Genomic DNA, 57,671 nt, shown 5'->3' with positions numbered 1-57,671 from the left:
GCGCCCATTCACCCTGAGCTTGTCCATATGTGTGCGGCGTCGACCACCAGGAACCATTGATCGTGCGTGACGCGCGATCTCTCGGCCTCTTCAGGTCGACGTTCTCCCTGTCGTGATTCACGGACCATTCATCAAGGACCCGGGTCATCGGGCCCGGGCTGCTGTTCGGGACGACCCGACCCTCTCTGAGAGGAGTCGTGACCCACTGATTGGTCATATCGACATCACTGGCCCACCACGCCGTGCCCGGTGCGGCCGAGATCGCCGCCGCCACAGGCACCAAGGCCTCGCGGACCGAGGCATCCGCGGTCAGGGCATCGCTGACGTAGGGCGCCTGCCATGGCATAGCCGCGTCGACTGTGGCCGTCAGCGCACGGAAGAACAGGAGCGGGTCGCTCCACGACCGGACATCGTCGAGACGAAGCGTCTCGAGAGCTCGGACCAATCGCTTGAGATCCCGAGGAGGGATCGAGAACGTGCCGGGCAAGGCGAATGCGTCAGCAACCTCGAGTGCAATCTCCCCGACGGCCCCCGACACCTCGTCGCTAATGCCCCCCGCGACCGCCATGCACACGCCGCGAAAACGCGCTCCATCGAGGAGAACCGGGAGCGACAAACGAGGCATAGCAGAAGTGTCCCACTGCCCTACACAGTGACCGCCCCATGACCGATCGACTATCAGGCACGATGTCTTGCCTGACGCCCATGTGCGATCCTGCTGCTATGAACACGAAGGAGGCGATCGCGTCCACTCGCCGCGACCGAGTTCTGCAGTTTGTTGGCTGGCTCGCTGTTCTGTGCTCATGTCTGAGCTTGGCTGCCGGCATCTTCCTTGGATGGTGGGTAAAAGGGATCGCCGCCATCCCCGTGTCCGCAGTCCAGGAAGCTGGCGGCTACGTCCTCTTCTTCGGGGTGCCGCTGAGCATTGTCGCTGCGCTCCTTCTGGCTACGATCGCCGGGATCCGCGGCGGAACGGGGCGCCGACTCGGCCTCATTGCAGGAGTACTCGTAGTACTGAGTGCCCCGGCATTTGCCCTGGTCGCCAACATCGTGCCCCTGCGGAACTAGGTACTGGGAACTAATCACAGATGCCTCAGCCGGGACTCGATCACGTTTCGGCCGCGCGCTGGATCGCTCTGTAAACCGTCGAGCGGGCGACGCCGAAAAGTTCGGCGATCTCGCTGGTGGTGTGGGCGCCCGTGCGGTGCAGCTGCACGAGGTGCTTCTCCTGCGAGGGGGTGAGCTTGGGCTTGCGGCCGCGGAGCTTGCCGGCGGCCTTGGCGATCGCCATGCCCTCCCGGGTCCGGGCACGGATGAGGTCGGCCTCGAACTCGGCCACCATGCCGAGCACGTTGAACAGGAGCCGGCCCACTGGATCGGTGGGGTCATAGACCGCTCCCCCGAGGTTCAGCGCGACCCCCCTCTTCGTCAGCTCGTCCGCTATGTCCGTCGCGTCCCGCAGTGAGCGGGCGAGACGGTCGAGCTTGGTGACGACGAGGACGTCTCCGGCACGGCATGCCGCCAGCGCCTCTCGCAGGCCCGGCCGGGCTCGAGTTGTGCCCGACAAACCATGGTCAACGTGCACGTGTGGATCGTCGACACCGAGTGCTGCAAGACCATCCCGCTGTGCTGCGAGATCTTGTCCAGACGTCGAGACGCGGGCGTATCCGATGAGCATCCGACGACTGTAGCGTTTAGACCCCCTTCACCGGGCATTTTTGCGGGACAGGCATACGCGAATTCGCAGGCCAAGCCCCACTTGACTTCAGCCGGTCGCGATAGGCCCGCAAAGGTGTCCCGATGAACGACCGTCTATCGGACACTCTTAGTGGGTCGCCAACTTCGCTGGACCCAGAGAGGTCGCACGCGCTGTGCTGAGGAAAGCTTGGATTTAGGTGATAGTGCATGTCCTTGATCGCACGCAGGTAAAGCTTCCCGGTGTCGGTGCGGTGCTCCGTAATATCCGTAAGCCACAGCTGGTTGACGCGGTCCGCTGTGAACTGCCGCAGCACGAGATCGTCGTGAACAGGTGGCCCCGCCTTCCTGGTGAGGCCCCACTTCTTGGCATACAACGACCAGAGCTTCTGCTCGGAGCACAACCGCCAGACTCGCCGCTCGGACGCGGTCGCGCCGTGGTCGGCAAGCTCGTCAGACACGAACCGATACCCGAACTCCAGATCATCCCGGTGGATGTCGAGAGCGAGGTTCGTCAGATGAGCGTCATCCCAGTCTCTTTGAGAGATCGGGTTGCGTCGCCATTTGTTGAAACCCTGGGTCGAGAAGCCCAACACCCGGCAGGCCACCGTGACGGGCATCCCGTCCACGGCAAGGACACGGACCAGCGGGTAGGTCATTTTGGGGGCAACTTCTGGGCAAAAAAACGCTGCCGCCCGACGGAGGATCTCGTTCTCCTGCTCGAGGAGCCGGTTGCGTTTCTTCAGCCCCCGCAGCTCGGCGGCGTCGGCATGCTTCAGTCCCGGCCGGATCCCGTCCTCGACCTCAGCCCGTTTCAACCAGTTCGACAACGTCGCTCCGCTGATCCCGAAATCCTTGACGATCTGACTCAAGGGCGCTTCATGTTCCCGCGCGACCGAGACGACGTCGCGACGGAACTCTTCGGGGTAATGCTTGGCCAAGATGACCATCCTTCCAGGAGGACAAAATCCTCACAGATCAGATGGAAACCAAACCCTCAGCAGCCCCGAAAAGCACAGCGGTACCGCTCGCGAGCAGAGCTGCAGACGCCGTCGTCGTCGTCGTCACTTCACTCTTCATTCTTTGGGGGCAAAAAACGTGCGGGCACCTTGGTTCCGCCCTACAGCGACCCGAGTTGTTGACTCAGATAGAAGAGCGCCACGATGCCAATGATCAGCAGGTTGATTGTGATCAGAAAAGCTGCGACGACGGTGTTCGTCCTCGAACTGCCCAACGCCCGCACGAGTCGGACCACGTTCACCATGGCGAAAAGGACGACGATGATCAACCACAGCGGCGACACGACGATTGCGAGGACGAGAGCCATCGCCGCGACAAGGCCAGCAACGAGGCTTGGAGTTCGAGAGGGAGCACGCACGGGTGTTTGTGGCTGAGTCATGACGGACCTTTCGTGGGGGCTGCCTCCCAAGAGTAGGCAGCCCCCAGGGTTCTTTTGTTAGCCGAGGCCGCAGGCCAGGTCGCCGCGCGAGACCGCAGTGGTGAAAATGGCCCGCGCACAGTAGGACGGCTTCTGCACGTCGACGCCCGCGATGTTCAGCTTGAAGTTGTACTGCCCGTAGACATATCCGACGTTCCGGACGACGCCTTTGGCGGTTGTCTTTCCGGTGTATCCCCAGCCGATGCCGGAGGTGCGTCCGCCGCCGTCAAGGTAGGAGACGCTTGTGACGCTGCTGCCGGAACGGCAGCCCTGCCCCGTGGTCCAGAAGTCGCCGAGTTTTGCACCCACCTGGTTGGAGAAGGAGCCGTTCTGACGCCACGAACCGCATGCGGCGGCGGCGGCAGCGATAGAAGACTTGCCAGTCGCCTTGTCGGGCGTGAACGTCGTCGTGATCTCGCTGACGACGGGGGTAGTCCACAGATCGAAGAGCTCACGCTCCTGCGGTGACAGCGACTGCAGCTCGGCAGCCTGGTCGGGCGCTTCGAGCACTTCAACAAACACCGCCTCGGCAGCGGCAGCAGTATTGGGCTCGGACGCCTGGGCAGAAACTGCTCCTGCCCCGACCAACAAACACGTCACGGAGACGGTGGCGGCCACTCGAGCAATACGCGATGACTTCATTGATGCTTCCTTTGAAACGAGGCAGCGCACGAGTCTGGCCATGCAGCCACCCCCTCTGCACCCCAGTCCCCCAGTGGGACGCCTCGCAAACGACGATAGTGAACTCGATGCCTGTGACGATTCCGCCGCCGGGAGGATTCACGGACTGCAAACTCAGCCCCCAGCGGGATTGCATCCGTCCGCACCAATGTGTATGTCTAGTTGTCGATCGACGCAGTCACGAGACAGTCGCTGCCTGCCGACTGCCCCTCAGAGCAGCTGGCGCGCGACCATCGTCTCACGAGCACCATGGACTATCTCACATCCCTACGGATGCGGGACGTCTCGCCGGCCGGTCGGGCATGGCGGGTTGCATCCGGCAGTTTGGCGGGACCGAGGGTCTCATAGCCATTTATCGCAAGTCCGATCCAGATTTGAAGTTCTGAACGTCGGTAACGAGACGCAAACGGTGGGCCGACGAGAGTGATTGGCTACGCCCGAGGGTCGACTCGTCAGCAAGACACCGGCCGGCATGAGGTTGACCTGCTTTCTTTTGGCGTGTGCCGAGACCACCTATATGTTGAATACTGAGTCTCTGGGGCTCGCGCATCAGAGCCCGCCCTTAATCGCGCTTTAACTGCACGCCATGCCGGCGACACCTTCGTCGCGATGACCCTGGACCGACTCAAGCGAGCGATCGTCGACATGCTTCGCTTCATCGTGCATCTTCGTGGCCTGGGCGCTGACATTTGGGGCCTGAGCATCGGCGGCAGGGACGTTGATACATCGACCCCGAGGGGTCGATGGTGTTCTCGGTCATGGCTGCTCTGGCGCGAGCGGAGCCAGGGATCAAGCGGGAGCGGGTGCGCGACTGCGTCTATAAACGCCGTACAGCGGGTAAGAATCTCGGTGGGCGCCGAGCCGTGTTCACGGACACTTAGATCCGCTCCGCATTGCAGCTGCTGGATGGCGGGGCACCCTTATGGCAAGTGGGTCGCGACTTCGGGATGTCCCGGGCAACTCTCTACCGCCGGATCGGCGCCCTGAGCCTCAACGAACATGTCCCAAGAGACACCACGAACCACAGAGCTAGTCACTGAGCGCCCTCCCCCGCGACCACCCTGTCACCACCAGCTGCGGCCACACAGTGTCGCCAAAAGTGATCTGTCACCGGAAAACGACTAGAGACCGTCAGGCGTTGACTCCGGTGCGCCACAGGAACGGATCTGGGCGGGGCCAGCATCACGTACCCCTACGTGGCAGCCTCACCCAGAACACAGGGACCAGAACCCTTGTACCCAAATCACGAAATGCGATTCGCCTCCCGATCTGCCGCGTAGGTACCCGCCAAATGCGTGTCGCGTACTGGTTCGGTTCGAGGTCGAACGAAGTATGTGGGTGCCCTTCGGTTTCGGGCCGGAAGGGCACCATGCCCCAACATGTGACAGGATTTCGCCGAATCGTGTCATTGGGTAGATCAGATCGAACAGGACAAGGGAAGCAGCACCACACGCTACCCGCCTGAGGGCCCCCCGGTTAAGTTCGTTCACTGACCCACGGAAGCCAAACATGCGCTTCCGCCCACGACGACCTTCCCTAACTCGCCATGACGTGTCGAGCAGGCGGCCCAGGACTCGTCATCGGGGTTTGCGGGGCGGCTGACCTGAATCAGCACACCCCAAGACGTGATTCGAAACACGCACACTTGAAGTCGATACAAAGCCATAGGCCACCAAAAGGCAAAACCCGATTACCACGGGTCTCGCATTCGGTACAGCGCCAATCGCGCGGCTCAAGACACCCCACTCGTGATGCGGGTCCAGGACCATGGCGCCGTCACGCGATCGAATGTGTGAGTAAAGCCCTAGATGCGAGCTAGTCGGAAATAAGCCATAGTGAGAAGGCAAAACAAGAAGCATACAACCGCGAACGAAGGCAATTTATGGCTCAGAAGACCCTTATTCAACTCGTCGACGACATTGACGGCACACCCATCGAAGACGGTGGGGGGCGCACCGTGACCTTTACCCTGAAGGGGGTTACCTACGAGATCGACCTCTGTGACGCGCACATCGAGGAACTGACCAAGAGCTTCTCCCCCTACGTCTCCGCCGGCCGTAGAGCTGGACGGAAGTCCACCACGTCCACCTCGAGCGCGAAGTCAGACCCCGCCGAGCTGAAGAAGATCCGTGAGTGGGCCCGTGCCAACGGCCACGACGTATCCGACCGAGGGCGCGTATCCGCAACCGTTCGAGACGCCTACAACGCCGCCCACTAGCCCACTAGCCCGCGAGTCGCATGGAGCAGCGACCGAGAATGGAGTCGGGCGTAGCGCAGCAAGTCCCTACGATAAGCCGCCCCCGGGGTCCGGGCTGAATTGGCGACTCGCGGGCATCGACTGGACATGCATGACGTCTACAAACTGACAGGATTCTCTGCCTCGTGCTGTGCCGAGGAACGAGGCTGATCGCTTGCAGGTGATGTGGGCCACGACTAAGGGCCCTGCGTCGGTGAAACGCAGGACCCTTCTCCAGTAGATGACTGGCCCCTAACGCCCGTCAGCTCGTCGCGTCTGCGTTGCACACGCGATGCAGACGCGGATAGAGCAGGGCTGACGTAGCGCCGCTGATAACGAACGAGGCCAGCGTCAAAAAGCCAACATCGTAGGAGTTCGTCGCAACAAGGAAGACCGAAGGCACGGAGGTCGCCCCGAGTGCGGCTGCCCCGGCGACGATGGCCTGACGCGCACGACCTTGGATGCGGCCTCGCGTGAGACGGTACGCGATAGCGCCGGTGGTGAGGCAGACCAGCCCGCCGAGTGCGCCTACGACGGCGGCAACGGATGCGATCCACACCGCGAACCCGCTTGGTGCTGCGACGACGAACCCGATGGTGGCGCCGACAATAGCCCCAACCGCCAGTGCGAGAACGCCTAGGCGGAAGGAACCGGCCTGTGTGCTTTCAGGTCTTGCCATGCGACTGCCCTACCTCTGTTGTGATGTTGGCTTGATAGTCAGCCTAGGGGGCTAAGCGGCGTTCAAGCGGTTGGCGAACGTCTGCCAGTTGTTCAGCGCCCCAACCTTGTAGGCGTTGTTCTTGACCCACCAGGCGTCGTTGACGATGTATCCCGACACGACGAGCTTCTTGACCCCTCCGACGGTTCTGAACTCGAAGACAATGTTCGAGCCAGCTCCGTCGACATGGTTCTTGGTGGCGTCGAACTGGAACCCGAAGTAGTTCGTACCGGAGAACTCGCTCTTAAACCTGCATTCGAAGTTTCCGGGGCCGACTCGAAGCGGCAGCAACTGACCCGCTTTCGGGAAGGCCTTGGGTGCGCCGGACACCGGGAAGTAGCAACTGAAGCAGCCCTTCAGCAGGTTTTTGTTCGCGGCTGCCGTCTTCTTGGTCGCGTAGGAGTACGTGTAGCTCCAGGCAGGGTCTGCCAAGACCGGGAAAGCGATCGCGGGCGAGGACAGATCGACGTGCTGCGTGAGCTTGCCCGATTCCCAGGTGAACGACGTGGGCAGCTGCTGTCCGTCCGCATCAACGGCCCAGGGATGCGCCAGAACTCCGAGAACATCTTCACCACTCTCGAGGTAGTACCCGTTCGCGCCTTCGTTCAGAACAGTTTCGGCGGGGACGTCGAAGGAGTACGAGTACTCGCTCGGCGCCTCTGCGCTCTCGATGGCGGTGAGCACGCGAACACCCGAGGCCAGAGGTTGGACGTACGCCGAAGCGTTCTCGCTTGTGGTCTCAAGAATCTGGAGACCTGAGTCCGTCCCGACTTGCTTCGTCGCATAGTCGACCGAGAACGTGATGCCGGGAGACGATGCGTCGTCCAGCTCACTAATCGCCTCGTCGCTGCCAACAGCGACCGAGATACCTTCCGTTGCAGGGGTCTCGGCGACGCTGACGCCCGCGTCGTGCGAAGTCTCGCCCAGGATGCCTGGCGCGAGTTGCTCCACGACGCCGCTGGCGTCGGCGGTTCCCAACGGAGTCTCGGCTGCGAACGCCGGCTGCAAAGCTCCGCCAACTAGTGCTGTGGCAACGACCCCCACTGCTGCCAGTCGTCCTGCGAACTTCATACCTTTTTTGTCGTTCATGACACCCCCCGGTTAATCGAGGCATCAGTGCCTCGTTCGCTCACTCTGGCAGGAGTCAGCCTCCGAATATCAGCCCCCCGAGTAGGGGCCCTGATTTCGGTAGATAAAAAGCGACCGTGCCCAGCTTGCAGCTGGCCACGGTCGCGTTGCCTCACAGAGTCATCTGCGAGAAGGAGGCGCATCTTTACGCGGTGGTCTGCTTCCATGCGCCCCAGCTCGCGGCGCCGCTTGCGCTCTGGTCCTTGACGCCCGCGCGGATGTAGATCGTCTGCCCCTTGGAGACGTTAGCAACGGTCGCGTAGCGGACCTGGCCCTTGCCGGCACCGTTGGTGACGCTGCCGAGGATGGTGCCTGCGGAGTTCTTCACCTGCGCCAGGGCGGACTTGCTGTCAGCCTGGGTGTCCTCGGCCGAGAGCTGGAAACCGGACGACTTGTAGTAAGCCTGCGATCCGACAACCGACGCCCCCTGGTCAGCGAACGCCGGTGCGGCTCCGGCGCCGAAGAGGCCGGTGACGATGGCGACTGTTGCGATGGCCTTGAACTTCATCTTCATAGTTATCCCCTAATACTGCTAGCGGCACGCCTCAGGCGAGGCATGCTCAGACATCAGGATGCTAGCGAGATACAGACCACTACGTCTAGCTGAAAGAGGTCCCATCGCCCAAATTGCGCGTGGGGTCTACTGCCCGGGAAGTCCTGAGTATGAGTGCAAGCCGTTGAAGAATACGTTCACGACGCCGAAGTTGAACATCACGGCCGCTAGGCCGACAAGAGAGAGGTAGGCGGAGCGGGTTCCGCGCCAGCCTCGGGTAGCACGTGCATGGATGTAGCCGGCGTAGACAACCCAGATGATAAATGTCCACGTCTCCTTCGTGTCCCATCCCCAGTACCGGCCCCAGGCGCGTTCCGCCCAGATAGCGCCTGCGATGAGGGTGAAGGTCCACATGACAAAGCCGAACAGGGCCAGTCGGTAGGCAAGGTCCTCGAGACGTGTCGAGTTGGGGAGGGTATCGAGGAGCCTGAGCCGCGTGCTCTGTGTTGCTTCGCGTCGAGTCTGGATGAGCTGCACGATGGACAGGCCGCCCGCAAGCGCGAAGAACGCTGTTCCGAGGCACGCGACGAAGACATGGATGACGAGCCAGTACGACTGCAGGGCGGGGATCAACGGGCTGACGGGTACGTAGTAGTTCACAACAGCGACACCCAGGAGCAGCACCGTCAGGCCCATGATGTAGGCGCCGAGGTATCGGACGTTTACGAAGATGTTGATGAGCAGGAAGACGCCGACGATGAGGGCGGTTCCGGTCAAGCTGAACTCGAACATGTTTGCCCACGGCACGCGGTCCGCGGCAATACCTCGGAGCACGGTCGCAAAGGTGTGGACGATCAAGCCGAGGACAGTCATGGACATGCCCACACGCTCGAAGGCCGATCCCTTGCGTCGACGCTGCTTGGGGACGTCGTCATCCGTACGCTGCAAAACGGTGACGGAACCACTCGCACCAGCTCCGATTGAGACAGTGTGTGCCCGCTGGGGCCCGGCGTCCGCAGGCTCCGCCTGGGGAGCGGCCGACTCGGCGAGACGAGCCTCGCCGGATCTCTTTGCCAGATCCAGGGCAAACGATATGAATGCAATTACATATATCACCATCGCGGAGTATGCCGCGTAGAGGCAGTAGGTAGACATCTCGACAGTGGTCACGAGCCAACTGTAAGTCAATCAACCTTCGAACCCCGGCTCGTGAGGCCAGGACACCAGTGCTGTTGACCTGTTAAGGCGAAGTCACTTCCACTCACCATCGATCACCGAACGACGGCGCGCGTAAACCTGTCCCCCCGCGGCCACTCGGCTCGAGACGTCTCGATAGACCAGTCCGGGACCGATCTCGATGAAGGATCGGCCAGTGAGACGGATCTCCCCATCCCCGTTGTCGGTGCTGCATAAAAAGAGGCGGCATGCATCCAGGTCGCTGTGATGTGTTCGGTGAGCATCACCTGCTGACTTCTCTTTGAACGATGAGCGTGCACTGCGACTCGTCCGGGAAGCGCTTCCCTGGGCCCATGGGACTGCCTAATGGAACAGCCGCGGCGAACAGGGCTGGGGGGCGAAAGCAGACTCTCTGCACGGTGGGCGATCGACCGGATGAACTCGTCAGGGGTCTGTCGCTCCAGCTCAGCAGTTATCACCGCCACTGACGGACAGGAGATCGCGCTGGGTCGTGTGCCGGTTCATGGTGCCAGTGACGACGAACGAGCGGCTAGCACCTCACCGCGTCGTAGCAAGAAGTGGCGGACCGTCTACAGGGCAACGCGCCTGTCGCGGGTCTGAGCATTTGGCGGTCTCTGCCCGCCCCCATCCGTCAGGTGCGTGCGCCGGATGCCCGTCGTCAGCGCTTGCTCGCGAGAGAAGAAGTGGTGCCGGAATCGAATTGCGATGCGCGCAGGCGGGCCTTTAAAGGGGCGGGAGACTTGGGTGTCCCAGCAGTGGAGACTATGCGGGTTATGAAGCTGCTCGGCGAGTTTGTGAGAGGACACCACAGCTTCTTACCGGCCGGGGTCGAACACCGCTTTGCCGCGGCGCTCGAGCGCGCGGCCACGTCAACTCATCTCGACAGATGTTGGGGCTACCGGGAACTCTCGCAGGGAGCGCAGGCGACCTCGTGCAACAACTACCGTGATCGATGCCAGCCTTTGTTGACTCCCTCGCCGCGGGTACGGACCCCGTGGTGAGCAAGGCGGAGGAGCTGCTGGGAGACTCAGTTGCGAGGTGCTTCTCCTGCAAGGCCAACGCATCCGAGCGAAACGCGAGAGTGGTTATCATCCCAGGCTGTTGGGCCGCCTAGCGGTAAGCGGGTTACCTCACCCGGCCAGACACGGTCGCGAAGAGTGTCCCGATGAACGACCGTCTATCGGACGCTCTAATTGCTAGCCAGAATTGCGCCGCTGCTTCCTGACGAGCTAGACCGCCCGACCGCCCCAGATCAAGAAGAAGTCGCCGCCGCTGAGCCAAGCAAAGTCAGTAAAGCTCGCGACAGGAGCGAACGCGACGATCATTATCGCGCCGAAAATGGTTCTGCCGATCGCCGCATGAATGTGCCCCTTTATGGGGTCCGTACCGAGGTCCTTGTCCATGACGAGGGCCTGCCACGCGCAGAGGTAGCCGGGCACCGCTGTCAGTTCTAAAACCGACCCGATTGAAAATCTAGTTTCGGACCGGCCGACGTTAACGACACGCCGATCGAATCCCTCGGCCTCTTTCCCCGCAACCGATCGTGTCCATACAGGTGCCCACGAAGCCGCGACTCACCACTAGTCGGTAGGAGTCAGTTGCCCGTCTCTCTGGCCTATGTTTGCACCATCAGCGACCAACACGACGTCGCCCACCGAGGGGTCACATAATGGACGAGATCTGGACATAAAACTGTTGATCGATTTGGGGGTGAGGATCTCTTCTACTCTCGGCGCAATCCTCCTTGTCTATGCGGTTGCCCGGCCACGGTTCGCGTTTGATCCAAACATCCAAGTCACACGCCGAGTGAAAGATACCCGTTATGGCGTGCGAATACGTAACTCTGGAATAATCCCGATCCTAAGTCTCCGAACCGAAGCCTTACTCATCGTCAGTGGGAGCCGTGGAACGTCCGTTCCGATCCCCCTCTCCCGAGACACCTGGACCAATGCGCGTCGTTCTAAATCATGGCGCCCTGCTCCACGCCTGCTGATGAATGAGGTCAATTGGAAGCGACACCTTTCCCACCGGTCGGCTCCGAGAAGTAAGCATCTCGAAGATGTGCTGATTGAACTCGACGCCAAGCTATACATCCGCGTGACGGCGGTCTCTTCAATCTTTTCGGTCACAGTTGTGAAGCATCACGCATACGACCCAAAGGATCGGGTGCTGACCGCAGACTCCAACCCCGACTCCGCCAAGCGCCTCAATCCTCATTGCATGCGCACAAAGTCGATTGCGGCCCAAGTGACCTACCGGTTTCGCCGCGAGATTTGATGGTCACGATTTTTGGACTTGCCGATCTGCTTGACTGTCATCGCCACGATGGTTGTGGCATCCGGGGCGGGGGACGTCTCTCCCGGCGATGACGAGGGGGAATGACAATGAGCATTGTGTACACGACCGAGACCATGGCGAATCGGGCGCTTGCAGCAGAGATCAGGCACGATCCCGTGGCGTTCACCACGCTCTTGGAGCAGACACTCGACCTGGGCGATGGAGGTCTCGGCAAGTTCGTGTCGGTGCGGTGCGAAGGCCTCGGGGACATCGACCTCCTCCTGACCTTCGCCGTCGGAGACCGTTCGACGATCGTGGGGATCGAGTCCAAGTTCGACCACGAACTGACCGCAGCGCAGGTCAGAAAAGAGCTGCGGGCGCTCGATGAACACGGCGGCGGCCATCTGGTCGTGATTCTCCCGGAGGTTACTGACGCCCCGCAGTTCCCCGACCTGCGCGTCCTAGCTTGGGCGAAGGTCCTCGGCTCGTTCCGGGCCTCGCGGATCACGCAGGCCGACATCGACGCCATGCCGCTGACAAAACGACGAGTCGAACGGCTATTCACGGACGTAGACCTCGGGCGCCACCTCGACAATCCCGAATGGCGGGTACACGTGGAACGGAACGGGAACGGAAATCCGTCGATCGAGTTCCGCTCGCCGAAGCTTCCGTCCGAGCGGGAGATCCGCGGTCAGATCCAGGTCGCGGGACGGGGTATGCCTGCCGATGCCGACGATCTACGTCTCGAATACAGCATCGGCATCGAGATTCGGACCGACTCAGAGCACAAGGACTTCCCCGACGATGGTGGAAGCACGGCACCTGTCTGGGCGAGGCATCTCGCAACCCTCCGGGGGACGGTACTTACAGACGACCGCCTCGCGGCGCTTACAGTCAGCCGCCGCGCCGCGCCACGCCGCTCAGTGGACGCACGTAGGACGTCGCCGAACGCGCCTCTCGACAACAAAATCATGGTCGCGGACGAACATCTCGACGCCGAACGCTGGCTCGTTAAGGGCTATACCGACGGGGACGGCTGGGCTCTCGGTGTGAAATCGACGCCGCACCGTCTCGACGAACTCGAGGACCTCTGCGCGACGACGGCGCTCATATTGAACGAGTGGCTGACGGCCGAGGCGCCAACGTCGATGAACACGCGCCCCCGCTAGAGGGTCTCGAGGCGGCGTAACGACCTCGACCATGCCTGGTGCGAGGCTGCGTGACCTCCTGGAATGAGGGGTATCCGTGATGGACCGCACTCCTGCTGATACGGAGTTGCCAAGCCGACTTTTCAGGACACGCAGGTACCCCAGCGCACCCGAAGGCTGCGATGCGACCTGACCCTTCGACCCTGGCGAGATCGACGACGACATCGGCGATAATTTATGCTCTTGAGCCCTAGGGCCGCTGTCCTAGCACTTTGCCCGTCGAGCAAAGGTGTACTGGTATATACTGGGTAACATGCCGATTCCGACTTCTGACTCTGTTGAGACACCACGGCGCCTGCTTCGAGACGTGGTGTTCGAAAAGCTGCTCGCCTCAATCGTCGACGGCACCCTCGAGCCCGGTGAACGCTTGAATGACGACGAGTTGACCAAATGGCTCGGTGTTTCTCGCACACCCGTACGTGAGGCAATCGCTCAACTTCAGACGTATGGACTGGTGGAGATCGAAGCCAACCGATTCACCCGCGTCGCGCGACGCGACGATGCTCTCTACATCGAGGCCGCAGAGTTCCTTGCCGGCCTTCACTCGCTCGCACGTGAGCGGGGAGCCATGAACATGGACGCAAGCACCCGCAAGGCCGTCGCGAAGACGGTCGCGGCGTCGATTCGACAGCTCGAAGCGCGCGACATGTCCGGAGCCGCGACACTGCTCGATGCGCAAGGTGCACTTGCGGTCGCTTCCGGCAACACCTTGCTCACTGAGACGGAAGAGCCGCTTCGAATCAGAGTCAAGTTCCTTAGCCCCGGCGAACCTGCCGGGTACGACTGGGACGCGCTTCTGACCGTCGCGCGCGAGGTAGAAGCTCTCCTGTCCACCAAGTGAGCTACGGGACCGCTTGCGCGCTGCCACTAGGAGGTGCTTGACATGGAGCCCAGCAGCGCAGCCGATTGGTTTAGCGCCATAGGAACCGTCGGCGCATTCGCCGCAGCTCTAGTAGTCCTCGTGACCGACAGGAAACGGGCAGCGGAAGCTGACGCCAGGGCGGTGAGCGCCTGGACTACAGGCCGGACGACGTTGGAGACCGACAGGAGTCGCAGGTTCATCTCAGTGAGCGTCTTCAACGGATCTTCCACGCCGCTTCACGCTGTAAGCCTGTTTTCGAAGATCGATGAGGGCACCTACATCGACGAAGTACTGACGGTCGATGCCAGCGGACCGACGACGATCAATCCCGGAGCGACGTACACGAAGGAGGTGGCGCTCCAAAAACATATAGGCCGAGAACGCCTCTTTATCTTCTTCATCAGCAAGGACGGCGCACGATGGGCCCGGAGATTGTCGGATGGACGCCTCATGAGACAAGGCCGGGCCTGGCGACTCGCAAACGACATCTCAGCCTGGCACGCGCTGATCGCACGCTTCATATCTTGACTACGCGAAGTACATCGCCCCACGAAAGGCCTGCGTATCGCTCGACCGACCAGAGTCACATCCCCAGACTTACCGGCGTGAGCGTCCGCCGCTTGATGGTCAAGTACTGCTTGATACAGACTTCGTGCTGCCGGCGCGATCGTCGAAGGCACGCCCCATGGCTTACGAGCGTGCGCGCCCAGGGTTCCTCTTTTGCTTATGCGGTCGAGTGGCCGAGAAGGGAGAAGGTCGCTCCTTAGGCCCGGCGTACGGCAATTCGTACGAGCTGCCTACAGGCCTCTCTGGCCCTTGCCTCGTCCGTGGCTGCCCTGCTAAGCCGATCATGTCTCGTGATGATCTGTTCATCGGTTTGTGAGTCCACCCACGATCGGACCGCAGCGCGCTCCTTTCGGCTCCTACATACTGGAAGCAGGAGGTCAAGCATTCCCGGACGCATGACCCCCTCCGCCACCAGGATGCGGGTGTTGCGGGTCAGCGCTGGATCGTCGGTTGCGACAGCAGCGGCTTCGCGGAGGTTGTCGACTTCCGCGCGGACGTCCGTTGTTGCACGGAGGACCTCGTTCGGCTTGAGCCCCAAGAGCGCCGGTAGCGCGATGAGGCGTACCCATTCTTCGATGTAGGAGAGTTCAAGCTGAAGGACTTTCCACTGCCCGGAAGCTGGACGGCGAATCGTGACTGTGGGCCAGACGTCGAGACCAACGTGAGTGCCTTGCGGCCCGGAGGCGACCAGGTCACCAACGGCTGCGGGCTGACCCGTGGGGGGCGGAATAACAAGTCCGGGAACCCGAAGGTCCGGTGTCACCTCTCCAAGTTGGGTCTGCGCCACGGCGGGAGCCCGGTGCTTCGACGCATTCGTGTGCTCCACGATCAACTGCAGCGGGGAGGTATCTTCACCCTGCCATGTAAACGGTTGAAGCTGACGCAGAGCCTCGGCCAATGGGCTGCCATTGCACAAGGGAGGTAGCGATAAGCGACGCTTGTCATTCAGCCAAGCATTGAAGGCTGCTTCGGTCCCTGCGGCAGGCACCTCGATCGATCGAGCTTCCTGTGTAGTCATAGTTCGGCCGAGATCATGCTCGACGGCCGCGAACAGGGTGTGCTCAAGGACGTTGCGAAGATTGTTCAAAGTATCGGCCGTCAATCGACTGACGGCAGGTGGGATAGGGCGCAAACCCGCGATTCGCACTTCGCTAGCCGAACCGTCCATGACGGATTCGAGGACGAATGCTCCGGCCCGTGAGTGATCGCGAAGCAGCCTGGCGGCATCGTCGAGGAGGTCGTCGACGTAGCCCAGTGACGCCAGAACATGGAGCTGGTGATTGGGGAGCCAACTGAAGGGGCTCTCCTTAATAGTCGGCACAGCATGAGGCTAGGCGGAAACTGTGAGGAGTGCAGCCAGCGTCGTGGATGACATATTTCGGAACCTGGGGGCCATCGAGCCAATGTTTCCGCGTCACCTCCGCAAAAGGGCGACCCGTGGCATCGGTCTCGACGCCACCGCCCAGCCCATGGGTGGGCCACTCTCCACCGTTGCTGAACCGTGTGACGTAGGCCGCATGCCATTGCGCTGAGCACGCCACCGCAGTGGCGGCCGTATCCTCGACCCGGTTCCAGTCGGATTCATCGTCCACGCAGAAGGCCCCGCGGGGAACAGGTGCGGCGACGGGATGACGCGCGTCCTTGCGTCATTGCACGCCGGCGCGGACTCAAAGGATGATGCGGGGCGGACTGCAAGCTACGTGGTACGTCAGCGCCGCGCCGTAGGCACCTAGACCACAAGCGATATATTAGATTGGTTGGGGCTGCGCGGGAATTTGGCCGTAGCCAAACCCATATGAGGCACAGGATGTTACCAGAGGGACGTTCAACTTTGCGTAATTACAAGTCGCTGATGATCTGTGTCACTTCTCTTGCAACATATGTACGGGCATAGCCACCACCCGTCACCTCCCTCAACACTCCTAAAGTTTCAAGCTTGGAGATAAGAGCGCGAGCGGTGTTGTAAACCACACCCCTCGAGTTGGCGAATTCTGATACTGAAATAAATGGGCTACCAAGAATCACATCTACAACATCGCTAGTGATACCGCGAATGCCCACTCTTTCAGCTTTGGCAACAACGGAATCTCGATAAGAGAGCAGGGTGTCGATCACCTGCATTGAAGCGAGTGACCGGTCACGGACAGCCCTGCAGAACATGGCTACCCAAGGATCAAAATCACCCGTAATTGACACCTGCCGAAGCGCGTTAATATATTCCTCACGACGCGGCTCCAAGTAGGCAGAAATATTTAGAATTGGATATTCGATCTCCTTATTCACCAGCAGTTGCAAGGTTACGATGAGCCTGCCAAGGCGGCCGTTTCCGTCACTGAACGGGTGCAGCGTTTCAAACTGGTAGTGAGCCATGGCCAGCTTGGCCATCAGCGGGAGGTCATCCTCAGCGTTGATCCACTTCTCCCAATCGGCGAATCCGTCCGCCACGAACTCAGCCGGCGGCGGGACGAATCGCGCCTCTTCAACCGGTTTGCCCTTTTCACCGATGAACACCTGGCGGTCCCTTAGAGAACCAGCATCATAACCGTCGCCTCGAGTGCCCCGAACCAATGTCGCTTGAGTCTCCTCGAGAAGTCTCTTGCATATGGGCAACGTCTTAATTAGTTCGATTGCCTGCAAGGCGGCAGTTACGTAGTTCATCACTTCGCGTAACTCGCCAGAACGCTTGGGCTCATCGGAGAGTTCCGCGGCAAGAATCTCGTCGAGATGCGCGTAAGTACCCTCGAGCTTCGACGTCTCCTGCGCTTCGCGCTTCAACGCTGGCTGCACAAGAAGGGCAGGGTTCGGCAGGAATCGAATGCGTGCATTCAGGTTGCCCAGGGCTCGATCCGCCTCGCCCATGACCTTGATGGTGGCTTGGCTCAGGTCAACCGTTGTCGCCAGCGCGTGAGGTACATATGCGAAATGTTCATATCCCTGGTGCAGCTCATTGTCCCACCCTCGGATCGGAACGAGGGTGCCAGCGGGAGAGTCCTTGAAGATCGCAATGTCCATGTTTCAAACTTACCGGTTTTTTGAAAAAGTCGAACCCTCAGTTTTCAACTTTTACGCGCGTTATTCGCAACTACGCCTCCATCATGAACATCTGTGGATAACTTTTTCATGCCCTCAGTGGCATGGAGGCGCCCGCGTGCGCTCCACGAACCATCCAGGTAAGGGCGAGTCTGCGCGACGGAACTCGTTGATGCGCGAAAATCTTGTGAGATCAGATCAACTATAGGAGTCATTATGGAAATTAGCGACGCACTTGCAGCGCTGAGCAACACTCTCGAAGCCTCTAGCCAGCGGTGGTCTGATTTTGCCGGAACACGGGCGAATCGGGCGGAAGCTGACAAGCTCTTAGCACATCTATCGCACCTGCTGATGGCCTCCGACGTACGCCATGTGGACGCACAGATCGCCATTCAAGCCGACGTCAGATATGTTCAGGTCGTAGTTTTCAGCGACGAACTTCTGGCCGTCGCGACTCTCGGGAACAACGAGGAATCGCAAGCCACAGCCACGGCCACGGCCAGGACGAACCTTTCCGAAGTTGCCGTCCACGACGGACCGTCCGTTGGGGGCAATGTGGGCAGTACGCCGTTCCGGATCCGGCTCGAGTACGGAGGAACGATCGGAACTGTGTATTTGGGTCACGAAGGTCAGACGCTGCGGAACCGATCGGAACTGAGCGCGTTCCTCCCTCGGCTTGTTGCAGACCTCGCATAGGCCCCGGCGGCCCAACATCATGAAAATCGAGCCTGTGCACAACCCTTAGCCCTCCGCTCAACCCAGAGGGCTCCATCAAATGTCCGCCTCTCGGAATGCCGCCCATCGCCCACGGCATAACCGCTGTCCCAGTTCGCGAGGCGGGCCGGATCACTTGCATGCCTCGAGCGGTTCGCCGCCTGCCACCCCTGAAACGACGAAAACGCCCCTCACTACTCCGCCAAGGCGGGTGCGGGGGTCTTGCAGATCGCGCGTGAGGCGAGATTCATCGGCGCTAGCCGCGGCAGGCGCCCACACGATGCAACCGTCGACAAGCGGCGTCTCCCTGGCAGCCCGACCCACGGTCATCCATATTTCCAGCAACGCGGGGCATCAGAAGGCCTGCGCGTGCCTGTAGAGCCAGACCGCGGTGGCCTTGAGTTCATGTTCACCCTTAGCGATCGCCTCCACGTAGTCGGCCATCGGCCGCTGCTTCAGGTTGACCACCTCGAAACCGTTCAAGTTCAGGAAGGCCACAGTACTGATCCAGGCCGCACGCTTGTTCCCGTCGAGAAACGCGTGTGCCTGAATCAGACCGTGCAGAAGAGCTGCTGCCTGCTCCCACAAAGACGGGAACGTGAGATAGTCACCGAACCCAGACTGAGGCCGCATAACGGCAGCCTGCAGCTTGCCTTGATCAATGACCGGGGCGCTCACCTCCGCATCGTGGAACCAAACGACCTGTTCGACGGAGAGAAAAACCGTCACCGGTCAGCCAGGATGGACAAGCCCTTCTGCCAGTCCCTCCTGACCTGGTCCCCCACGAGCTGAACACGACGGTCTGCTGCAATTCGAGGGCGCAAGCGTCGTCGAGGCTGGTCAGACTCCACCAGGCCGCACATCGTGTAGAAGTCACGAATCGCGTCCTGAGATACGACTCGTCGGCTAGGGGCCGCCGGCTCGAGGCCCGCCCGAGCGTCCTTCCAGGGAGTGTGCTCGTGCGTCACATCGACAAGCTCCGACCACGTCTTCGTGCCATAGTGCTCGATCACAGAGTCAATGATGGCCAGCTGCTCATCGTCAAGACCGGCGTCATACAGGGGAACGTCGCGGTACTTCTGCTCGGCGAAGACCGACCGGACCACGGGACCGTCGGGCCAGGCCTCAAAGTCCTCGGAGATGAGCGGCTTCCCCGTCCAAGCGAGAGACCAAGCCTGCGAGAAGTAGATCAACTTCTGCAGTTTCTTGGTGTTGTAGCCAGGGAGCCCGAGCGCACTCTTGATGTAGCTCGCAACCGTCAGCGCCGTCGTCATGTTCAGCCCCTCTCCCAGGTTGTCGTACGTGTCGATGTCGTCACAGTTAATCAACTTTTGGTTGAGTGTAGGCATTCCACGCATGAAAAGTTGCCCCCATACTCAGGGTGGCCCATGTTGGCCCAAGACTCGTCCGACCGCATCGGGCCGTTGGGTTGCGCCTACCCCCGCCGGTCAGGCACTCCTCGAGACGAGGATATGGGCCCCGCACCGCTCCAGGAAGAAGGGCGCGAGGGCCGTCCTGTGCCAGCGGTCAGGCCATGGCAAGCTCTGCGCGAGGGACGGAGCCAAGCCCGATGCGGACGAGCCACCGGTTGAGCGTGGATCGCGATGACGCGGCTGAGCGCGGCATTGACGGCCGCCAGCGACGCGATCGCGCCGGTGAGCCAGACGACGACGGAACTGGGGAGGACGCTCTGCACGGCCTCGAGGATCTCCGGCGCTAGAGCGCGCGAGTTCTTCCCCGATCGTGGTGACGCGCGGCGAGGGGCTGACGCGATTCAGGCAAAATCGGCGTTTGCAACCAGCTATAGCGACAGTGCTTGATTGCTGCTTCGCCCAACCGCGGCGTCAGATGAGGGAGCGCCATACGAGCAACGGATGACAGAGTCACGTATGCCCAGTCGGTAGATTGGAGTAGCTCCTCGCGCGGGTGCGAAGTCATGGGTGGGCAAACATGGCACCGGACCGCCACGCAATAAAAGGATCAGTCACCCCTCGTTACACGCCTCCTTGAGGGCTACGTTCGCCCACCCCGGACCAGTTCTGGAGCCGTCGAGCTGGAATAGTTAGGTGGCGAGGGCCAGTTCGTGCAGCTGCCTTTAGGCCCCATCCCGTGTGACCGTCTCGGCAAGCCATCCTCGAAGTGCGAGACACGGCGCGGGCTGGTAATACCACTTTTACCTTGAAGCTGGTAACGACTGAGCCCGTCCTGCCGAGAAAGGCATATGTGAATAATGATCGCGCTATTGAAATCGAAGTCTTAACTGATCCGGGCGCCCTGCCCAAAGACGCGTCCCCCGCGGTCTCCGGTACCGACCCGGAAGCAGGTGGCGGTTCTGCTGCAACGGGAATGCGGACACGGTCCTGGAGGCCATCTTCGCTCAGCCGGACGGTGGCGTCTGCGCCCAGGGTTGTGAGGCGCCAACGCTCCTCGCATGGTACGCAGGACCAAGAAGAAACCAAGCGGGATTTTTGGGACCGCATTGGCATGCCGCGCAACAAGCTCGCTCGCGCCGAGTCCGTAGCCCTCGTCATCGCAGCCAGCGTTTCGGGGGCACTTCTTGCGCTGTTCATGCTGGGGGTGATCCCGCCGGGGATCTATCGCGGGATCAATCTCGTCGCTCTGTGCGTAGGCGGAGGCTTACGCCTTCTCGCCCACAGTCAGTCCAGTCCGAGGTGGAAGGGCGTCGACGCAGCTGGCAAGCTTATTGCCTACTACGGTGCATTTGGCGTGCTGTTTCTACCGGCGGCAATCTAGAGATCCGTAGCGTGAAGTACGCGAAAAATAAGTTGGCTGCCCAGGCCCTTGAGGTGGCTCGATCGCCGTCGTAAAGGAAGGATGGCGGAGGCAATGGAACGTCCAACAAGACTCCTGGGCCCAGTCAGACCCTGCGGAGCTGCAGAAAATCCGCGAGTGGGTCAGCAGCCACAGACACAAGATCTCGGACCGTGGCCGAGTCTCTGTCACGGTCCGTGACGCCTGCAACGAAGCCCCCGAGGAATGCTCCTGCATCTACCCTCGCGCTAGGAGTGACTTCTCGCTGATCAACTCCTCTTCCACCGAGACCGCGTGACCAAGATGGTCACGCCCGGTACGCCGGGGCCGCTCAGCATCCTGGGCGTACCTCGCGAGGCCTATAAGTCCGCTCATCGAAGAAGAAGCCCTCGCCATGCTGGCTGAAATAGGGATCGACGTGCCGACGCGCCCCCTACGGCAAGTTGTTATCCCACCGCCGTTTCTGCGGGGGGGGGGGCGACAGCTGACCTGAAGCCCGGCCGGGCCCGACGAGTCTCACCCGATAAAGGCGACGGGCAAAACTGGCAGCCACCCTAGGGCGTCAGGCCGGACCAGACGGAAATGACAAGCCCTTCAGCTCTACTACAAAATCATCGACGTAGGTAATGTCGGATCTGAGGCTATGTGAATAGGCCGAAATTGACGGGGTTCGCGTCACTATGCGCTCGACGATGGTGATCTCGGACCTCAACGGTAGCCCGAGCCTACGAGCGATGGCGAGCTTGGCTTCAGGAGTCGACAAAGCTGAGACGCGGCGACGGTGCTTGCTAAGCCATTCTGCGGCATTGCGAATTTGGCTTCCAATTTGACCTGGCGAGGTGGTCTCAATGGGATCTTTGGCCTCAATGACCGCAAGAATTAAACGGTCGCCTAGATCCAGTCCCGCAAGCACGTCCACGTCGCCATGTATTACCACTCCCTTGAGCCCCTTGACCCCTTGCTCGGCGGAGAAACCTATCATCTCCAGACGGCGCGCTACATCCTTCTCAAAATCAAGATTACGCGCAGCCTCGGCGCCCTTGATCAAGTCATCGAAACGGGTCCGTGCGGCCGGTAGCGGTTCTGGCCACGGGGTCATGAGGTCGTCGAACGCTTTGATGTACGCCGTCAAAGACGAGGCCTGGAGGCCCTCCGGTACCCAAAGTTCTGAGGAACCCCGCGGAATCAACGGACGCAACAATAACCTACCCGGCCGTTCTCTCTGCTTAAAGGGTTCAATCATGTTCCGGTCGGGCGAGAAGGTCAGGTAGCGGATAGCGTGGCGCGCGTTCTCCTCGGTCAGGTGTCCTTGCGTTGCCAGCACCTTGATCAAGTCATCTATCTTAATGGGCTTTAGCCCATCTCGTACTTGTCCAAGAGTCGCTAGCGCGTCTATAAGATCGCGGAGACTGAAACCGTGGTCGGCTCGAAATGCTGAATCGAGGGCCTGCCAGGGTCCAGGCGCTGTTTGTGCCTGCCCTGTCAGCCACAGGAGGTGCTGTGACGCCTTGGTGACATCGCCGTACCGGTCCAAATGCGCGGCCCGGTCACGAACCCACCTGTCTGTGTCGATGCTGAGATCGTGCATGCGAAGAATGACACCACCCCCATAGGTAGTCGGCTCAAGACTGAGCCGCCCCACACCTACCCGGGTGTATGCAAGGAGGTTCGAGGCGATATATTGCAATCGTGCAACCGTTAGAAGTTGCCATCGAGTACTTTCGTCCGCAACAGGACGAGGGATGATGTTTGGGGCTCCGTAGGCGGCAACAACTTCCAGCGAGAGCAACGCCGTCTGGCGAATCTCCGCAAGCGGTGCCTGTAGCTTCGTCCACTCGCGTGCCGTCACAACGCCTTCAGGGCGGTTGTGCGCAAACGCCTCTTTGACCGTCGTCATAGCCCAAATCATTAGGGCGTCTGATTCATGAGCCTGGACCAGCTCGGACATCCAAGACGTGACCTCATCTAGAAACGGCACAACAGACGATATGCCACCCGCTCCCTCGTCAAGGGGAATGGCTTGAACAATCCTTTCGGGCAAATTTTGAAACACGAAATCCTGTGAATTGCCCTCTAGCACCAGTTCATCACTCATAGTTTCGCCATATTACAATCCTTATATAGTCCCAAAACAACAGGGCTGCACACTGACCTTGCTCACATAATTAAGCCGGTCTTATGCCAGTAACCGTCTGACGGGTAATTGTCGCCAACTGCAACGCGCCTTGTCCAATACTGAATTGACGGCTAGCTCACTGACTACCCTCCATGTAAGGCGACGACTCCAGCCATGCGCTTGACGACAAATCAAGCCAAAGACGAGCACCGAAGCGTGGCCCGCGAACCATGCATCCGTGACGGCTGCCTTCCTCAATGGCAGAACCCAACCTAGGCGGCGGCCCGCGCCTGAAGCGCTGAGCCGACGTGGACGCCTGGGCTCGACACCATCAACTCCTGACCAACCCGCTTTTGCATGACGCTGTAGTTGATGCCGAACTGGTGCTGGCTGAAGCCTGGGTAGAGGGAACGGATTTCCGGAGTCCAGTCGTAAGTCAACACCCAGGGTGACTGCAAACCCGTGATCGTCTCAGCTAGTTTGGCGTGATCGTGTCTTTCATAGAAGTTCGTGTACAAGCCGGCGCCTTTGTGGAAATACGGCGGGTCGATGAAAAAGAACAGTTTCTCGTGGCGACCATCCTGCTCCTGAAGAAAAACCTGCCCGTCAAGGCGGTGCAGTTCAATGCTGCTGCGGTACTTGCCGATTCGCCGAATTTTGTTGGCGAGATCAGATCGGTTAAACCTGCACGCCATCTTGTCAGGACCGTTCTGGTCTTTACCGCCGATGACCCCGCCCTTGAGTACGCCCGAGCGGTTGGTTCGGTTGAGAAAGAACGTGGAGAATCCGAGGTCGAACGTCGTCGCCGCTGCGGGGTCGTTCTGTGTCTCTCGATGCCGGTGCCATTCCGGCATCGAAATGACGGCGTTCTCAACGACGTCGGCGAAACGATCAGTGTCATTGAGCACGGACGACCACATGGACCAGATGGAGAGATCGAGGTCATTGAGGACGATGCGACGTACGTCTCCTCGGAAGAGAAGCGAAAGCGCCAGCCCGCCGCCGCCCGCGAAGGGCTCCGCATAGGTGCCGCGCTGGAGGTTATTGTTCCGGAGGATCTCGGCCGTGAGCGCGGTCAGAGCTGTCTTGCCGCCTGGATAGCGAAGGGGCGAAGGCGTTGTGGGCATGGAGGCTCTCGGTCGAGGGTGTTTTCGTCGAGATTAACGCGGTTAGCTCTTTTTGGCCAGCCCAAGATCGGCAGCCGACCCTTCGCAGTTTCGGGCAATGAGCAGCAGGATGGGTTCGATCTCGTCCCACCGTGACGCAAGCTCGTCCCAGACGGGGAAACCGTAACCGTGTGCCACGAAACCGAGATACGCGGCCCCGTACACGTAGCTGGTGCTCGTCGCGCCGGTCCGCAAGCGCTCCAGCGCAGCGCGCTCCGTTTTGGATAGCTTCAGCGGGCCAGTTTTCCCCGCCCTGCCCTTGACGTCGTCGAGAACCTGCGTCATGAGAGTGTGCAGCTTCTCCCCGTGCCGGACCGGCTCACCGATCACGTTTTCGGCCCATCGCGTCATGATCCCCTCGATCAGCACGCGGCTCAGCATTGCCGTAGAAAGGGGACGCGCCTTTCCGGTTTTGGTCAGCTCGTTAATGACCCTGAGGAGTTGCTTGTCATGCACTCCGAAAATGTCCGGATCTCGATAGAGCTGGTGTCGGAGTGAAGGATTAGACGGGGAATTTTTCGCCGGCTCACCCTCGTCCTCGCCGGCGACTCCGTCGTTAGCGTCATCGTCTCCACCGTCATCCTCGTCCTCCCCTCCGCTCGCGTCGTCGCTGTCGCTGTCGCTGTCGCTGCCAGTGAGGCGCTCCTCTGAGTCGACTGCGTCATCCGCTGGGCTGCCTCCGCCCGCTGAGGTGTCAGGCTCGGTCGGGGCGTCCCCCTCCGCATCGGCCGGGGTCGATGTGGGCGCATCGTTTTCTGGGTTTGGCTCTACTTCCCCGAGCGGGACGAGGACCGTTTTTGCGTAGGTCTTTCGTTCCTTCGCGCTCGTTCTGCTGGTGACGACTTCGGCGTAGAGATCGTCGAGGAAGCGCTGCAAGCGGCGCTTGAACACCCTCTTTGGCCCGTCGAAGGCAAAGTCCGCGGCGCTTCGCCCAGTCGTGATCTGGAGTCCGTCTTCACGCACTGTGGGGTTCGACAGATAGCGAGTGACTGTCGTCAGTACTTTCTTCTCTCGCTGCTCGGCGGAGATCATGTCCTCGGCAAGGGCCCAATCGAGGATGCTTAAGGCAAGAGCGTTCTGCGATTTTTCCCCGAAGTGTCGTGCCTTCTCCAGCGACCCCCACTCTCGAATGCCGACACCATTCAGCGCCCCTTGATGCTTGCGCTCGATCCACTTTGTGGCCTCGTTCCGGGTGGGGAACAAGGTCACCTCGATCTCTGTGCTGCCAGGGTCAAACGTGCCGGCGAGCTTCTGGAACGCTGGTCGCACCCGTGCAGGCGCCAGATCGGGGTCGTGCAGCAGGAGAAGCGCGCAGAGTCGACGGTTGCCTTCGAGGATGACGATGTCGCCTCGTTCTCGGATGCCTCCGAAGGTCTCAAGCGGACTGAGGCCGTTGTCGACGATGTCTCGCGCTAGGGGAACGACAGCGTGGTCACTGACAAGCGATTCGATGATGCGCGAACGACCAACGGACGGTTCGTGCCGGGGGTTGTGCGGATCGAGAACAAGATCCAGCAAATTGTCCCAGTCAACGATGACGCGGTTCGGCAATTTTTTCCCCCAATAACGCAAAGTTTGCTCAAATCCTATCTCGACCTCGTTAGGTGCCTGACGAGTCACCCGCGGCGCCCGTGTGGGCGGGGCCGAGAGGACGCCCCAAACCGGCGAGACCGGCACTGTGTGAGCGGTCGTGTGCGTCAGCAGCATGTTGGCGGCCTGGTGCTAGAAGCAGCCACGGTCGCCGCAAATATAGATTTATAGACCCGGCCGTCTGTGGGTCAGATCGTCCGGAGTGGTGTTGGGGGTGGTGTCATGACAGTCAGTTCCGCGCTGCGTGACTCGTCGCTGTCAGACGACCTGCATCGACGCAGCCGTCCTTAGTCCATGGTTCCCAGTCCCCATCTTGTCTCGGCAGGGGGTGCTCAGTGCCCTGACCTTGACCATGCTTGCGCACTTAGTCGTCATGGTTGCTCTCGTCCATTGGTTCGCCAACACCAGCGTCACCGTCCAGGCAGTGGGCGATCTCGGGTTGGGGGTCTTGGAAAATACCTCGTGGATTCTTCCCTCCCTCATCGCTACGTTGCTCGTGCTGCTAGTTATCCCGCGTGGCTAGCCAGCTGAGGCGGACCGTGCGGATGAACCCGCCCCGACGGCAACTTCGGTCGTCCTGGTTACGGCTCCCGCAGCTGTCAAAGTCCTTGCCACACGCAGCGGTTGTCGGAGTCGTTACCAATCCGGACAGGTGGTCCACTTGGCGCCCGTAGGTTTGTTCGTCGTTATCGTTGCTTGGTCTCATGCGATCACCTACGACTCGGCAGCTCGCCCCACTTCACGGATTCACCTGCTTCGACGTTCTGTTCGGCAGGCGTCGTCTGCGGCAGCGAGAACTCACGAGGTGCTTTCTCGTGACGCGGCCACGCCCGCATTTCCTCGGGGCTACGACTGCAACCGCCGCATTTGCGTCGGTCATGGCGGCGGTGGCCCTATGGTGCGAGCTAGAGAACGAGTCGACGTTGAGGGGCCAGGCTAGACCTGGGTCTCTCCCTGGCACCGGCTCGAACGCTTGTTCCGGGTAGGTCAGGCCATACACATGCAGGCGCTAGTCGAGCCACTTCCACGCCATGGCAGGCAGGTCCAGGACCCCTATGTTCCCCGCTGCATTGTTAGCCGCGAGTGAGTAGACGGTTCGTCCGTCTTGGCGGTGCCCTTCTGCCCGGACATGCATGTGTCCATGGAAAAGCAGAGGGGGCGACAGCTCATCCCACACGCTCGTGACGAGCGCGCGCGAGCGGCTGGAGGCCATGAGTCCCCCCGCACTGAAGAGGCGGTGGTCGGGCAACGCGATGATCTCATCCACAGCATGTGTTCCGTTGTCGACGGCCTCGTGGGTAAGCATGACGTCGACCTCGCCGCCGCCAAGGGCCCGAACAGCATCGTCCTGAGTGGGCTCTTCCGCGGGCCACCAATTCGTGCCTTCGATCCGATTCTCCTGGTCCGGGGAAGCGGCACCTCCGAACGAGAGGAAGGTACGACGGCCGATAGTGAACCTGTAACCACGAGGCAGAAACGAAACGCCCTCCGCTTTGGGCAGAACGTAGGGCACGTCCGGGTAGAGGGTGAAACGTTTTTTCAGTTGACCCCAGTGGTCGTGGTTCCCGGGTGTCACCAGGATTCTCTCGATCCCGTTCTGAGCCATGGCTTTGACGAGGGTTTCGCGGTAGGCACCCCAGGGCCGGTTGGCCGTGAGATTGAAGTCGCCCAGGTGGAGAATCGTCCGGACGTCCGGGGCATGGCGGCGGAGTCGGGTGAGAGCTGTCTTGGCCCAGACGCCACTGCTGTGCCAGTCGCCGGCTATCGCGACTCTGGTCTCGCCGGGGAGAGTTATGTCGTTCACGATGCTGCGGCTCCTTTCCGTTCCACCGGAGGCGGCGGGGTGGGGGCAGGGCGACGTCGCCCCTGAGTAACAGGTTGAGGCCCAGTGAGGCGCTTCCTGCTGCGCGCACGTCGCTGATGGAGAGCCCTGGGCGCCCCACGCCGACGCCGCTTCGGGGGCACATGCTCGGACTTGGCGGTCTTGATCGTCACCTTGTTGTCGTAGGCGTCGTGGAGGAGGCTGACGTTGATCGCTGCGCACTGAAGCGCAAGCAGAATCGCGTTCGGCGTAGTTCCGAAGACTGAGCTGCCGTGACGATTGAGGACACCCCGCCACATCTTCAGGTTGGAGTTCGCGCTTTCCACAGCCGTCCTCATCCCATAGATCTCGGCCCATCGTGTGGTTCCGAAGGGCAACGGCTGACGCTCCCGGGAACTTTCCTGCGGGTAGACCATGGTCGTTCCGCCGCAGTCGCAGTCATGCGGCTTGCACTTGGTCTCGGGTTTCGTCCGCGCATAGCGTCCGGAGGCAGGGTTGTTTGGGCATCTGAGTCGTCCCGAGATGGCTGGCCCTTTCTGCTGCACGCTGCCGTCAGGTTTCACAGCCCCGTTGTTCATGAATGCGTACGACAGGCGTCTCTCGTACTTCTCGCGGAGTTCGCGTTTTTCGTCGTCTGTCATGCCGATGGTGAAGTTCTTCAGTTGTCGCATCTCTCGGGGCAGCGCGGTGCTGAACAGGGTGCCATCGATCCAGATCGCCCTCTTGTCTCTGATGGGGTTCCGCTGACGTCGCTGGTTCGTGTGAAGGTCGTGGACGTACTTGATCCCCCGCTGGTCGAGTTGGAACGTCCAATTGTCGGCTTTGCAGTAGCTGTAGCCGCGGTCAGAGGCTAGCCACTCGGCCTCGAATCCGTGGTGAAGCGAATCGATGAGTGCGAGGCCAGCGGCTGCCTTGTAGCTGCCGGCTGGTCGGAGGAGCATCCCACGGATGAAGTAGACGATCGTTTCGTAGCCCACGAATCCTGCGTCGACGAGCAGGTGGAGGTCGTAGCCGTTAAAGGCGTTCGTGTCGTGGTCTTCGGTCTGTGTTCGCCATCCGACTCGTGCGTCGGGGTCGACAGAGCACTGCAGCCGGCCGTCGTGGCCCTTCCGGGGCCACCCTGCCTTGGCTCTCACCTCGACGTCCTCTTTCTCGGGTTGTGGTGGTGAGTACTGATCATCGACCACCGGGTCCGGCTTTCTCGGTGCGTACATCCGTCTGGCGGATGTGGGGACGTCGGTGGAGTCGAGGGCTTGGACTTGGGCGGGCTGGAAGACGGGTGGGATGCTCGCCTCGACGATGCGGTTGCAGAACTGGTCGAGTGTCAGCAGACCTATCGGTCGTGGGCGGATCTCGCCCGTCTGTGTGTCGACTCGGCGGTGACTGTCCTCGGGTTCGAGGAGTCGCGCGAGGGCAGCGAGGTTGGCTTCGAAGTGGTCGTTTGTTCCAGCAAAATCGGCGAGGCCCACCAACTGTCGCTCGGTGTGGGTGAGTTCGAACGCGAACCGGGCGATGTTAGAGAGGCTCGACGATTGTTTCGGCTTCTGGATTTTGAACGCAAGAGCGATGATCAGGAACGTGCGCAGAGACACGAGCCGCTTCTGACCTCGTCTGCATTCATCGAAAGCGAGAGCACCATCACTGATGTCTGCTCGGTCAACGATGATCTTCGCCATGCTGAGTGCTTTTCGGTTCGTGTGCCTGGTCATGAGCGGCTGGTCTTTCTTGACCGGCCTGGCGGGACGGAAATCGGCCCCGGTCACAGTGCACCTCCGGCGAGGCGCGGATACTGCTGCTCCGGCGCCTCGCGGGCAGTGAGGTACGGAGCAAGATCACGAAGCGATTGCACGTTGATGCCTGCGGCTTCGAGGAAGACGCCGAGGCGCACGTCCTCGTTCAGCACGGTGGCCATCCAGGTCGTTCGGAGTCGTGAGGGGTGGAGCCGTGGCAAATGGACCGGAACGTCGAGGATCTTCTTCAGCTTGGAAGTGACGTCTTTCTCGTTTTCGCGCACCTTGCCCACCAGGGGACCCTCGGGGTTATCGCGGGCGATCTGCATGAGCGGTCTTGCGAACTCGCGACGTACGGCCACCACCCTGGGGCTCGTGCCCTCGACCTTGACTGTCACGTAGTCGCGATGGGCAGTGAGGTGGTGCGCGTGCACTCGGGCAGCTTCTGGACCGCGAAGGCCGGCACCGAGAGAGAGGTACAGGATCACGGCCAAGACGCGTTTGGCTCGCTCGGTCGGCTGCTCCTCCATGATGCGGAGGTAGCCCGCCACTTCGGTCGCCCGGTAGGGCGCTTTGATAGCACGACGAGCGAAGGCTTCGGGTCGAGGTGTCCAGAGTGCGTGCCGCGTCACCTGCGGCCCGATTCGACGCAGCATGGAGCGGTGCTGGGCAGCTCGCATGTCACTGAGGCGCGCCAGATGATCTGAGACGTACCACTCGACAACGTCAGGGGTGAAGAGGTCTTCCAGCTCGAGGGACAACTTGTTGTCCACGGCCCACCGGAAGAAGTAGGAGACGGCGAGCATGGCGTTCATGGCCGCATGAGGCGTCTGAGGGTTGACGGCGCGGGCGCATCTCTCGATCTGCGGGCGGTGGAGGTGGTACCAGCCCGCTTCGTGAAAAACGGGCCGGTACAGCTCGATGACCTGCTCCGACTCGTAGATCCACGTTCCGCGGAGGATTAGGCGGTTGTGGCTCATGCCGGCACCCCCGCGGAACCATCGGACGGAGGGAAACTCAGGCGCGTCGTTGATGGCGGTGAAACGGAAGCGCGGCTCTTGGGCGGTGCGCTTCGGACCTGTCGTCGACGTGCGACTGGCTGCACGAGGTGAACCGATGAGATGGGCTTGTGGGTTCGGCGAAGAGAGGCTTGTCTACCGGCAGCAGCTGGGTTATCCTTGACACATCCGGGGCACTTGGATGCATTTTGGCTTCTGCTAGACGTGTTGGCGCACGTATCGGTAGGGGCCTTTTTTGCGCCGCCGTGTAGGCGACTTGACATGGGGCAGTTGGGTCCTTCTGGTTAGGTGTTCGAGGGCTTTCGGTAGGTGGCGTAGGCGACTCGTTCGAGTTCTCCCTTGCGGGTCAACTGACTCAGAGTCGAGGCGACCTTCCCGCGATCGGCGCCGGGACGGATCGAGGCGAGCTGGAAGTAGACCTCCGCGATCGTCGTGGGCTGAGTTCCGATGAGGGACCGAATGTGGTCCGAGAGGCTCAAGTGCGTGAGACTCACGGTGGGCGTTGCGGCAGAGTCGCCGAACGCTTTTGCGAAGTGTTGCTGGAACTGAATCCACTTCACGTCAGCGGTCGATGGTGCATGCATGTCGGCAAGTGACATCTCCAGTTCGGCCCCCACGTTGAGCAATTCGCCCACCGCGATTTCCAAACCGGCGAGCACGCTCTTTCGCTCAGCGAGCGTCATATTTTGCTTCCACGAATCAAGCATCGCTAAACGAATGGCCGCGACACAAGTACTCATTTCCGCAACCGGCTGAGTCTGAGATTTGTGTAGCACCCGGTAGCCATCGATGACATCGCGCATTCCGGACGACGTGTCTGGATGCCTTAAGAACCGACCCACATCAGCACTTTTCATCCAGCGAGTTCCATCGATGGTGCGCTCCACTGATGGACGGCTCATGCCGAACTGATCGCGCATGCGCTCGTAAAATGGGGCATGAGATTGTGTTTTTCGCCGTTTTATTTGGAGAAAGATGTCTTCGTTTCTTCGCTCGACGAAGTAGCACGCGGCAAAATTGGTCACGGCCCACTCGTACGGGACACGTGCGTGGTCCACCGGTTCGCCGAAAAATGGCCAATCAGAGCGGATTTGCCCCTTGGGCAAGTCACGTGGAGCGACCCTGGGCACGCTCTTGTTAGTCACCACGCAACCAGCCTATTTCATCTCAAAACTGAGCTTCGACGTCGGTGTGGACAGCTGCGGTGACTCGTCGCTCCGACATCAGGGTGCCTGTCGGCAAGGCGTGACCGGTCGCGTTCCCGAGGATGACGTGCGATGAGTCAAAACGGGCGTGTTGGAGAAGACACGTCCAACCGAATACCTGGCCTCAGGCCTTACTTCGAACCATCCCGATGGCGCGGCAGGGCACGGACGTGGACGGTCGGGCTGAAGGCGGCAGCTCGCGGCTTTGGCACAGCCACGTAAGGCCGTGCGTCACTGCCTAGTCGGCGTCCGTACGTCATGACGTAGCGTCCGATGAACTCAGCGTCGTCCGCAAGCGGGTAATAGCCCCTCAGGTCGCCCTTGATCAAGACTCCAAGCCCGTCCGCTGCGCCATCCAGGACGAGCATGGTTCCGCCGTAGGGCGTCTCCCGAAACGCGACAACTCGACCCCAGACGATGAGTTCACCATCATCAAACCGCGCTGCCGACGCGTCAGCTGCCGCAACGATGAGATCGACCCCTTTTCGCAAGGGGCCTGCCGGCAAGGCCGCACGCTCTGGCGTGTGCCCATGGAGGGCGGCGTCGAGGAAAGCCGACAGTGCATGCGGTTCCTCGACCTCGCTGGGTGGCGCCGCACGATCGAATGATGACCGCTGTGTCCTACTGCCGGGTACGGCATCGTCTGGCCGGCGCCGCCCCGAGAGGCCAATGCTCGGTGAGTCGTCGACACTCACTCGCCACTGCGAGACTCGAGGCCCAGCCGTCGTGACGTATCCACGGTCACCTGGCTTGTCGTCAGATCTCTTCGATCGACGGCTGCAGCCGTCGATGTGAGACCCGGCGAAGTACGGGGCCTTGAACTTGCTGTCGACGGCACAAGCCGTAACCGGTCGCAGACATTGGTCCCCATGTGGTGATTCCCCGGCGCATCTCCACCCCTTCGTCGGCAGTCCCCCTCGCCGTACTTGAGTGATGTTGATCACTTCGCCAGCCGCGTTCAATGCCTCGTCATGCACCAGCACCCTCCCCTGCATAGTCACGCAAGCATGGCGCACGAGAACACACCGAGATAGCCCTTCGCAGAGGGACTGGAACGGCAAGAGCCCTCATCAGCAGCGCTCGCGCTGAGCGAATAGGCCGAACAGCTCCGTCGAATCCGAACCGTCGAGCATAGGGTCGCGGCCCTCGTGCCATTGCGACTTTGTCGCGTAGAACTCAGTTGCGTTCGAACCAAAATCGACGACAGGGGCGAACGAAAAGTGAGCGCAAAACCGCATAAGTAAAGGCGGCTCGCTTCCAAAAGACTGGAAGCGAACCGCCTAAAAGGCTGGATCAGCCTGTGGCGGTACCGGTGGGATTTGAACCCACGGTGGAGTCAACCCCCACACATGTTTTCGAGACATGATCCTTCGGCCGCTCGGACACGGTACCGAGAGCGAGTGTAATACACGACGGGGGCTGTGTCGAAACGGTGACCCGCGCCTCCTCGGCTCCCGCGTGGCTCCACAGGCATCGCAGCCGTGATGTCAGTGGTCGGGCGTAGGTTTCGAGCATGACGCAGCGCACCTCCCTCGCCTTCCTGTCGGGCGTCGGCACCACCCTCGCCGCCGCCGGCGGGGCCTTCGCCCTGTACCGCCACTTCGCCGGTCAGCAGCGCGCCGCCGCCCACGACCTGAACGAGAAACTGCCGGTCCACTCTGCCTGGTGGCGCTCGCGCTACGACAAGAAGGGCGCCCTGCTCTACGTCGCCCTCGGCGACTCGGCCGCCCAGGGTATCGGCGCCTCGAGCCCCGCCCGCAGCTACGTCGGCCGCCTGTCGGCAGGCATTCGCCGGGCCACCCACTCCTCCCTGCGCATGGTCAACCTCAGCGTCAGCGGCTCGACCACCTGGCTCTGCCGAAAAGACCAGCTGCCGAAGCTCGCCGAATACGACCCCGACATCGTCACCGTCGCCATCGGCGCCAACGACATCATCGACTTCAAGGCCGAGTCGTTCGAGAAGAACATCCGCGCCATCTACAGCGCCCTGCCGAGCCACGCCATCGTCGCCGACCTGCCGACCATGTGGCTGCCCGACCGCGAGAAGAAGGTCGCCGAAGCCAACGCGATCGTCCACCGGGTCGCCGGCGAACTCGGCCTCACCGTCGCACCCCTCTACGAGACCACGCGCCGACAAGGGCTCCTCCGCACCTTCCGCAACTCGGCCGGCGACCTCTTCCACCCCAACGACCTCGGCTACCGCGTCTGGGCCTCCGCCTTCGAACCCGCCATCGCCGACCGCCTCGCGCAGATCGCCGCCGACCGCTCCTGAGCGGGCCTGCGCTAACCGGCCCGGCCTGACCCAGCGCGGCCCGGCACGACGCAGCCCGGCGCGGCCCGGCCCGCCGCGGCCCCGCGCAGCTCGGCCCGGCCCGGTCTGGGGACTCACCCGGCCTGGAACCCCCGCGTGAGCAAGACACCCCCGCACGACGGGGTTCGATGCTCACGCGGGGGTTCGTGGTCGGCTCTCCACAGCCCCACCGAGGAGGCGCCGCGAGTGTCGGTGGCCACACCTAGGCTGTCCGCATGGCACGCCCCGCATCCCCACCCTTCCGCTGCACCGAATGCGGGTGGACATCGCTCAAGTGGGTCGGCCGCTGCGGCGAATGCCAGCGCTGGGGCACCGTCGTCGACGTCACCACCACCCTCGCCAGCGCCCGCGGCACCGCCGCCATCAAGATCGGCGCCGACCGTGCCGCCCGCCCCATCACCGAGATCGAGGCCACCAGCGTCGCCTCCTGGCCCAGCGGCATCGACGAGTTCGACCGCGTGCTCGGCGGCGGCATCGTCCCCGGCGCCGCCATCCTCCTCAGCGGCGAACCCGGCGTCGGCAAGTCGACGCTCCTGCTCGAGGTCGCCTCCCGCGCCGCCGCCACCGGCGCCCGCGTGCTCTACGTCACCGCCGAAGAGAGCGCCTCGCAGGTCCGCCTCCGCGCCGAACGCACCAACGCCCTCCACCCCAACCTCTACCTCGCCGCCGAAGTCGACCTCGCCGTCATCCTCGGCCAGATCGAGCAGGTCGACCCGCAGCTCGTCATCGTCGACTCCGTGCAGACCGTCTCGTCGTCCACCCTCGACGGCATCGCCGGCGGCACCTCGCAGGTGCGCGAAGTCGCCTCGACCCTCATCCGCGTCAGCAAAGACCGCAACCTGCCCGTGCTGCTGGTGGGGCACGTGACGAAAGACGGCACGATCGCCGGCCCGCGCCTCCTCGAGCACCTCGTCGACGTCGTCTGCCAGTTCGAAGGCGACCGCCAGACATCACTCCGGTTCATCCGCGCCCACAAGAACCGGTTCGGCCCCACCGACGAGGTCGGGTGCTTCGAGATGACCGGCGACGGCATCGCCGAGGTCGCCGACCCCAGCGGGCTCTTCATGTCGCGCACCGGCGCCCCCGTCAGCGGCACCTGCATCACCGTCGCCATGGAGGGCCGCCGCGCCCTGCCCGTCGAGGTCCAGGCGCTCATCGTCGCCAGCTCGGCACCGCAACCCCGCCGCGTCGTCAACGGCGTCGACTCGTCACGCGTCGCCATGCTGCTCGCCGTTCTCGAACGCCGCGCCGGCATCCGCCTCGGCGACGCCGACGTCTACGTCTCCACCGTCGGCGGCATCAAGCTCACCGAACCCGGCGCCGACCTCGCCATCGCCCTGGCCCTCGCCAGCGCCAGCCGCGACGTGTCGTTCCCGCACACCATGGCCGCCATCGGCGAGATCAGCCTCGCCGGCGAGATCCGACCCGCGTCATCCGCCACCCAACGCAGCTCCGAAGCCCGCCGCCTCGGGTTCACGCACCTCGTCGACTCCGACGCCACCCACCTCCGCGAGGCCCTCCGCCGCGCCTTCAGCATCGGCAGCAGCCCGCGCGAACGCGAGCTCGACGCCGCATTCTGACGGCATGACCCCGCCTGGCCGCTCGCCGCCTCGGGCGACGACCCGCGCCTCCTGCGCTCCGCCCGGTGTGCAGCGGCGCCGACCGGGGACGTCGGGCAGCGACGTCGGGCAGCGGCATCGACCAGCGACGTCGGCCAGCGGCATCGACCAGGTATGTCGGACAGCGACGTCGGCCAGCGGCATCGAGGCACCGAGGCACCGAGGCATCGGGTCGATTAGTGCAGAGCCTTGAGCAGGTCCTCCGGCGTGGCCGCCATCGTGTGCGGCCCGGCGATGTCGAAGAACACCTGCTCTAGGACATCGAGGTGAACCTCGAGGAAGGCCCGCAGAGCGGACGCGTCGTACAGCATCACCTGACGGTTCGTGTCGTTCGGCACCATCGCCGCGTACGCGTCGGCCGACGAGAACAGCAGCAGGATCCGCTTGTCGGTGTTCTCACGCCCGAAGACGCGCACCTGCTCGGCCGCACCGAACGCCACACCATCGGCGTCAGCACCGTCAGCACCGTCGGCACCGTCGGCGCCCTCAGCACCGTCGGCGCCGTCACCACCGGCACCCCCGGCAGCACCCGCCGACGCATCGGCCACGAGCTTCGGCACCACGACCACGTCATGGCGCAGGGCGAAGGCGACGGCGGCGACGTCCTGGCTGGCCAGGGCCAGCTCGAGCGCCTCGGAACGGGGGTCAGCAGCTTCGGTCATCGCTCAGTTCAAGATCATCGGGGCGGGGTCGGCCGACGTGATGTCGCCGACGAAGACGGAGAGTCGATAGGTCGCGCCATCGGCCGGAACGGCGCTGCGCGACTCGCTGTCGCAGGTGTCGGGCGACGACCGCGTGCGGTCCCACGCGATCGCCGGGGTCTCGAGCGTCTGCCCGGCCGTCAGCGTCACATCCTGATCGGTGCCGTTCACCTGGCAGTCCTTCGACGACCAGTACTGCTCCTCACCACTCGAGACGACCAGACGCTGCTGATTCGACCCGAGGTTGATGACGCAGTCGGCATCGCCCGTGTTCGTGATCGACATCGCCATCTGCGGCAGCTCGGTGGCCGCATACGACTCCTTGTCGAGGATCGCCGCCAGAGCGATGTCCGTGGGCTCGCACGCCGTGCCGTCGGTCGCAGCCGAAGCGTCGGCACTGGGCTCCGGCGTCGCGTCGGCGGCCGGAGCCGTCTCGGCAGGTGCCGTAGCGGCGTCGTCTGCCGAGCCGTCGGCGGCAGGGGCGCTCGACGTCGCCGCCGCACCCGGCTCGCTCGCACCCGACCCGGGTCGCACGACGATCAGCACGATGATGACGATCACCGCGATCAGCCCGAGGGCCACCACGGCACGTCGACGCCAGTACACCGAGGGCGGCTGCGGCCCGGTCGGATTCTTGAACGTCGACATGCGCACAAGCTAACCGCAGGTCAGCCCGCGAACCCGGCACCCCGGCGGCGTGTGGGCTGAGAATCGCCCCAGCAGCAGCCGAGGAGGCGCGGTGCCGGCCCCGAGGCAGCCGGCCCGCGCGGTCGGCCCGCGCGGTCGGCCTGTGCAGCGGGCCCGTGCAGCGGCCCCGACCGCCGAGTCACCGAGTCAGTCGAGCGCGGGCAGCGCCTTCAGCATGCGCGAGTTGCCGAGCGTGTTCGGCTTGACCCGCGCCAGGTCGAGGAACTCCGCCACGCCCTCGTCGGTCGACCGCACGAGCTCGCCGTACACGTCGGGCGGCACGAGCCCCTCGTCGCCCACGTTGAGGTACCCGTGCTTCTCGAAGAAGTCGACCTCGAACGTCAGGCAGAACAGGCGCCCGATCTCGAGTCGGCGCGCGGCGCCTTCGAGGGCCTCGAGGAGGCGGTGGCCGACTCCCCGACGGATCCATGCCGCATCGAGAGCGAGCGTCCGCACCTCGGCCAGATCGTCCCACATGACGTGCAGCGCTCCGCAGCCGATGGGGGTGCCGTCGGGGCCGACGGCGATCTGGAACTCCTGCACGTCGCCGTAGAGCGTCACGAGATCCTTGCCGAGCAGGATGCGCTTCTGCACGAAGGGCTCGCAGAGTCGCTGGATGTGCGGCACGTCGCTGACGACGGCGTCGCGGACGGTGATGCCGAACTGGTCCGCTGTGGTCATCGGGCCAGCCTACTCAGGCCGACCCGCGCCTCCTCGGCTCCGGGTACGCCGAAGGGCGGCCCGGCCGGAGCCGGACCGCCCTCGCGGTGAATCGGATGGACCCTCGATCAGCTCTCGATCTCGGGGGCGTCGCCCACCAGGACCTCGTCGCGACCGGGCTGGCGCGACGTCTCGAAGGTGAACTCGCCGTCGACGAAGTCGATCGCGACGTGGTCGCCCGCGGTCAGGTCGCCCGTGAGGATGCGCTCGGAGAGACGGTCCTCCACCTCGTGCTGGATCGCACGACGCAGCGGACGAGCACCCAGGGACGGGTCGAAGCCGATCTTGATGAGCTGCTCCTTCGCGGGCAGCGTCAGGACGGTCGTCATGTCGCGGTCGAGCAGTCGCTCGGACAGGCGCTTCACGAACAGGTCGACGATCTGCAGCAGCTCGGGCTTGCTCAGCTGCGGGAACACGATGGTGTCGTCCACGCGGTTGAGGAACTCGGGCTTGAAGTGCTTCTTGAGCTCTTCGTTGACCTTGGCGCGCATCCGGTCGTAACCGGTCGCCGTGTCGCTGTCGCTCTGGAAGCCGACGGGGCCACCCGCGATTCCCTTCGACCCGAGGTTGGTCGTCATGATGATGACCGTGTTCTTGAAGTCGACGACGCGACCCTGACCGTCGGTCAGACGACCTTCTTCGAGCACCTGCAGCAGCGAGTTGAAGATGTCGGGGTGGGCCTTCTCGATCTCGTCGAACAGCACCACGGAGAACGGCTTGCGGCGGACCTTCTCGGTCAGCTGCCCGCCCTCTTCGAACCCGACGAACCCGGGAGGGGCGCCGAACAGACGCGAGACGGTGTGCTTCTCGCCGTACTCGGACATGTCGAGCGAGATGAGCGCGCCCTCGTCGTCGAACAGGAACTCGGCGAGCGCCTTGGCCAGCTCGGTCTTACCGACACCGGTCGGACCGGCGAAGATGAACGAGCCGGAGGGGCGGTTCGGGTCTTTCAGACCGGCCCGCGTGCGGCGGATGGTCTTCGAGAGCGCCGCGATGGCCTCTTCTTGCCCGATGACGCGCTGGTGCAGCGCCTTCTCCATGAAGACGAGACGCGACGTCTCTTCTTCGGTGAGCTTGAAGACGGGGATGCCGGTCGCCTGGGCCAGCACCTCGGCGATGATGCCCTCATCGACGGTTCCGCCGGCTCCGGCTTCGCCCGAACGCCACTGCTTCTCGAGTCGGAGACGCTCGCCGAGCAGCTTCTTCTCCTCATCGCGCAGCGAGGCGGCCTTCTCGAAGTCCTGGTCTTCGATCGCGCCCTCCTTCTGACCGCGGACGCCGGCGATGCGCTCGTCGAACTCGCGCAGCTCGGGCGGCGCCGACAGGATCGACAGACGCAGACGCGCGCCGGCCTCGTCGATCAGGTCGATGGCCTTGTCGGGCAGGAACCGGTCGCTGACGTAGCGGTCGGCGAGGTTCGCCGCCGACACGATGGCGCCGTCGGTGATCGAGACCTTGTGGAACGCCTCGTACTTGTCGCGGAGGCCCTTGAGGATGTTGATCGTGTGGGGCAGCGAGGGCTCGTGCACCTGGACCGACTGGAAGCGGCGCTCGAGAGCGGCGTCCTTCTCGAAGTGCTTGCGGTACTCGTCGAGCGTGGTCGCACCGATCGTCTGCAGCTCGCCGCGGGCGAGCAGCGGCTTGAGGATCGACGCGGCGTCGATGGCGCCCTCGGCGGCACCCGCACCCACCAGGGTGTGGATCTCGTCGATGAAGACGATGATGTCGCCGCGGGTGCGGATCTCCTTGGTGACCTTCTTCAGGCGCTCCTCGAAGTCACCGCGGTAGCGGCTGCCGGCGATGAGCGAGCCGAGGTCGAGCGAGTAGAGCTGCTTGTCTTTCAGCGTTTCGGGGACCTCGCCCTTGACGATCGCCTGGGCCAGGCCCTCGACGACGGCCGTCTTGCCGACACCGGGCTCGCCGATCAGCACGGGGTTGTTCTTCGAGCGGCGGGAGAGGATCTGCATGACCCGCTCCATCTCCTTCTCGCGACCGATGACCGGGTCGAGCTTGTTGTCGCGCGCCGCCTGCGTCAGGTTGCGACCGAACTGGTCGAGCACCTGACTGCCGCCCTGCGCGCCCTGGGTCGCTTCGCCGCCCACGGCCACCGCCTCCTTGCCCTGGTAGCCGGAGAGGAGCTGGATGACCTGCTGGCGGACCCGGTTGAGGTCGGCGCCGAGCTTGACGAGCACCTGGGCGGCGACGCCCTCACCCTCGCGGATGAGGCCGAGCAGGATGTGCTCGGTGCCGATGTAGTTGTGGCCGAGCTGCAGTGCTTCGCGCAGGCTCAGCTCGAGGACCTTCTTCGCCCGGGGCGTGAAGGGGATGTGACCGGTCGGCTGCTGCTGGCCCTGACCGATGATGTCCTGGACCTGCTCGCGCACGGCGTCGAGCGAGATGCCCAGAGACTCGAGGGCCTTGGCGGCGACGCCTTCGCCCTCGTGGATGAGACCGAGCAGGATGTGCTCGGTACCGATGTAGTTGTGGTTGAGCATCTTCGCCTCTTCTTGGGCGAGGACGACGACGCGACGGGCACGGTCGGTGAATCTCTCGAACATCTTCTTTGCTCCCTAGGTGACGGGGTGGAGTTGTCGCCACCGATACGCAGTCGGTGCCCGCAGGGGGTGGCACCGGTTTACACAGAGAGTAACCACGGGACACCGCTTAATCAGCCCCTGTTCGCTGGGGGCATAGAGCGGCCTCGCGACGGGCCGCGGGAGGGCCGCGACGGGCCCGCGGCAGGCCCGCGACGGGCCGCGGCAGGGCCGCGGCAGGCCTCCGGGGTCGGGCTGACAGGGCCGACAGGGCAGACGACTAGCCTCGGCCCCATGGGCACCTTCACCGTCGGGCTCGTCCCGCACCCCACCAAGTCGGTCGTCGACAGCGTCGCGATCCTCCGCGACTGGACGACGCGTTCCGACGCGCACCTGCTCGCGATGACCGCCGACGCGGCCCGGGTCGGCGACGGCGTCGAGCTCGTCGACGAGGACGTCTTCCGCGAGCGCGTGTCGGTCGTGGTGGCGCTCGGCGGCGACGGGACGATGCTCGGCGCGATGCGTCTCGTGGCCGAACGGCCGGTGCCCGTGCTGGGCGTGAACTACGGCAACGTGGGGTTCCTGGTCGAGGTCGAGCCGCGCGACCTGCCCGAGGCCCTCGACCGGATCGGCGAGAAGCAGTTCTCGCTGGAGGCGCACCACGCCCTCGAGGTGACCCACACCTCGTCCGGCTTCGAGAACACGTACCTGGCCTTCAACGACGTCTCGGTGGCTCGGCGCCCCGGCGAGGGCGTGGTCAGCGCCGACCTCGTGCTCGACGACACCCCCTACGGCTTCTACAAGGCCGACGCGATCGTCGCCTCGACGCCGGCCGGCTCGACCGCCTACAACTACGCCGCCGGAGGGCCGATCCTGTCGCCGGCCGTGGCGGCTGTCGTGGTCACCCCGGTCGCCCCCATGTCGGGCATCGACCGCTCGGTGGTGCTGGGCCCCCGCGAGCTGCTGCGGTTCGAGATCGGCGACGGCACGCATTCGGCCGCGCTCGAGATCGACGGACGCGTCATGGCCGACGTGAGCGCCGGGTGCGTGGTCGCGCTCCGGCTGCGACGCGACGCGGGCCAGGTCATCCGACTCGACGCCGACCGGCACGGACGCAAGGGGCGCCTGAAGCTGAGCCTGCTCGACCTGCCGCTGCGCGAGGACCAGCTGCTCGAGCTCGTGCCGAGCGACGTGCGGGCGCGGTTCCGCGAGCGCGTCGAGCGCGGCGAGCGCGCGTAGCCCGGCAAGGGCGCGGAGCACGGCGAGCGCGCGGAGCACGGCGAGCGGCCGTAGCCGCCCGCCCACAGCCGGCCACCCGCCCGCCCGGCCGTAGCTCGAACGACAGCCCGCGCCGCTCGGCCCCACTCGGTACCGCTCGACCCCAGACGGTGGGCAGAAGACGCCTCTCTCGCGGCGCTGAAGGGCACCTGCTGACCACCCTCACGAGCCCCACCACCACGGTGGTCAGAAGACGCCCCTCTCGCGGCGCTGGCGGGCGACTTCTGACCAACCTCGCAGGCCCTCACTACGGTGGTCAGAAGACGCCTCTCGCGCGCGACTGGCGGGCGACTTCTGACCAGCCTGGCCCGAAGCGGACCGCCCTAGGCCGGAGCAGACCCCGCGCGGGTCGCTGTGAAGTCTTCGCCGGGCACGCAGCGACATCATCCGACCACCCCGCTCGGTATCGCTCGCGGCCGCCGCCTGTCTAGGCGAGAAGACGCTCGACGCGGGCCACGAGTTCTGCGGCCCGCCGCCCGTCGAGGTCGTCGCCCGTGCAACGGACCGTCCGCCAGCCCGCGTCGGCGAAACGCTCGCGCCTCAGGATGTCGTGCCGGAACCGACGACGATCGAGCCGGTGCTCGTCACCCTCGTACTCGATCGCGACCTTGCACCACTGGTACCGCAGATCCGGCTTGCCAAGATAGCGACCGCTGGCGTCATAGGTCGGCTGGTTGATCTCGGGCTCGGGCAACCCCGCACGGACGAGAAGGAGGCGCAGGTCGGTCTCCCTCGGCGACTCGACGCCCGGGCGGATGAGCTCGAGGGCCGCTCGAACCCGCCCGGCCCCGGGGACCCGGCCCACAGCGGCGATCGCGGCGATGAGCTCGTCGATCGACCGTTCGCGCGCCTCCGCGTGAGGCGACCACGAGCCGGCCAGAGCGTCGCCCGCTCGGACGAGCTCGTCGAGGCTCAGGAGGGTGCCGGAGCGCACCCAGGCCGAGAGGGGATCATCGACGGGCATTTGTCTCCGAGCAGAACTCGCGCTGCGCCACGATGCTGATGACGAGACGTCGAGCCGAGTCGGATCGGGCAGACGCATCGCCGCCGACCGGTGCCCGACGACGCCCGGCCGACGTGGGCCGCGCCCGACGCTCGTGCTGACGTGCAACGGCTCGACCCCGGTGGTCACCCGGAGAGGGACGGGCAGGTTCCAGATCGCGAGCGCCGTGGCGTGTGAGAAGAACCAGCTCTCGAGCATGACGGGCTGCAACGCCAGCGCCCGATCGATGACCACGGCCGACGGCCCCGGGAGGGCGGCGGACTCGAACCCCGTACGGGCCGGTATGAGCTCCGTCGCAAGGCCGGGCGGCCGGGCGGCGGGTATGGCACGGTCGTGCCTCGCGATGCGCTCGGACGCGAGACGGACTCCGCGATGTGGAGCCACGAGATCGGGGCCGCGGAGACGCTTCGCCCCCAGACCGGCCTCTCTCGCTTCGGCGACGGAGAACGGACGGTCGACGAGGTCAGGGGGCAGAGGGATGCGGGGCATGAGGCGAGACTGGCCCGGCTGAGTCGACCCGCGCCTCCTCGGCTACGCCCCCTGTGGACGATTCGGCCCCGCCTGCGACTGGGGAGGGCCCGCCTCACGGCACAAGCCCGCAGAGCACCGCGGGCCGACGGTCCCACGGTGGGCAGAAAACGCCCTCCAGCACCCCGTGAAAGGCGACTTCGGACCAACGTCAGTCGCAGCGCGCACCGCAGGCGCCACGGTGGGCAGAAAGCGCCCCTCCAGCACCGCGCGAAGGGCGACTTCCGACCAACGTCAGTCACAGCGCGCACCGCAGGCGCCACGGTGGGCAGAAAGCGCCCCTCCAGCACCGCGCGAAGGGCGACTTCGGACCAACGTCAGCCGGGCATGAGCGCGAGCGACGGGCGACGAGCGACGGGCGACGGGCCACCAGCGACGAGCGCGCACGGCGGAGGGCCGCCGCCCGAGCGGACTCGGGGCGGCGGCCCTCCGGTGAAGCAGACGCGCGAGCGCCCGACAGGCCTACTGCAGGTACAGCTGGAGGTCCTGGCTGACGGCCTTCGCGAACATGCGCAGGCGGGCGCGGCTCTCGACGCGCGAGACGGCCTGACGCGACGAGTGGACGCGCTTCGAGATCTCGTCGAGGGTCATCGGCTGGTCGTCGTCGAGGCCGAAGCGCATGCGGATCACGCGCGCCTCGTCGTCGGGCAGCGTCGCCACGAGGGCGTGCATGTCGCGGTTGAGCAGCGAGTTCTCGGTCGCGGCGGTCGGCGACGGGGTCTCCTCGTCTTCGATGAAGTCGCCCAGCTCGCTGTCCTCCGCGTCGCCGACGACGGTGTGGATCGACACCGGCTCGTGCGAACGCGACTTCAGCTCGACCAGGTCGGCGACCTCCATCGCGACCTCGGCGGCGACCTCGTCGACGGTGGGCGCACGGCCCAGGTCGACGGTCAGGTCTCGCTCGGCCCGCGAGATGCGGTTGATGCGCTCGACCGTGTGCACCGGGATGCGGATGGCGCGGGCCTTGTCGGCGAGCCCGCGGGCGATGGCCTGGCGGATCCACCACGTGGCGTAGGTCGAGAACTTGTAGCCCTGCGTGTAGTCGAACTTCTCGACGGCGCGCACCAGGCCGAGGTTGCCCTCCTGGATGACGTCCATGAAGGGCAGCCCGCGCTGCGTGTAGCGCTTCGCGATGCTGACGACGAGGCGCAGGTTGGCGGTGATCATGCGGTCCTTCGCACGCTCGCCGTCGTGCTGCAGCCACTTGAGGTCGCGCATCATCTGCGCGTGGGCCTTGGTGCGGTCCTTCTTGACCGCGTCGGCGGCCTGAAGGTCCTTGATCTTCTCGGCGGCGAACAGGCCGACCTCGATGCGGCGGGCGATCTCGGTCTCCTCGGCCGCGTCGAGGAGGGGCATGCGGCCGATGTGGCGGAGGTAGTCGCCGACCTGGTCGGTGGAGGCCCCACGGACCTGCGAGAGGACCTCGACTTCGGTGTCGTCGGTCGTCTCGGTGCTGCTGCTGCGCGTGGTGACGGTGGTGGTCGTCATCGTTCTCTCCCTGCTTCGAGTGCTGACTGCGTTGCTGTCGAATAAGTTCGTGAAGCTCTTCGGCGTAGTAAAAGTCTCTCGCTCGACCGAATCCCGGCAAAAGCCGGAGGGGACCTTCACAAGCTTTCTCGGAGGGCGCACACAGGGTTTCGAGTCATTCGGGGTACGAGAACACGTCGTCTTTGACGGCGCACCCTCCGCGGGTGTAGACGCCTCGACTCCCCGCGACGGGGTACAGCCCCAGGGGTCGGGGCACAGCGATGCCCGTGATCATGGGCATCTCGCGGTGCGAGCGGCACGTCGAGGGGGACGCCGTCCACCGATGCACACATCAAGCACGGCTGCTCTATCTTTTTCAGCCCACCGGGCACCCTCCGTTCGGTTCACGGCTAGGGGGACAACTCCGCTCGTGTCCGCGCGGCGCCCGAGACAGCACGAACGCCCGCCGACGTGGTCGGACGGGCGTTCGGGGAGAAGCCGGGGAGAGGAGCCGAGGAGGCGCTACGACGTGGCCGCGCGGCGATCGCCATCGAGGCGGTCGCCCCCACGGCGGTCGGCGGCGATGCGCTCGGCCTCGAAGTCGGCTGCAGCGACCTTGGCGCGCTCTTCGGCCTCGATCTTGGAGTACGCGGAGCGTTCCGTCCGGTCGGCGCGGATCAGCGAGCGCACGACGAACCAGAAGATGAGGCCGACGACGATGGTCGGCGTCAACGAGAAGACGAACGCTCCGAGATAGGTTTCAGGCACTCGTCAAGGGTACGTCTCGGGATGTCACTTCACCAGCGGGAACAGGATCGTCTCGCGGATCCCCAGGCCCGTGATCGCCATCAGCAGGCGGTCGATGCCCATGCCCATCCCGCCGCTCGGCGGCATGCCGTGCTCGAGGGCCGTCAGGAAGTCCTCGTCGAGGCGCATGGCCTCGACGTCGCCGCGGGCGCCCAGGGCCGCCTGCTCGACGAAGCGCTCGCGCTGCACGACCGGGTCGACGAGCTCGGAGTACGCCGTGGCGAGCTCGAACCCGCGGACGTAGAGATCCCACTTCTCGACCACGCCCGGCTTCGAGCGGTGGCTGCGCACGAGGGGGCTCGTGTCGACCGGGAAGTCCATGACGAAGGTCGGGCGGTCGAGCGACGGCTTGACGAAGTGCTCCCAGAGCTCTTCGACGAGCTTGCCGTGCGTCTCGTGCGGCACGACGAGGTCGACGGTGGCGGCGAGCGCCTGCAGGTCGGCGACCGAGGTGGCGGGGGTGACCTCGACGCCGGCGGCCTCGCTGAGCGACTCGTACATGGGCACGCGGGCCCACTCGCCGCCGAGGTCGTACTCGGTGCCGTCGGCGAGGGTGACGAGGTGCGTGCCGGCGACGGCGAAGGCGGCGTTCTGCACCATCTCCTGCGTCAGACGCGCCATCTGCTCGTAGTCGCCGTAGGCCTGGTACGCCTCGACCATGGCGAACTCGGGCGAGTGCGTCGAGTCGGCACCCTCGTTGCGGAAGTTGCGGTTGATCTCGAAGACGCGGTCGATGCCGCCGACCACCGCCCGCTTGAGGAACAGCTCGGGCGCGATGCGGAGGAACAGCTCGGTGTCGAACGCGTTGCTGTGGGTCTGGAAGGGTCGGGCCGCGGCGCCGCCGTGCATGGTCTGCAGCATGGGCGTCTCGACCTCGAGGTACTCGTGCGAGTCGAACGTGCGACGGAGCGACGCGACGGCGGCGGCGCGGGCCCGCACGGTGGCGCGGGCCTGGTCGCGCACGATCAGGTCGAGGTAGCGCTGACGCACGCGGGTCTCTTCGCTGAGCTCGCCGTGCAGGTTGGGCAGCGGCAGGATCGCCTTCGACGCGATGGTCCAGTCGGTGACCATGATCGACAGCTCGCCCCGGCGCGACGAGATGACCTCGCCGGTGACGAAGACGTGGTCGCCCAGGTCGACGAGCTCCTTCCAGTCGGCGAGCGACTGCTCGCCCACCTCGGCGAGCGACACCATCGCCTGGATGCGTGACCCGTCGCCCGCTTGCAGTGCGGCGAAGCAGAGCTTGCCCGTGTTGCGGGCGTGCACGATGCGACCGGCGAGCCCCACGACGTCGCCCGACCGGCTGTCGGTCTCGAGCTCGGAGTGACGGGCGCGGACGGCGGCGATCGTGTCGGAGACGGGCACCCCGACCGGGTAGGCCTCACGACCCGAGTCGAGCAGACGCTGCCGCTTGGCGAGGCGCACGTGCTTCTGCTCGGACGCCTCGCGCGCCTCCTCGCTGACCGCCTGGCCGTCGGCGGCTGCGCCTGCCGCGCCGTCGAGCGCGGGGGTGGAGGTGGGGTCGGGCGAGACGGTCATGTGTCAGCTGCTCCAGCGAAGGGGGAAGAGGATGTGGGAGGCGCGGTGCCGTCAGGCGCGCGGGTCGCCGAACGCGGACGGCCCGTCGTCGAACGAGGCCACGTCGATGGTACCGGGGCCGACCGACCCCTCGGCGATGCCGAGAGCGCGGTCCATCGCCGACCGGACCAGCGGGGCGATGACGCGCCCCGGCTCGGGCATGCCCAGCTCGGCCAGCAGACCGACCGACTGGGTGACGATCGCGGCCGAGAACTCGGTCGCCGTCGCGACGGCCTCGGCGTACCGCGGGCGGTCGGCGTCGGCCACGAGCACGGGCTCGGCGCCCATCTCGACGACGAGCGCCTGCCCGATCGGCTGCACCGGCACGGGCGCCGTGACCGCGCAGTACGCGCCGCGGAGACGCACGAGGTCGATGGTGGTACCGGTGAACGTGAGCGCGGGGTGGATCGCGAGCGGGATGACACCGGCGGCGAGCGCGGGTCGCAGCACCTCGAGTCCGTGCACGGCCGAGGTGTGCACGACGAGCTGCCCCGGCTGCCAGCCGCCCGTCTCGGCGAGCCCCGCGACGAGGTCGGGGAGCTGGTCGTCGGGCACGGCGAGCAGCACGAGCTCGCTGCGTTCGACGACCTCCTGCACGGTCAGCACGGGCACGCCCGGCAGGATCGCCTCGGCGCGGTCGCGGGCCCGCTCGGAGACGGCCGAGATGCCGACCACCGCGTGTCCGGCGGCGGCGAGGGCGGCCCCGAGGATGGGGCCGACGTGCCCCGCTCCGATCACGCCGACGCCGAGCCGGCCGCTGCGCTGGGCGCTCATGCACCGCTCCCGTCGACGGGAGCGGAAGGCCCGGCAGGAGGCGCGGTGCCGGCACCCGCATCGCTCACGACGCTCGACAGCCACCGGTGCGTCCGGTCGGCGCGGGCCGCGCCCACGGCGTCGCGCCCGGCGGCGTGGAAGAACTCGAGCGCGTCGTTCTCGTCGAGCGCCCCGATCTGGGCGGTGATCGGCCCCTGGACGGTGTGCACGCTCACCTCGGCGAGTCGCAGCCGGCGCAGCAGCGGCCCCTGCCGGAGGGCGACGCTCTGGATGCGCGGCAGCGGCACGACGACGAGTCTGCGCCAGACGGCCCCGGTGCGCAGCAGCACCGCGCCGGGCGCCGAGCGGAACCCGTTGCGTCGCCACGAGAACCAGCGCAGCACGGCCGCACGACGCGGCGAGACGGTGAAGCCGCCGTCGTCGCCCTTCGCGGTCAGACCCTGCTCGATGATCGACACGGTGCGGGCGGCGTGCTCGCCCGCGTTCTCGCGGAACCCGCGCGCAGCGCCCACCGGATCGGAGGCGACCGCGTCGGAGGTGGCGACCAGCGCCTCCTCGGTGACGGGCTCCGTCGGGGCGACCAGCGCCTCTTCGGTGTCGGCGTCCGCGGCGGCCACTCCGACGAGCTCGGGCAGCACGAACTCGAGCACCCGACGCACGTCGGCCATGTCGCCCACCGGCAGGATGCTGGTGTTGTTCTGACCGTCGGCGCCGTTCGCACTCGACCGCGAGGCGCGGTTGATCGAGATCTCCCACCAGCCGAACGGCCGCCAGAGCAGCGGCTGACTGACCTTGACCGAGTGGATGCGCCCGGGCGGCAGCGTCTCGTTCGTGGTCGAGAAGAGGCCGTAGCCGATGCGGATGCCGTCGCGGGTCGACGCGATGCTGAAGCGCAGCGACTTCGAGATGCGGTTGACGAAGAACCCGCCCGAGCCGAGCAGAGCCGGCAGCATCGCGAACAGCAGGAAGTACTCGCCGGTCACGCCGACGCTGATCGCCACCGCGACGGCCGCAGCGACGATGAACAGCGTGTAGCCGCTCAGCAGCACCGAGCCGATCAGGCGACCCGGCTCGATGCGGACGACCGAGCCGGGGTCGGCCTCGCGCGGGTCGAGCTCGGGAGCGAGGAACTCGTGCGCGCGCTGCTCGACGACGCCGCCGAGCCCGGTGCGGTGGGCGACCGGCGGGGTGCCGGGGGCTCCTTCGAGAACGGGCGCCGCGCCTCCTCGGTTCGCGGGGTCGTCGCCGGCGAGCGCGGACGTCGTCTCGGGTCGGCGGGCTCCGGAGGCGCGGCGCAGGATCTCGCGCCGGAGGTCGTCGGCAGCGGCCCCCCTCAGGTACGCGAGCACGACGTTGGCGTCGTCGCCCGCCTGGTTGACCTCGAGCCGGGCGGCCCCGAAGACGCGCGCCAGCAGCGGGCGCTGGATGTTGATGCCCTGGATCCGGTCGAGCCGCGCCCGACGGTTCGTGCGGAAGACGACGCCGCTGCGGACCTCGACGATCTCTTCGGTGACACGGAACGTGTTCATCCGCCACGAGAGGTAGAACAGACCGACGAGCGCCGCGATCACCACGACGATGCCGAGCAGCACGAAGCCGATCCAGCCCTGGTCGACCACGTAGCCGAACGGGTCCCCCTCGTCGGAGCCGCCGCGGCGACCGCCGGGCAGGAAGAGCTCGATGGCCCAGTCGCGCGCGTTGTTGACGACGATGCCCAGCAGCACGACGAGCGCGATGCCGCCCTTGAGCACCGGGGTGGCGGGGTGCAGGCGGTGCCACTCGCCGTCGGTCAGCGCGGCGACCGCGGGCGGCGGGGTGGGTGCGCCGGCTGGCGGGGTGGAGGCGCCGGGCGGCGGGGTGGGCGCGCCGGGCGGCGAGGCGGGGGCGCCGTCGCTCACAGGCCGGCCCGTCGCGACTCGGCGAGACTCACGAGGCGGTCGCGCAGCGCCTCCGCGTCGTCGGCGGGCACCCCGGGGATGGTCACGCCCGACGAGGCCGCGGCCGTGACGAACTTCAGATCGCTGAGACCGAGCGCCCGCACCACCGGGCCGCGGTTGATGTCGATCAGCTGCATGCGGCCGTAGGGCACCGCGACGAAGCGGACGAACATGACGCCCTTGCGCAGCAGCAGGTCGTCGTCGCGCAGCTGGTAGCGGATCGACCGGACGCGCCGGGGCGTGAAAGCGGCCACCAGCGCGAAGATCACGACCACCGCGGCGGTTACGGCGTAGGCCCACCACTGCTCGAGGAGCCACAGGGGCAGGGTGGCGGCCGCCGCGATCAGGCCGGTGACGACCCAGCCGATCAGCTCGGGCCAGACGTACTTGGGCGAGACGCCGGTCCAGGAGCCGGACACGGCGCCGTCGCGGCGCTGACCGTCGGCGTGCGGGCCGTCACCGTGAGCGCCGTCGCGGCGGGCGATGTCGTGGTAGGCGCTGTCGAGTCGATCCATGGCGGAGGTTCCTCCGGTCGGCGGTGGCGAGACGGAACACGGCCCTCAGGCCGCTTGCGCCCCCGGCCCGCCGTCGTCGTCGCCCGGTGGCACCGTGCACATGCGCTCGGCGACGATCCCCGCCACGAGGAGGGCGAGACCCCCCACCACGGCGACGATCGTGGGCACGAGCGAGCCTACCGCGACGGTCACTCCGCGCGTCAGCATGAAGACGAGCACCCCCGCGGCGGCCCCGCCGAACAGCGCCCCCGAGAGACTGCTCGCCTTGGCCAGCAGCAGCACCCTCGTCGCGTAGTACGGGTCGATGCGGTCGGTGCTGGTGCCCCGGGCGACGCGGCGCACGGGCACGGCCATGCTGACGACGATGCCGCCGATGGCGAGCAGCACGAGGCCGAGCGGCACCGGGGGCACGAGGGCGGCCATGCCGTTCGCGACCAGGGCGGCGTCGACGACGAAGCCCGCGACGAGGGCCGCGAGGCCGAGTGCGATCAGGGTGCCGGGGCGGGTGTGCTTCACGCGGTGACTCCCTGGTCGTGCCGGTCGTCCGCCGACGGGATGGCCGAGGAGGCGCGGCGCCGGTCGAGCAGCCGCGTCGCCCCGGTCACGGGTCGGGTCCGGTCGGGGAGCCGCGCGATCAGGGCGGCGACCGGTCCGTGGCCGCCGAGCCGCGCCTCCTCGTCGATCTCGAACCAGGGCTCGAGCACGAAGGCGCGCTCGGACGCTCGCGGGTGCGGCAGGGTGAGGCGCTCGGTGTCGAGCTCGAGATCGCCGAAGACGATGATGTCGAGGTCGAGCGTGCGATCGCCCCAGCGCACCTCGCGGGTGCGACCGTGCTCGGACTCGATGCCGTGCAGCGCGTTGAGCAACGCGAGGGGTTCGAGGTCGGTGTCGACGAGCGCGACCGCGTTGAGGTACTCGGGCCGCGTCTCGTCGGGGCCGTCGAGCGTCAGCGCCACGGACGACACGGGGGTCGAGGCCGCGACGACGGTGATGCCCGGGGTCGCGTCGAGGGCCCGCACGGCGTCGCCGAGCAGTTCGTCGCGGGCGCCGAGGTTCGAGCCGAGTGCGATGACGGCGCGGGTCGTGCGCGTGCCGGCCGCTCGGGTGCTGGGCGCGTGCGGCTCGGCGCTCACGGGCGCTCCCGCACGATGGTGATCGAGACGTCCGAGAACGGCACGGTGATGGGCGCGCTCGGCTTGTGCACGGTGATCTCGGTGCGCACGGCGGCGGGGAACGCGAGGACCACGCCGGCGAGACGCTCGGCCAGGGTCTCGATCAGGTCGACCGGGTCGCTCTCGACGGCGGCGACGAGCTGCTCGGCGAGCACGCCGTAGTGCACGGTCGCCTCGAGGTCGTCGCCGGTGGCCGCCGCCCGGGTGTCGAGGTGCACGACGGCGTCGACGACGAACTCCTGACCGTCGCGGCGCTCGTGGTCGAAGACCCCGTGGTGCCCGGTGGCGCGCACGCCGCTCAAGCGGAGCACGTCGAGGCCGACGGCGGCCGTCGCGGCGGGGGCAGCCGCGGCGGGGGCAGCCGCGGCGGGGGCAGCCGCGGCGGGGCTCGTCTCGGCGGCGGTCATGCGTGCCGCGCCGATCGGGTCGACTTCGCGGCGCCCGCCGAGCGGCCCCCCTGCTGCCAGGCCTGCCAGACGTCGAGCGCCGCCCGGGTCGCGGCGACGTCGTGCACGCGCACCGCCCAGACGCCCTCGAGGGCGGCCAGCACGCTGACGACCGCCGTGGCCTGGTCGCGGGCCTCGATCGGAGCGCCTTCGGGCAGCAGCTCGCCGAGGAACCTCTTGCGCGAGGCCCCGACCATCAGCGGCAGCCCGAGACGGCCGAGCCCCCGCAGACCGGCGAGCACCTGCCAGTTCTGAGCGGCGTCCTTCGAGAAGCCGAGACCGGGGTCGAGCACGAGACGGGAGGGGTCGATCCCCTGGGCGACGAGGTCGGCGACGCGCTGCTGCAGTTCGTCGTGCACGTCGGTCACGACGTCGCGGTAGTCGGGCCGGTCGGAGCCGTCGAGCGGCCCGCGCCAGTGCATGGCCACGAAGGTGCTGCCGGTGTCGGCGACGGCCTGCGCCATGAAGCGGTCGGCGAGACCGCCCGAGACGTCGTTGACGATGTCGGCTCCGACCTCGACGGCCGCGTAGGCCGTGGCGGCGTTCATGGTGTCGATGCTCACCCGGACGCCTTCGGACGCCAGCTGCCGGATGACGGGCAGCACGCGCCGTTGCTCGTCGATCGGGGCGACCCGGGCGCTGCCGGGTCTCGTCGATTCGCCGCCGACGTCGATCACGTCGGCCCCGGCCTCGACGAGCGCTCTCGCGTGCCGCAGGGCGTCGTCGACCTCGACGTAGCGACCGCCGTCGCTGAACGAGTCGGGCGTGACGTTGACGATGCCGACCACGAGCGGTCCGCCGCGTGGCGGGCGCGGTGCCGGCGCGGCAGCGGCAGTGGCAGTGGCAGTGGCAGCGGCAGCCGGCGCAGCCGACGTCGCGGCAGCCGTCTCAGCCGACGTCGCGGCCGGCTGCACGATGTCCATCACGAGGGTCGCGGCGTCCGGCTCGACGCCGGGCGAGCTGCTCGCCGGGGGTCGCCGCAGCTCGTCGGCACCGCGGACGGGCGGCACCACGGGACTCGGCGCGGCGTGCGAGCCGACCCGGGTCCGGGTCGAGGCCTCGTCGCGGTCGTCGAGCGGCCCGTCGAAGCGTCCGCCGGCGATGAGGCGGCGTCCGGAGGCGCGGGTCGGCAGGGCGGGCTCGCTCACCGTGCTCGGACCGCCGGGGGTGCCGGTCGCGGCGGACGGGCTCGCGGAGCCGGTAGGCGCGGAGCCGGGTGTCACGGTGCTCGGGCCGCCGGGGGTGCGGGTCGCGGGCGTCTGCGTGACCGGGGGCAGCTGGGCCGGGGGTCGGACCGCGGCCCGCTCACCGAGCGAGAGGACGAGGCGACGTTCGCTGCCGGCAGCCGGCGCGCTGGCCGGCGGTGCGTCGAGCACGACCGGGTCGGGGTAGCGCGCCCTCCCCCGCGGACGCTTCCAGACACGTCCGGCCGACGTCTCGTCGGATGCCCGGTGTGCTCTACTCGGTGAGTCGGTCACGGGGAGGCGCCTCCGATCGGGGCCAGGGGTCGAACAGGGTCGGGCTCCAGGGTAGCGACCGCACCGGCGGCGTCGAGCCGGTGCGGTCGCTCCGCTCGACGGTTACGCCGTGGCGATGCCGGGCGTCGTGCGCGGCGGGCGCTGACGGCTCGACGAGCTGTCGGCCTCGGGCTCGGAGCCGACGCCGCCGTCGACCGCGGCCGCGTCGACCGGCGCCTTGGTGGGCATCGGGATCGCGGGTCGGTCGGAGACCGGCCGCTTGTCGCTCGAGAGCCACTGCGGGCGCTCGGGCAGCTTGCGGACGTCCTTGAAGATCTCGGCGAGCTCGTCGTGGTCGAGGGTCTCCTTCTCGAGCAGCACGGCGGCCAGCTCGTCGAGCACGTCGCGGTTGTCGTTGATGACCTGCCACGCCTCATCGTGCGCCTGCTCGAGCAGCACGCGGACCTCGGCGTCGACCGTCTCGGCGATGTTCTCCGAGTAGTCGCGCTGACCCATGTCGCGGCCCATGAACTGCTCGCCCGAGCCCTGGCCGAGCTTGACCGATCCGACCTTGTTGCTCATGCCGTACTCGGTGACCATCTTGCGGGCCGTGCCGGTCGCCTTCTCGATGTCGTTCGACGCACCGGTGGTCGGGTCGTGGAACACGATCTCTTCGGCGACGCGACCGCCCATGGCGTAGGTGAGCTGGTCGAGCAGCTCGTTGCGGGTGACCGAGTACTTGTCTTCGAGGGGCAGCACCATCGTGTAGCCGAGGGCACGACCACGCGGCAGGATCGTCACCTTCGTGACCGGGTCGGTGTGACGCATCGCGGCGGCGGCGAGGGCGTGACCGCCCTCGTGGTACGCGGTGATGAGCTTCTCGTGGTCGTTCATGATGCGGCTGCGGCGCTGCGGACCGGCCATCACGCGGTCGACGGCCTCGTCGAGGGCGCGGTTGTCGATCAGCTGCGCGTTGGAGCGCGCCGTCAGCAGTGCGGCCTCGTTCAGAACGTTGGCCAGGTCGGCACCCGTGAAGCCGGGCGTCTTGCGGGCCAGCACCTCGAGGTTGACCGACGCGGCGAGGGGCTTGCCCTTGCCGTGCACCTCGAGGATCTGCTTGCGGCCGTCGAGACCGGGGGCGTCGACGCCGATCTGGCGGTCGAAGCGACCGGGACGCAGCAGGGCGGGGTCGAGCACGTCGGGCCGGTTCGTGGCCGCGATGAGGATGACGTTGGTCTTGACGTCGAAGCCGTCCATCTCGACGAGCAGCTGGTTGAGCGTCTGCTCGCGCTCGTCGTTGCCGCCGCCGACGCCGGCGCCGCGGTGACGACCGACGGCGTCGATCTCGTCGACGAAGATGATGGCGGGCGAGTTCTGCTTGGCCTGCTCGAACAGGTCGCGGACGCGGCTGGCGCCGACGCCGACGAACATCTCGACGAAGTCCGAGCCGGAGATCGAGAAGAACGGCACCCCGGCCTCGCCGGCGACGGCGCGGGCGAGCAGGGTCTTACCGGTGCCGGGAGGGCCGTAGAGCAGCACGCCCTTCGGGATGCGCGCCCCGACGGCCTGGAACTTCGCGGGCTCCTTCAGGAACTCCTTGATCTCCTCCAGCTCCTCGATGGCCTCGTCGGCGCCGGCGACGTCGGTGAACATGACCTGCGGGGTCTCTTTCGAGTTCAGCTTCGCCTTCGACTTGCCGAACTGCATGACCTTGCTGCCGCCTCCCTGCATGGACGACAGGAGGAACCAGAAGATCACGCCGATGATCAGGAAGGGCAGGAGGATGCCGAGAAGCGACACGAGCCAGTTGCTCTGCGTGACGGTGTCGTCGAAGTTCTCGAGGTCGGCGTCGGTGATGGCCGTGACGACCTCTTCACCACGCGGCGTCGCGTAGTAGAACTGCTCCTGCTTGTCGCTGTCTTTCAAGACGAGGTCGACGCGCTGCTCGTTGCTGAAGATCGTGGCCGACTTGACGTCGCCGGCGCTGATCGAGGCGAGGCCCTTCTGGGTCGACACCTGCGTCGTGCTCCCGGAGCTGATGACGCTCCACCCGATGCCGATGCCGATCACGGCGATCACGATGTAGATGATCGGGCCGCGGAAGAGTTTCTTGAAGTCCATGTCAGTACGGGCGGAGCCCGACGCCTTTCTGCAGGGAGAAGATGAGCAGAAGGTTACATCGAGCGCCCTATGCGCCTCATGGGTGTTCGCCGTGGGCCTAATGCGCGCCCTGGCCCCTGCCCGCCGGCCCGACCCGCGCCTCCTGCGACCGCCTAGCTGTAGACGTGCGGCGCGAGCACGCCGACACCGCGCAGGTTGCGGTACCGCTCGTCGAAGTCGAGACCGTAGCCGACCACGAAGTCGTTGGGGATCTCGAACCCGACGTACTTGACGTCGACGTCGACCTTCGCCGCCTCGGGCTTGCGCAGCAGGGCGAAGATCTCGACCGACGCGGCGCCGCGGGTGCGCAGGTTCTCGAGCAGCCACGACAGGGTCAGCCCGGAGTCGATGATGTCCTCGACGATGATGACGTCGCGACCGAGCAGATCGGTGTCCAGGTCTTTCAGGATGCGCACGACACCCGACGACTTCGTACCCGAGCCATACGACGAGACGGCCATCCAGTCCATCGCGGCGCTCATCTTGAGCTCGCGCGAGAAGTCGGCCATCACCATGACGGCGCCCTTCAGCACCCCGACCAGCAGCGGGTCGCGCCCGGCGTAGTCGGCCTCGACCCGGCGGGCGATCTCGGCGATCTTCGCGTGGATCTGCTCTTCCGTGTAGAGGACGGAGGTGAGGTCGCTCTCGATGTCGCTGAGTTCCATGGCGGGCTGTCGCTCCAGAGGTGAGGTGTGAGGGGGTGGTGGCGGGGATCTCAGGAGGCGCCGGTCGCGGCGAAGTGCAGCGCGCCTCCGGTGCGTATCACTGTAATGCCCGGCAACGACACGGGACCCTGCCCGTGCCAGTCGGTCACGAGCCGGGCGACCTCGAGGGTCTGCGCCCGACTGAGCGTGACGGCGAACTCGCTCGCGACGGCCAGCCGGATGAGCCGCTGCCGCAGCGCCGCGGGGTTCGCCGCCAGCGACCGGACGTCGAGCGAGATGCCGGCCTCGGCGTGGTCCGCCACCTCTTCGGCCTGCTCGAGCGCGAAGTGGTCGAGCGCGTCGTTGTCCTCTCGCAGCTGGGCGGCCGTGCGGACGAGCGCCTCGGCGACCCCGGGGCCCAGCTCGCGCTCGAGCACCGGCAGCACGGACCGCCGCACCCGCACGCGGGCGTAGGCGGGGTCGTCGTTGTGCGGGTCGTCCCACGGATCGAGCCCGAGATCGGCGCAGGAGGCGCGGGTCGTCTCCCGACGCACCCCCAGCAGCGGTCGGCGCCACCGCCCCGTGACGGGCTCCATGCCCTGGAGGCTCACCGGGCCGCTCCCCCGAGCCAGCCCGAGCAGCACGGTCTCGGCCTGATCGTCGAGCGTGTGGCCGAGCAGCACGGCGACCGCACCGGTCTCGGTGGCGACCCGGTCGAGCGACCGGTAGCGCGCCTCCCTGGCTGCCGCCTCGGGCCCGCCATCGGTGCCGACCTCGACCCGGCGGATGTCGACGGGAGCGAGCCCGAGCGCGATCGCGGCCGAGGAGGCGCGGGTGGCGACCTCTGCGGAGCCCGCCTGCAGCGCATGGTCGACGACGACGGCGCCGACGCGGAGACCGGCGCGGGGGGCCTCGAAGGCGGTCGCGGCGGCGAGCGCGAGCGAGTCGGCTCCGCCGCTGAGAGCGACGAGCACGAGGGAGTCGGCGGGGAGCCCCTCGAGCGAGGCGCGGACGGCCCGGCGGACGTCGGCCATGGCCGGGGTCAGGCGCGGACGGGTCGGACGGTGCTCGGCGGGCATCTTGTAACGTTAGCGAAGCCGTCGACCGGCCCGGTCGGCACGCCCCCCGAACTGAACCAGGAGCACCCATGGCCGCGTACGACGCCGTGATCGAGATCCCCAAGGGAAGCCGCAACAAGTACGAGGTCGACCACGAGACCGGTCGCGTCTACCTCGACCGCGTGCTCTTCACGGGCTTCGTCTACCCGACCGACTACGGGTTCTTCGAGAACACCCTCGGGCTCGACGGCGACCCCGTCGACGTGCTGGTGCTGCTCGACTACCCGCTGTTCCCGGGCGTGGGCGTGAAGGTGCGCCCCGTGGGCGTGTTCAACATGACCGACGACGGCGGCAGCGACGCCAAGGTCATCGCGGTGCCCGCGAAGGACCCGCGCTGGGAGCACATCCAGGACATCTCGGACGTGCCCGAGTACCTCCGCAAGGAGATCGAGCACTTCTTCGAGCACTACAAGGACCTCGAGCCCGGCAAGTGGGTCAAGACCGAGGGCTGGGGCGACGCCGCCGAGGCCGAGGCCATCGTCGAGGCCGGCATCAAGAAGCTGGCCGACGAGGGTCACTGACCTCCGCCCGCAGCACGCAGAAGGGGGCCC

The 57,671-nt window shown here is 65.4% G+C and carries 50 protein-coding genes, 1 tRNA gene and 2 pseudogenes (1 of these 53 running past the window's edge); 13 read left to right on the top strand and 40 right to left on the bottom strand.

The genetic code is table 11. The annotated features are described in order from the left end of the window. Positions 1–625, bottom strand: the 5' portion of a protein-coding gene (locus IFT51_RS14375) for a hypothetical protein (RefSeq protein ID WP_192061775.1). Its footprint begins 479 nt before the window's first position; the window shows 625 of its 1,104 coding nt (coding positions 1–625); it begins with the start codon at positions 623–625; its stop codon lies off the left edge, out of view. A gap of 98 nt (positions 626–723) precedes the next feature. Here IFT51_RS14375 and IFT51_RS14370 point away from each other — a divergent pair, with 98 nt between their 5' ends. Beyond that, complete coding sequence (locus tag IFT51_RS14370) at positions 724–1,068, top strand: hypothetical protein (RefSeq protein ID WP_192061774.1); 345 nt, start codon at positions 724–726, stop codon at positions 1,066–1,068. A 40-nt stretch (positions 1,069–1,108) separates the two neighbouring features. Here the strand turns inward: IFT51_RS14370 and IFT51_RS14365 are convergent, their stop codons facing one another. The 4 genes and pseudogenes from IFT51_RS14365 to IFT51_RS14350 form a co-directional block, all read right to left on the bottom strand. Beyond that, positions 1,109–1,678 (bottom strand): recombinase family protein, encoded by a 570-nt coding sequence (locus IFT51_RS14365; RefSeq protein WP_192061773.1) that lies wholly within the window; start codon positions 1,676–1,678, stop codon positions 1,109–1,111. A gap of 223 nt (positions 1,679–1,901) precedes the next feature. Continuing rightward, a pseudogene (locus IFT51_RS14360) lies at positions 1,902–2,636 on the bottom strand (IS3 family transposase); the annotation flags it as partial. A gap of 179 nt (positions 2,637–2,815) precedes the next feature. After that, entirely contained in the window at positions 2,816–3,022 is a 207-nt protein-coding gene (locus IFT51_RS14355) for a hypothetical protein (protein WP_192061771.1), read from the bottom strand. A gap of 129 nt (positions 3,023–3,151) precedes the next feature. After that, a complete protein-coding gene (locus tag IFT51_RS14350; RefSeq protein ID WP_192061770.1) occupies positions 3,152–3,775 on the bottom strand; it encodes a hypothetical protein in 624 nt (207 codons plus the stop codon). Between the two features lie 630 nt (positions 3,776–4,405). On the opposite strand from IFT51_RS14350, the pseudogene IFT51_RS15655 reads away from it, so the two are divergent. After that, positions 4,406–4,801, top strand: a pseudogene (locus IFT51_RS15655) (hypothetical protein); the annotation flags it as partial. 895 nt (positions 4,802–5,696) lie between these two features. Beyond that, positions 5,697–6,032 (top strand): Lsr2 family protein, encoded by a 336-nt coding sequence (locus IFT51_RS14340; RefSeq protein WP_192061769.1) that lies wholly within the window; start codon positions 5,697–5,699, stop codon positions 6,030–6,032. A 280-nt stretch (positions 6,033–6,312) separates the two neighbouring features. Here the strand turns inward: IFT51_RS14340 and IFT51_RS14335 are convergent, their stop codons facing one another. The 5 genes from IFT51_RS14335 to IFT51_RS14315 all read right to left on the bottom strand — a co-directional run bounded on the left by IFT51_RS14335 (position 6,313) and on the right by IFT51_RS14315 (position 11,025). Next, the gene (locus tag IFT51_RS14335; protein WP_192061768.1) at positions 6,313–6,729 is read right to left on the bottom strand and encodes a hypothetical protein; all 417 of its coding nucleotides are present in this window, start codon (positions 6,727–6,729) and stop codon (positions 6,313–6,315) included. A gap of 51 nt (positions 6,730–6,780) precedes the next feature. Next, positions 6,781–7,839, bottom strand: coding sequence for a hypothetical protein (locus IFT51_RS14330; protein WP_192061767.1), 1,059 nt, complete (start codon positions 7,837–7,839; stop codon positions 6,781–6,783). 202 nt (positions 7,840–8,041) lie between these two features. Beyond that, a complete protein-coding gene (locus IFT51_RS14325) occupies positions 8,042–8,410 on the bottom strand; it encodes a hypothetical protein (protein ID WP_192061766.1) in 369 nt (122 codons plus the stop codon). A gap of 126 nt (positions 8,411–8,536) precedes the next feature. After that, positions 8,537–9,559 (bottom strand): c-type cytochrome biogenesis protein CcsB, encoded by a 1,023-nt coding sequence (gene ccsB / locus IFT51_RS14320; protein ID WP_371740823.1) that lies wholly within the window; start codon positions 9,557–9,559, stop codon positions 8,537–8,539. 1,256 nt (positions 9,560–10,815) lie between these two features. Beyond that, positions 10,816–11,025 carry a hypothetical protein gene (locus tag IFT51_RS14315; protein ID WP_192061765.1) on the bottom strand — a complete coding sequence of 70 codons (210 nt, stop codon included), beginning with the start codon at positions 11,023–11,025 and terminating at the stop codon, positions 10,816–10,818. 622 nt (positions 11,026–11,647) lie between these two features. Here IFT51_RS14315 and IFT51_RS14310 point away from each other — a divergent pair. From IFT51_RS14310 to IFT51_RS14295, 4 genes are all read left to right on the top strand, one after another. Next, on the top strand, positions 11,648–11,863 hold the full coding sequence (locus IFT51_RS14310) for a hypothetical protein (protein ID WP_192061764.1): 216 nt from the start codon (positions 11,648–11,650) through the stop codon (positions 11,861–11,863). 107 nt (positions 11,864–11,970) lie between these two features. Further along, positions 11,971–13,032, top strand: coding sequence for a hypothetical protein (locus tag IFT51_RS14305; protein WP_192061763.1), 1,062 nt, complete (start codon positions 11,971–11,973; stop codon positions 13,030–13,032). Between the two features lie 292 nt (positions 13,033–13,324). Next, positions 13,325–13,912, top strand: coding sequence for a GntR family transcriptional regulator (locus IFT51_RS14300; RefSeq protein ID WP_192061762.1), 588 nt, complete (start codon positions 13,325–13,327; stop codon positions 13,910–13,912). A gap of 225 nt (positions 13,913–14,137) precedes the next feature. Further along, positions 14,138–14,461 carry a hypothetical protein gene (locus IFT51_RS14295; protein WP_192061761.1) on the top strand — a complete coding sequence of 108 codons (324 nt, stop codon included), beginning with the start codon at positions 14,138–14,140 and terminating at the stop codon, positions 14,459–14,461. A 235-nt stretch (positions 14,462–14,696) separates the two neighbouring features. Here the strand turns inward: IFT51_RS14295 and IFT51_RS14290 are convergent, their stop codons facing one another. Together IFT51_RS14290 and IFT51_RS14285 are read right to left on the bottom strand one after the other, a co-directional pair. Beyond that, complete coding sequence (locus IFT51_RS14290; protein ID WP_192061760.1) at positions 14,697–15,821, bottom strand: hypothetical protein; 1,125 nt, start codon at positions 15,819–15,821, stop codon at positions 14,697–14,699. Positions 15,822–16,339: 518 nt separating this feature from the next. After that, positions 16,340–17,512 carry a Fic family protein gene (locus IFT51_RS14285; protein WP_192061759.1) on the bottom strand — a complete coding sequence of 391 codons (1,173 nt, stop codon included), beginning with the start codon at positions 17,510–17,512 and terminating at the stop codon, positions 16,340–16,342. A 234-nt stretch (positions 17,513–17,746) separates the two neighbouring features. On the opposite strand from IFT51_RS14285, the gene IFT51_RS14280 reads away from it, so the two are divergent. Further along, complete coding sequence (locus IFT51_RS14280) at positions 17,747–18,226, top strand: hypothetical protein (protein WP_192061758.1); 480 nt, start codon at positions 17,747–17,749, stop codon at positions 18,224–18,226. A gap of 372 nt (positions 18,227–18,598) precedes the next feature. On the opposite strand, the gene IFT51_RS14275 is transcribed toward IFT51_RS14280, so the two are convergent. Both IFT51_RS14275 and IFT51_RS14270 read right to left on the bottom strand, forming a co-directional pair. Then, a complete protein-coding gene (locus IFT51_RS14275; protein WP_192061757.1) occupies positions 18,599–18,973 on the bottom strand; it encodes a type II toxin-antitoxin system death-on-curing family toxin in 375 nt (124 codons plus the stop codon). Then, entirely contained in the window at positions 18,970–19,593 is a 624-nt protein-coding gene (locus IFT51_RS14270) for a Panacea domain-containing protein (protein ID WP_192061756.1), read from the bottom strand. Before IFT51_RS14270 ends, IFT51_RS14275 begins: the two co-directional genes overlap by 4 nt. Positions 19,594–20,728: 1,135 nt before the next feature. Between IFT51_RS14270 and IFT51_RS14265 the strand changes: the two genes are divergently transcribed. Then, entirely contained in the window at positions 20,729–20,998 is a 270-nt protein-coding gene (locus IFT51_RS14265) for a hypothetical protein (protein ID WP_192061755.1), read from the top strand. A gap of 580 nt (positions 20,999–21,578) precedes the next feature. On the opposite strand, the gene IFT51_RS14255 is transcribed toward IFT51_RS14265, so the two are convergent. From IFT51_RS14255 to IFT51_RS14220, 8 genes are all read right to left on the bottom strand, one after another. Next, positions 21,579–23,111 (bottom strand): hypothetical protein, encoded by a 1,533-nt coding sequence (locus IFT51_RS14255; RefSeq protein ID WP_192061754.1) that lies wholly within the window; start codon positions 23,109–23,111, stop codon positions 21,579–21,581. Between the two features lie 293 nt (positions 23,112–23,404). Further along, complete coding sequence (locus IFT51_RS14250) at positions 23,405–24,259, bottom strand: DNA adenine methylase (protein WP_192061753.1); 855 nt, start codon at positions 24,257–24,259, stop codon at positions 23,405–23,407. 42 nt (positions 24,260–24,301) lie between these two features. Further along, positions 24,302–26,005 carry a hypothetical protein gene (locus IFT51_RS14245; protein ID WP_192061752.1) on the bottom strand — a complete coding sequence of 568 codons (1,704 nt, stop codon included), beginning with the start codon at positions 26,003–26,005 and terminating at the stop codon, positions 24,302–24,304. 892 nt (positions 26,006–26,897) lie between these two features. Continuing rightward, positions 26,898–27,692: a metallophosphoesterase gene (locus tag IFT51_RS14240; protein ID WP_192061751.1), complete on the bottom strand. Its 795-nt coding sequence runs from the start codon at positions 27,690–27,692 to the stop codon at positions 26,898–26,900. After that, positions 27,689–29,386: a hypothetical protein gene (locus IFT51_RS14235; protein ID WP_192061750.1), complete on the bottom strand. Its 1,698-nt coding sequence runs from the start codon at positions 29,384–29,386 to the stop codon at positions 27,689–27,691. The genes IFT51_RS14240 and IFT51_RS14235 overlap by 4 nt, the downstream gene beginning before the upstream one ends. An 83-nt stretch (positions 29,387–29,469) precedes the next feature. Continuing rightward, the gene (locus tag IFT51_RS14230; RefSeq protein WP_192061749.1) at positions 29,470–30,420 is read right to left on the bottom strand and encodes a hypothetical protein; all 951 of its coding nucleotides are present in this window, start codon (positions 30,418–30,420) and stop codon (positions 29,470–29,472) included. 323 nt (positions 30,421–30,743) lie between these two features. Then, entirely contained in the window at positions 30,744–31,484 is a 741-nt protein-coding gene (locus IFT51_RS14225; protein WP_192061748.1) for a hypothetical protein, read from the bottom strand. Between the two features lie 1,481 nt (positions 31,485–32,965). Further along, positions 32,966–33,056, bottom strand: a tRNA-Ser gene (locus IFT51_RS14220). Between the two features lie 121 nt (positions 33,057–33,177). On the opposite strand from IFT51_RS14220, the gene IFT51_RS14215 reads away from it, so the two are divergent. Both IFT51_RS14215 and radA read left to right on the top strand, forming a co-directional pair. Then, positions 33,178–33,936 (top strand): SGNH/GDSL hydrolase family protein, encoded by a 759-nt coding sequence (locus IFT51_RS14215; protein WP_192061747.1) that lies wholly within the window; start codon positions 33,178–33,180, stop codon positions 33,934–33,936. Positions 33,937–34,190: 254 nt separating this feature from the next. Further along, a complete protein-coding gene (radA, locus tag IFT51_RS14210; protein ID WP_192061746.1) occupies positions 34,191–35,555 on the top strand; it encodes a DNA repair protein RadA in 1,365 nt (454 codons plus the stop codon). A 215-nt stretch (positions 35,556–35,770) separates the two neighbouring features. On the opposite strand, the gene IFT51_RS14205 is transcribed toward radA, so the two are convergent. The 4 genes from IFT51_RS14205 to IFT51_RS14190 form a co-directional block, all read right to left on the bottom strand. Continuing rightward, positions 35,771–36,256: a dehydrogenase gene (locus tag IFT51_RS14205; RefSeq protein WP_192061745.1), complete on the bottom strand. Its 486-nt coding sequence runs from the start codon at positions 36,254–36,256 to the stop codon at positions 35,771–35,773. A 3-nt stretch (positions 36,257–36,259) separates the two neighbouring features. Next, entirely contained in the window at positions 36,260–36,943 is a 684-nt protein-coding gene (locus IFT51_RS14200) for a hypothetical protein (protein ID WP_192061744.1), read from the bottom strand. Between the two features lie 186 nt (positions 36,944–37,129). Continuing rightward, entirely contained in the window at positions 37,130–37,663 is a 534-nt protein-coding gene (locus IFT51_RS14195; RefSeq protein WP_192061743.1) for an amino-acid N-acetyltransferase, read from the bottom strand. A gap of 107 nt (positions 37,664–37,770) precedes the next feature. Beyond that, positions 37,771–40,260, bottom strand: a complete 2,490-nt coding sequence (locus IFT51_RS14190) for an ATP-dependent Clp protease ATP-binding subunit (protein WP_192061742.1) — start codon at positions 40,258–40,260, stop codon at positions 37,771–37,773. A gap of 270 nt (positions 40,261–40,530) precedes the next feature. Between IFT51_RS14190 and IFT51_RS14185 the strand changes: the two genes are divergently transcribed. Next, the gene (locus tag IFT51_RS14185; RefSeq protein ID WP_192061741.1) at positions 40,531–41,475 is read left to right on the top strand and encodes an NAD(+)/NADH kinase; all 945 of its coding nucleotides are present in this window, start codon (positions 40,531–40,533) and stop codon (positions 41,473–41,475) included. A 466-nt stretch (positions 41,476–41,941) separates the two neighbouring features. On the opposite strand, the gene IFT51_RS14180 is transcribed toward IFT51_RS14185, so the two are convergent. From IFT51_RS14180 to tilS, 14 genes are all read right to left on the bottom strand, one after another. Next, positions 41,942–43,006 (bottom strand): hypothetical protein, encoded by a 1,065-nt coding sequence (locus tag IFT51_RS14180; RefSeq protein ID WP_192061740.1) that lies wholly within the window; start codon positions 43,004–43,006, stop codon positions 41,942–41,944. A gap of 501 nt (positions 43,007–43,507) precedes the next feature. Next, positions 43,508–44,533 carry a sigma-70 family RNA polymerase sigma factor gene (locus tag IFT51_RS14175; RefSeq protein ID WP_192061739.1) on the bottom strand — a complete coding sequence of 342 codons (1,026 nt, stop codon included), beginning with the start codon at positions 44,531–44,533 and terminating at the stop codon, positions 43,508–43,510. 501 nt (positions 44,534–45,034) lie between these two features. Further along, a complete protein-coding gene (locus tag IFT51_RS14170; protein WP_192061782.1) occupies positions 45,035–45,280 on the bottom strand; it encodes a hypothetical protein in 246 nt (81 codons plus the stop codon). Positions 45,281–45,304: 24 nt separating this feature from the next. Then, entirely contained in the window at positions 45,305–46,858 is a 1,554-nt protein-coding gene (lysS, locus tag IFT51_RS14165) for a lysine--tRNA ligase (protein ID WP_192061738.1), read from the bottom strand. Positions 46,859–46,909: 51 nt separating this feature from the next. Then, entirely contained in the window at positions 46,910–47,671 is a 762-nt protein-coding gene (locus tag IFT51_RS14160) for a Rossmann-like and DUF2520 domain-containing protein (protein ID WP_192061737.1), read from the bottom strand. Next, positions 47,668–49,569 carry a PH domain-containing protein gene (locus IFT51_RS14155; protein WP_192061736.1) on the bottom strand — a complete coding sequence of 634 codons (1,902 nt, stop codon included), beginning with the start codon at positions 49,567–49,569 and terminating at the stop codon, positions 47,668–47,670. The genes IFT51_RS14160 and IFT51_RS14155 overlap by 4 nt, the downstream gene beginning before the upstream one ends. Beyond that, complete coding sequence (locus tag IFT51_RS14150) at positions 49,566–50,123, bottom strand: PH domain-containing protein (protein ID WP_192061735.1); 558 nt, start codon at positions 50,121–50,123, stop codon at positions 49,566–49,568. Before IFT51_RS14150 ends, IFT51_RS14155 begins: the two co-directional genes overlap by 4 nt. A 45-nt stretch (positions 50,124–50,168) precedes the next feature. Next, positions 50,169–50,639: a DUF3180 family protein gene (locus IFT51_RS14145; RefSeq protein WP_192061734.1), complete on the bottom strand. Its 471-nt coding sequence runs from the start codon at positions 50,637–50,639 to the stop codon at positions 50,169–50,171. Continuing rightward, positions 50,636–51,256 (bottom strand): 2-amino-4-hydroxy-6-hydroxymethyldihydropteridine diphosphokinase, encoded by a 621-nt coding sequence (gene folK / locus IFT51_RS14140; protein ID WP_192061733.1) that lies wholly within the window; start codon positions 51,254–51,256, stop codon positions 50,636–50,638. The genes IFT51_RS14145 and folK overlap by 4 nt, the downstream gene beginning before the upstream one ends. Further along, complete coding sequence (folB, locus tag IFT51_RS14135; RefSeq protein WP_192061732.1) at positions 51,253–51,702, bottom strand: dihydroneopterin aldolase; 450 nt, start codon at positions 51,700–51,702, stop codon at positions 51,253–51,255. Before folB ends, folK begins: the two co-directional genes overlap by 4 nt. Beyond that, positions 51,699–53,219 (bottom strand): dihydropteroate synthase, encoded by a 1,521-nt coding sequence (gene folP, locus IFT51_RS15650; protein WP_371740822.1) that lies wholly within the window; start codon positions 53,217–53,219, stop codon positions 51,699–51,701. The genes folB and folP overlap by 4 nt, the downstream gene beginning before the upstream one ends. Before the next feature lie 102 nt (positions 53,220–53,321). Further along, positions 53,322–55,319 (bottom strand): ATP-dependent zinc metalloprotease FtsH, encoded by a 1,998-nt coding sequence (ftsH, locus tag IFT51_RS14125; RefSeq protein WP_192061731.1) that lies wholly within the window; start codon positions 55,317–55,319, stop codon positions 53,322–53,324. 152 nt (positions 55,320–55,471) lie between these two features. Beyond that, positions 55,472–56,023, bottom strand: a complete 552-nt coding sequence (gene hpt, locus IFT51_RS14120; RefSeq protein ID WP_192061730.1) for a hypoxanthine phosphoribosyltransferase — start codon at positions 56,021–56,023, stop codon at positions 55,472–55,474. A 50-nt stretch (positions 56,024–56,073) separates the two neighbouring features. Next, positions 56,074–57,081: a tRNA lysidine(34) synthetase TilS gene (gene tilS / locus IFT51_RS14115; RefSeq protein WP_192061729.1), complete on the bottom strand. Its 1,008-nt coding sequence runs from the start codon at positions 57,079–57,081 to the stop codon at positions 56,074–56,076. Positions 57,082–57,149: 68 nt separating this feature from the next. Here tilS and ppa point away from each other — a divergent pair, with 68 nt between their 5' ends. Next, the gene (ppa, locus tag IFT51_RS14110) at positions 57,150–57,641 is read left to right on the top strand and encodes an inorganic diphosphatase (RefSeq protein WP_055799285.1); all 492 of its coding nucleotides are present in this window, start codon (positions 57,150–57,152) and stop codon (positions 57,639–57,641) included. Positions 57,642–57,671 lie beyond the last annotated feature (30 nt).

The sequence above is a fragment of the Frigoribacterium sp. CFBP 13712 genome, from assembly GCF_014842255.1.
Lineage (GTDB): Bacteria > Actinomycetota > Actinomycetes > Actinomycetales > Microbacteriaceae > Frigoribacterium.
This window is presented reverse-complemented; position numbering and strand designations above follow the sequence as displayed.

Bases quoted from the DNA above. Each gene is read 5' to 3' on its own strand.
- IFT51_RS14160 (WP_192061737.1), bottom strand. From the start codon at position 47,671: ATGAGCGCCCAGCGCAGCGGCCGGCTCGGCGTCGGCGTGATCGGAGCG.
- radA (WP_192061746.1), top strand. From the start codon at position 34,191: ATGGCACGCCCCGCATCCCCACCCTTCCGCTGCACCGAATGCGGGTGG.
- IFT51_RS14300 (WP_192061762.1), top strand. From the start codon at position 13,325: ATGCCGATTCCGACTTCTGACTCTGTTGAGACACCACGGCGCCTGCTT.
- IFT51_RS14330 (WP_192061767.1), bottom strand. From the start codon at position 7,839: ATGAAGTTCGCAGGACGACTGGCAGCAGTGGGGGTCGTTGCCACAGCA.
- IFT51_RS14365 (WP_192061773.1), bottom strand. From the start codon at position 1,678: ATGCTCATCGGATACGCCCGCGTCTCGACGTCTGGACAAGATCTCGCA.
- IFT51_RS14175 (WP_192061739.1), bottom strand. From the start codon at position 44,533: ATGACGACCACCACCGTCACCACGCGCAGCAGCAGCACCGAGACGACC.
- folB (WP_192061732.1), bottom strand. From the start codon at position 51,702: ATGACCGCCGCCGAGACGAGCCCCGCCGCGGCTGCCCCCGCCGCGGCT.
- ftsH (WP_192061731.1), bottom strand. From the start codon at position 55,319: ATGGACTTCAAGAAACTCTTCCGCGGCCCGATCATCTACATCGTGATC.
- IFT51_RS14180 (WP_192061740.1), bottom strand. From the start codon at position 43,006: ATGCCCCGCATCCCTCTGCCCCCTGACCTCGTCGACCGTCCGTTCTCC.
- hpt (WP_192061730.1), bottom strand. From the start codon at position 56,023: ATGGAACTCAGCGACATCGAGAGCGACCTCACCTCCGTCCTCTACACG.
- IFT51_RS14245 (WP_192061752.1), bottom strand. From the start codon at position 26,005: ATGCTGCTGACGCACACGACCGCTCACACAGTGCCGGTCTCGCCGGTT.
- IFT51_RS14205 (WP_192061745.1), bottom strand. From the start codon at position 36,256: ATGACCGAAGCTGCTGACCCCCGTTCCGAGGCGCTCGAGCTGGCCCTG.
- IFT51_RS14250 (WP_192061753.1), bottom strand. From the start codon at position 24,259: ATGCCCACAACGCCTTCGCCCCTTCGCTATCCAGGCGGCAAGACAGCT.
- IFT51_RS14255 (WP_192061754.1), bottom strand. From the start codon at position 23,111: ATGAGTGATGAACTGGTGCTAGAGGGCAATTCACAGGATTTCGTGTTT.
- IFT51_RS14285 (WP_192061759.1), bottom strand. From the start codon at position 17,512: ATGGACATTGCGATCTTCAAGGACTCTCCCGCTGGCACCCTCGTTCCG.
- IFT51_RS14185 (WP_192061741.1), top strand. From the start codon at position 40,531: ATGGGCACCTTCACCGTCGGGCTCGTCCCGCACCCCACCAAGTCGGTC.
- IFT51_RS14190 (WP_192061742.1), bottom strand. From the start codon at position 40,260: ATGTTCGAGAGATTCACCGACCGTGCCCGTCGCGTCGTCGTCCTCGCC.
- lysS (WP_192061738.1), bottom strand. From the start codon at position 46,858: ATGACCGTCTCGCCCGACCCCACCTCCACCCCCGCGCTCGACGGCGCG.
- IFT51_RS14305 (WP_192061763.1), top strand. From the start codon at position 11,971: ATGAGCATTGTGTACACGACCGAGACCATGGCGAATCGGGCGCTTGCA.
- IFT51_RS14195 (WP_192061743.1), bottom strand. From the start codon at position 37,663: ATGACCACAGCGGACCAGTTCGGCATCACCGTCCGCGACGCCGTCGTC.
- IFT51_RS14150 (WP_192061735.1), bottom strand. From the start codon at position 50,123: ATGGATCGACTCGACAGCGCCTACCACGACATCGCCCGCCGCGACGGC.
- IFT51_RS14200 (WP_192061744.1), bottom strand. From the start codon at position 36,943: ATGTCGACGTTCAAGAATCCGACCGGGCCGCAGCCGCCCTCGGTGTAC.
- IFT51_RS14350 (WP_192061770.1), bottom strand. From the start codon at position 3,775: ATGAAGTCATCGCGTATTGCTCGAGTGGCCGCCACCGTCTCCGTGACG.
- IFT51_RS14325 (WP_192061766.1), bottom strand. From the start codon at position 8,410: ATGAAGATGAAGTTCAAGGCCATCGCAACAGTCGCCATCGTCACCGGC.
- IFT51_RS14280 (WP_192061758.1), top strand. From the start codon at position 17,747: ATGGAAATTAGCGACGCACTTGCAGCGCTGAGCAACACTCTCGAAGCC.
- tilS (WP_192061729.1), bottom strand. From the start codon at position 57,081: ATGCCCGCCGAGCACCGTCCGACCCGTCCGCGCCTGACCCCGGCCATG.
- IFT51_RS14235 (WP_192061750.1), bottom strand. From the start codon at position 29,386: ATGGCGAAGATCATCGTTGACCGAGCAGACATCAGTGATGGTGCTCTC.
- IFT51_RS14335 (WP_192061768.1), bottom strand. From the start codon at position 6,729: ATGGCAAGACCTGAAAGCACACAGGCCGGTTCCTTCCGCCTAGGCGTT.
- IFT51_RS14355 (WP_192061771.1), bottom strand. From the start codon at position 3,022: ATGGCTCTCGTCCTCGCAATCGTCGTGTCGCCGCTGTGGTTGATCATC.
- IFT51_RS14215 (WP_192061747.1), top strand. From the start codon at position 33,178: ATGACGCAGCGCACCTCCCTCGCCTTCCTGTCGGGCGTCGGCACCACC.
- ppa (WP_055799285.1), top strand. From the start codon at position 57,150: ATGGCCGCGTACGACGCCGTGATCGAGATCCCCAAGGGAAGCCGCAAC.
- IFT51_RS14340 (WP_192061769.1), top strand. From the start codon at position 5,697: ATGGCTCAGAAGACCCTTATTCAACTCGTCGACGACATTGACGGCACA.
- IFT51_RS14270 (WP_192061756.1), bottom strand. From the start codon at position 19,593: ATGCCTACACTCAACCAAAAGTTGATTAACTGTGACGACATCGACACG.
- IFT51_RS14370 (WP_192061774.1), top strand. From the start codon at position 724: ATGAACACGAAGGAGGCGATCGCGTCCACTCGCCGCGACCGAGTTCTG.
- IFT51_RS14230 (WP_192061749.1), bottom strand. From the start codon at position 30,420: ATGAGCCACAACCGCCTAATCCTCCGCGGAACGTGGATCTACGAGTCG.
- IFT51_RS14265 (WP_192061755.1), top strand. From the start codon at position 20,729: ATGCCGCGCAACAAGCTCGCTCGCGCCGAGTCCGTAGCCCTCGTCATC.